The sequence below is a fragment of the Acinetobacter sp. V102_4 genome, from assembly GCF_031799005.1.
Classification (GTDB): Bacteria; Pseudomonadota; Gammaproteobacteria; order Pseudomonadales; family Moraxellaceae; genus Acinetobacter; species Acinetobacter calcoaceticus.
Genome location: NZ_JAVQNR010000028.1, coordinates 115,343 through 173,013, shown reverse-complemented (window position 1 = coordinate 173,013; position 57,671 = coordinate 115,343). Strand labels below are relative to the sequence as shown.

General features: G+C 37.7%; 55 protein-coding genes (2 of these 55 running past the window's edge). 29 read left to right on the top strand and 26 right to left on the bottom strand.

Annotation, left to right across the window (positions count from 1 at the left end):
- The 4 genes from RMB13_RS01445 to ribF all read right to left on the bottom strand — a co-directional run.
- Window positions 1-315: the 5' portion of a peptidylprolyl isomerase gene (locus RMB13_RS01445; RefSeq protein WP_004640310.1), read on the bottom strand. The gene continues 168 nt to the left of window position 1, outside the view; 315 of the gene's 483 nt are visible here — the first part of the coding sequence; its start codon is at window positions 313-315; its stop codon lies off the left edge, out of view.
- A 1-nt stretch (window position 316) separates the two neighbouring features.
- A complete protein-coding gene (lspA, locus tag RMB13_RS01440; RefSeq protein WP_005037701.1) occupies window positions 317-847 on the bottom strand; it encodes a signal peptidase II in 531 nt (176 codons plus the stop codon).
- Window positions 840-3,677: an isoleucine--tRNA ligase gene (gene ileS / locus RMB13_RS01435; RefSeq protein ID WP_311084207.1), complete on the bottom strand. Its 2,838-nt coding sequence runs from the start codon at window positions 3,675-3,677 to the stop codon at window positions 840-842. The genes lspA and ileS overlap by 8 nt, the downstream gene beginning before the upstream one ends.
- 61 nt (window positions 3,678-3,738) lie before the next feature.
- Window positions 3,739-4,740: a bifunctional riboflavin kinase/FAD synthetase gene (ribF, locus tag RMB13_RS01430; RefSeq protein ID WP_056484194.1), complete on the bottom strand. Its 1,002-nt coding sequence runs from the start codon at window positions 4,738-4,740 to the stop codon at window positions 3,739-3,741.
- Window positions 4,741-4,948: 208 nt separating this feature from the next.
- Between ribF and RMB13_RS01425 the strand changes: the two genes are divergently transcribed.
- Together RMB13_RS01425 and RMB13_RS01420 are read left to right on the top strand one after the other, a co-directional pair.
- Window positions 4,949-6,082, top strand: a complete 1,134-nt coding sequence (locus tag RMB13_RS01425) for a TDT family transporter (protein ID WP_311084206.1) — start codon at window positions 4,949-4,951, stop codon at window positions 6,080-6,082.
- A gap of 81 nt (window positions 6,083-6,163) precedes the next feature.
- Window positions 6,164-6,730, top strand: a complete 567-nt coding sequence (locus RMB13_RS01420) for a hypothetical protein (RefSeq protein ID WP_004640319.1) — start codon at window positions 6,164-6,166, stop codon at window positions 6,728-6,730.
- Between the two features lie 36 nt (window positions 6,731-6,766).
- On the opposite strand, the gene RMB13_RS01415 is transcribed toward RMB13_RS01420, so the two are convergent.
- From RMB13_RS01415 to ubiG, 12 genes are all read right to left on the bottom strand, one after another.
- A complete protein-coding gene (locus RMB13_RS01415; RefSeq protein WP_003655809.1) occupies window positions 6,767-7,387 on the bottom strand; it encodes a TetR family transcriptional regulator C-terminal domain-containing protein in 621 nt (206 codons plus the stop codon).
- A 259-nt stretch (window positions 7,388-7,646) separates the two neighbouring features.
- Window positions 7,647-8,447: an ATP-binding cassette domain-containing protein gene (locus RMB13_RS01410; protein ID WP_311084205.1), complete on the bottom strand. Its 801-nt coding sequence runs from the start codon at window positions 8,445-8,447 to the stop codon at window positions 7,647-7,649.
- 13 nt (window positions 8,448-8,460) lie between these two features.
- A complete protein-coding gene (gene ssuC / locus RMB13_RS01405; RefSeq protein WP_003655804.1) occupies window positions 8,461-9,258 on the bottom strand; it encodes an aliphatic sulfonate ABC transporter permease SsuC in 798 nt (265 codons plus the stop codon).
- On the bottom strand, window positions 9,255-10,430 hold the full coding sequence (gene ssuD, locus RMB13_RS01400; RefSeq protein ID WP_311084204.1) for an FMNH2-dependent alkanesulfonate monooxygenase: 1,176 nt from the start codon (window positions 10,428-10,430) through the stop codon (window positions 9,255-9,257). The genes ssuC and ssuD overlap by 4 nt, the downstream gene beginning before the upstream one ends.
- A 26-nt stretch (window positions 10,431-10,456) precedes the next feature.
- Complete coding sequence (locus RMB13_RS01395; RefSeq protein ID WP_056484185.1) at window positions 10,457-11,440, bottom strand: sulfonate ABC transporter substrate-binding protein; 984 nt, start codon at window positions 11,438-11,440, stop codon at window positions 10,457-10,459.
- Between the two features lie 72 nt (window positions 11,441-11,512).
- Window positions 11,513-12,481 (bottom strand): sulfonate ABC transporter substrate-binding protein, encoded by a 969-nt coding sequence (locus RMB13_RS01390; RefSeq protein WP_005049269.1) that lies wholly within the window; start codon window positions 12,479-12,481, stop codon window positions 11,513-11,515.
- A 333-nt stretch (window positions 12,482-12,814) separates the two neighbouring features.
- Window positions 12,815-14,170, bottom strand: a complete 1,356-nt coding sequence (gene argA / locus RMB13_RS01385; protein ID WP_311084203.1) for an amino-acid N-acetyltransferase — start codon at window positions 14,168-14,170, stop codon at window positions 12,815-12,817.
- A 121-nt stretch (window positions 14,171-14,291) separates the two neighbouring features.
- On the bottom strand, window positions 14,292-14,621 hold the full coding sequence (locus RMB13_RS01380) for an RcnB family protein (protein WP_004640333.1): 330 nt from the start codon (window positions 14,619-14,621) through the stop codon (window positions 14,292-14,294).
- Window positions 14,622-14,863: 242 nt separating this feature from the next.
- A complete protein-coding gene (locus tag RMB13_RS01375; RefSeq protein WP_005037684.1) occupies window positions 14,864-15,277 on the bottom strand; it encodes an RcnB family protein in 414 nt (137 codons plus the stop codon).
- Window positions 15,278-15,494: 217 nt separating this feature from the next.
- Window positions 15,495-16,241, bottom strand: coding sequence for a YciK family oxidoreductase (locus tag RMB13_RS01370; RefSeq protein WP_005037682.1), 747 nt, complete (start codon window positions 16,239-16,241; stop codon window positions 15,495-15,497).
- Between the two features lie 68 nt (window positions 16,242-16,309).
- A complete protein-coding gene (locus RMB13_RS01365) occupies window positions 16,310-17,011 on the bottom strand; it encodes an HAD family hydrolase (protein ID WP_080593016.1) in 702 nt (233 codons plus the stop codon).
- A complete protein-coding gene (gene ubiG / locus RMB13_RS01360; protein ID WP_311084202.1) occupies window positions 17,008-17,721 on the bottom strand; it encodes a bifunctional 2-polyprenyl-6-hydroxyphenol methylase/3-demethylubiquinol 3-O-methyltransferase UbiG in 714 nt (237 codons plus the stop codon). The genes RMB13_RS01365 and ubiG overlap by 4 nt, the downstream gene beginning before the upstream one ends.
- 180 nt (window positions 17,722-17,901) lie before the next feature.
- Here ubiG and RMB13_RS01355 point away from each other — a divergent pair, with 180 nt between their 5' ends.
- Entirely contained in the window at window positions 17,902-18,519 is a 618-nt protein-coding gene (locus tag RMB13_RS01355) for a thiol:disulfide interchange protein DsbA/DsbL (protein ID WP_002120747.1), read from the top strand.
- A gap of 108 nt (window positions 18,520-18,627) precedes the next feature.
- Here the strand turns inward: RMB13_RS01355 and RMB13_RS01350 are convergent, their stop codons facing one another.
- The gene (locus RMB13_RS01350) at window positions 18,628-19,275 is read right to left on the bottom strand and encodes a TetR/AcrR family transcriptional regulator (RefSeq protein ID WP_311084201.1); all 648 of its coding nucleotides are present in this window, start codon (window positions 19,273-19,275) and stop codon (window positions 18,628-18,630) included.
- 137 nt (window positions 19,276-19,412) lie between these two features.
- A complete protein-coding gene (locus RMB13_RS01345; RefSeq protein WP_003655781.1) occupies window positions 19,413-20,051 on the bottom strand; it encodes a TetR family transcriptional regulator in 639 nt (212 codons plus the stop codon).
- A 173-nt stretch (window positions 20,052-20,224) separates the two neighbouring features.
- Here RMB13_RS01345 and RMB13_RS01340 point away from each other — a divergent pair, with 173 nt between their 5' ends.
- The 3 genes from RMB13_RS01340 to rph all read left to right on the top strand — a co-directional run bounded on the left by RMB13_RS01340 (window position 20,225) and on the right by rph (window position 23,338).
- Window positions 20,225-21,250, top strand: a complete 1,026-nt coding sequence (locus RMB13_RS01340; RefSeq protein ID WP_311084200.1) for a ferredoxin reductase — start codon at window positions 20,225-20,227, stop codon at window positions 21,248-21,250.
- Between the two features lie 33 nt (window positions 21,251-21,283).
- Window positions 21,284-22,447 carry an acyl-CoA desaturase gene (locus RMB13_RS01335; protein WP_311084199.1) on the top strand — a complete coding sequence of 388 codons (1,164 nt, stop codon included), beginning with the start codon at window positions 21,284-21,286 and terminating at the stop codon, window positions 22,445-22,447.
- A gap of 174 nt (window positions 22,448-22,621) precedes the next feature.
- Window positions 22,622-23,338 carry a ribonuclease PH gene (rph, locus tag RMB13_RS01330; protein WP_005037670.1) on the top strand — a complete coding sequence of 239 codons (717 nt, stop codon included), beginning with the start codon at window positions 22,622-22,624 and terminating at the stop codon, window positions 23,336-23,338.
- Window positions 23,339-23,450: 112 nt separating this feature from the next.
- Here the strand turns inward: rph and RMB13_RS01325 are convergent, their stop codons facing one another.
- Entirely contained in the window at window positions 23,451-23,588 is a 138-nt protein-coding gene (locus tag RMB13_RS01325; protein ID WP_016801802.1) for a hypothetical protein, read from the bottom strand.
- A 40-nt stretch (window positions 23,589-23,628) separates the two neighbouring features.
- Between RMB13_RS01325 and RMB13_RS01320 the strand changes: the two genes are divergently transcribed.
- A complete protein-coding gene (locus RMB13_RS01320; RefSeq protein WP_311084198.1) occupies window positions 23,629-25,797 on the top strand; it encodes a phosphocholine-specific phospholipase C in 2,169 nt (722 codons plus the stop codon).
- A 166-nt stretch (window positions 25,798-25,963) separates the two neighbouring features.
- Here the strand turns inward: RMB13_RS01320 and RMB13_RS01315 are convergent, their stop codons facing one another.
- Window positions 25,964-26,149, bottom strand: coding sequence for a hypothetical protein (locus tag RMB13_RS01315; protein ID WP_311084197.1), 186 nt, complete (start codon window positions 26,147-26,149; stop codon window positions 25,964-25,966).
- 71 nt (window positions 26,150-26,220) lie between these two features.
- Between RMB13_RS01315 and RMB13_RS01310 the strand changes: the two genes are divergently transcribed.
- A complete protein-coding gene (locus RMB13_RS01310; protein WP_005049256.1) occupies window positions 26,221-26,388 on the top strand; it encodes a hypothetical protein in 168 nt (55 codons plus the stop codon).
- On the opposite strand, the gene nadC is transcribed toward RMB13_RS01310, so the two are convergent.
- Window positions 26,385-27,230, bottom strand: coding sequence for a carboxylating nicotinate-nucleotide diphosphorylase (nadC, locus tag RMB13_RS01305; protein WP_045437359.1), 846 nt, complete (start codon window positions 27,228-27,230; stop codon window positions 26,385-26,387). The genes RMB13_RS01310 and nadC overlap by 4 nt on opposite strands.
- Before the next feature lie 171 nt (window positions 27,231-27,401).
- Here nadC and ampD point away from each other — a divergent pair, with 171 nt between their 5' ends.
- The 3 genes from ampD to RMB13_RS01290 all read left to right on the top strand — a co-directional run bounded on the left by ampD (window position 27,402) and on the right by RMB13_RS01290 (window position 31,125).
- Complete coding sequence (gene ampD / locus RMB13_RS01300; RefSeq protein WP_005037662.1) at window positions 27,402-27,971, top strand: 1,6-anhydro-N-acetylmuramyl-L-alanine amidase AmpD; 570 nt, start codon at window positions 27,402-27,404, stop codon at window positions 27,969-27,971.
- Between the two features lie 72 nt (window positions 27,972-28,043).
- Window positions 28,044-29,594: a murein biosynthesis integral membrane protein MurJ gene (murJ, locus tag RMB13_RS01295; RefSeq protein ID WP_311084196.1), complete on the top strand. Its 1,551-nt coding sequence runs from the start codon at window positions 28,044-28,046 to the stop codon at window positions 29,592-29,594.
- A 16-nt stretch (window positions 29,595-29,610) separates the two neighbouring features.
- Window positions 29,611-31,125: a hypothetical protein gene (locus RMB13_RS01290; RefSeq protein WP_311084195.1), complete on the top strand. Its 1,515-nt coding sequence runs from the start codon at window positions 29,611-29,613 to the stop codon at window positions 31,123-31,125.
- 83 nt (window positions 31,126-31,208) lie between these two features.
- Here RMB13_RS01290 and RMB13_RS01285 read toward each other — a convergent pair whose 3' ends face one another.
- The 5 genes from RMB13_RS01285 to RMB13_RS01265 all read right to left on the bottom strand — a co-directional run bounded on the left by RMB13_RS01285 (window position 31,209) and on the right by RMB13_RS01265 (window position 36,597).
- Complete coding sequence (locus tag RMB13_RS01285; protein WP_311084194.1) at window positions 31,209-31,898, bottom strand: FKBP-type peptidyl-prolyl cis-trans isomerase; 690 nt, start codon at window positions 31,896-31,898, stop codon at window positions 31,209-31,211.
- A 48-nt stretch (window positions 31,899-31,946) separates the two neighbouring features.
- Window positions 31,947-32,672, bottom strand: a complete 726-nt coding sequence (locus tag RMB13_RS01280) for an FKBP-type peptidyl-prolyl cis-trans isomerase (RefSeq protein ID WP_311084193.1) — start codon at window positions 32,670-32,672, stop codon at window positions 31,947-31,949.
- Window positions 32,673-32,861: 189 nt separating this feature from the next.
- Window positions 32,862-35,045, bottom strand: coding sequence for a polysaccharide biosynthesis tyrosine autokinase (locus tag RMB13_RS01275; protein ID WP_311084192.1), 2,184 nt, complete (start codon window positions 35,043-35,045; stop codon window positions 32,862-32,864).
- An 18-nt stretch (window positions 35,046-35,063) separates the two neighbouring features.
- On the bottom strand, window positions 35,064-35,492 hold the full coding sequence (locus tag RMB13_RS01270; protein ID WP_311084191.1) for a low molecular weight protein-tyrosine-phosphatase: 429 nt from the start codon (window positions 35,490-35,492) through the stop codon (window positions 35,064-35,066).
- 4 nt (window positions 35,493-35,496) lie between these two features.
- A complete protein-coding gene (locus RMB13_RS01265) occupies window positions 35,497-36,597 on the bottom strand; it encodes a polysaccharide biosynthesis/export family protein (RefSeq protein WP_307013092.1) in 1,101 nt (366 codons plus the stop codon).
- Window positions 36,598-36,975: 378 nt separating this feature from the next.
- Between RMB13_RS01265 and tviB the strand changes: the two genes are divergently transcribed.
- The 18 genes from tviB to pgi all read left to right on the top strand — a co-directional run.
- Entirely contained in the window at window positions 36,976-38,271 is a 1,296-nt protein-coding gene (gene tviB / locus RMB13_RS01260) for a Vi polysaccharide biosynthesis UDP-N-acetylglucosamine C-6 dehydrogenase TviB (protein WP_311084190.1), read from the top strand.
- Window positions 38,272-38,303: 32 nt separating this feature from the next.
- Window positions 38,304-39,254: a Gfo/Idh/MocA family protein gene (locus RMB13_RS01255; protein WP_307013095.1), complete on the top strand. Its 951-nt coding sequence runs from the start codon at window positions 38,304-38,306 to the stop codon at window positions 39,252-39,254.
- Window positions 39,251-39,829, top strand: a complete 579-nt coding sequence (gene wbpD, locus RMB13_RS01250; protein ID WP_307013098.1) for a UDP-2-acetamido-3-amino-2,3-dideoxy-D-glucuronate N-acetyltransferase — start codon at window positions 39,251-39,253, stop codon at window positions 39,827-39,829. The genes RMB13_RS01255 and wbpD overlap by 4 nt, the downstream gene beginning before the upstream one ends.
- Before the next feature lies 1 nt (window position 39,830).
- Window positions 39,831-40,913, top strand: a complete 1,083-nt coding sequence (locus RMB13_RS01245; RefSeq protein ID WP_307013100.1) for a DegT/DnrJ/EryC1/StrS aminotransferase family protein — start codon at window positions 39,831-39,833, stop codon at window positions 40,911-40,913.
- A gap of 7 nt (window positions 40,914-40,920) precedes the next feature.
- Window positions 40,921-42,198 (top strand): oligosaccharide flippase family protein, encoded by a 1,278-nt coding sequence (locus tag RMB13_RS01240; RefSeq protein ID WP_311084189.1) that lies wholly within the window; start codon window positions 40,921-40,923, stop codon window positions 42,196-42,198.
- Between the two features lie 95 nt (window positions 42,199-42,293).
- Window positions 42,294-43,526 (top strand): hypothetical protein, encoded by a 1,233-nt coding sequence (locus RMB13_RS01235; protein WP_311084188.1) that lies wholly within the window; start codon window positions 42,294-42,296, stop codon window positions 43,524-43,526.
- 2 nt (window positions 43,527-43,528) lie between these two features.
- Window positions 43,529-44,632: a hypothetical protein gene (locus RMB13_RS01230; protein ID WP_311084187.1), complete on the top strand. Its 1,104-nt coding sequence runs from the start codon at window positions 43,529-43,531 to the stop codon at window positions 44,630-44,632.
- Window positions 44,633-44,642: 10 nt separating this feature from the next.
- Window positions 44,643-45,701: a glycosyltransferase gene (locus RMB13_RS01225; protein ID WP_311084186.1), complete on the top strand. Its 1,059-nt coding sequence runs from the start codon at window positions 44,643-44,645 to the stop codon at window positions 45,699-45,701.
- Window positions 45,702-45,712: 11 nt separating this feature from the next.
- Window positions 45,713-46,858 (top strand): non-hydrolyzing UDP-N-acetylglucosamine 2-epimerase, encoded by a 1,146-nt coding sequence (wecB, locus tag RMB13_RS01220; protein ID WP_311084214.1) that lies wholly within the window; start codon window positions 45,713-45,715, stop codon window positions 46,856-46,858.
- 89 nt (window positions 46,859-46,947) lie between these two features.
- Entirely contained in the window at window positions 46,948-48,018 is a 1,071-nt protein-coding gene (wecB, locus tag RMB13_RS01215) for a non-hydrolyzing UDP-N-acetylglucosamine 2-epimerase (RefSeq protein ID WP_311084185.1), read from the top strand.
- Window positions 48,019-48,022: 4 nt separating this feature from the next.
- Window positions 48,023-49,255 (top strand): glycosyltransferase family 4 protein, encoded by a 1,233-nt coding sequence (locus tag RMB13_RS01210; protein WP_311084184.1) that lies wholly within the window; start codon window positions 48,023-48,025, stop codon window positions 49,253-49,255.
- A gap of 52 nt (window positions 49,256-49,307) precedes the next feature.
- Window positions 49,308-50,255 (top strand): NAD-dependent epimerase/dehydratase family protein, encoded by a 948-nt coding sequence (locus RMB13_RS01205; protein ID WP_307013116.1) that lies wholly within the window; start codon window positions 49,308-49,310, stop codon window positions 50,253-50,255.
- 7 nt (window positions 50,256-50,262) lie between these two features.
- Entirely contained in the window at window positions 50,263-51,279 is a 1,017-nt protein-coding gene (locus RMB13_RS01200) for a glycosyltransferase family 4 protein (protein WP_311084183.1), read from the top strand.
- Window positions 51,269-51,796, top strand: coding sequence for an acetyltransferase (locus RMB13_RS01195; protein WP_311084182.1), 528 nt, complete (start codon window positions 51,269-51,271; stop codon window positions 51,794-51,796). The genes RMB13_RS01200 and RMB13_RS01195 overlap by 11 nt, the downstream gene beginning before the upstream one ends.
- Before the next feature lie 182 nt (window positions 51,797-51,978).
- Window positions 51,979-53,853: a nucleoside-diphosphate sugar epimerase/dehydratase gene (locus tag RMB13_RS01190; RefSeq protein ID WP_311084181.1), complete on the top strand. Its 1,875-nt coding sequence runs from the start codon at window positions 51,979-51,981 to the stop codon at window positions 53,851-53,853.
- An 11-nt stretch (window positions 53,854-53,864) separates the two neighbouring features.
- Window positions 53,865-54,740, top strand: a complete 876-nt coding sequence (galU, locus tag RMB13_RS01185; protein WP_311084180.1) for a UTP--glucose-1-phosphate uridylyltransferase GalU — start codon at window positions 53,865-53,867, stop codon at window positions 54,738-54,740.
- A 117-nt stretch (window positions 54,741-54,857) separates the two neighbouring features.
- Complete coding sequence (locus RMB13_RS01180) at window positions 54,858-56,120, top strand: nucleotide sugar dehydrogenase (RefSeq protein ID WP_311084179.1); 1,263 nt, start codon at window positions 54,858-54,860, stop codon at window positions 56,118-56,120.
- Window positions 56,117-57,671, top strand: the 5' portion of a protein-coding gene (gene pgi / locus RMB13_RS01175) for a glucose-6-phosphate isomerase (protein ID WP_311084178.1). The gene runs 116 nt beyond the window's last position; the window shows 1,555 of its 1,671 coding nt (coding positions 1-1,555); its start codon is at window positions 56,117-56,119; the stop codon falls past the right edge of the window. Before RMB13_RS01180 ends, pgi begins: the two co-directional genes overlap by 4 nt.

Genomic DNA, 57,671 nt, shown 5'->3' with positions numbered 1-57,671 from the left:
AATCATATGGCCAGGAATAGGGCGTTGTTCAAACTTAACCGTATCGAAAGTTTGTATATTTTCTGGATTCCATGGTCCAAATGCATCTTCTGGCGGAAGATGTACCGTACGACGGTCACCTGCACGTAAACCAAATAATGCTTTTTCAAAACCTGGTAAAAGATTTCCGTCACCGATAGTAAGAGTAACTGGTTCTTCACGGTTACGTGTATTATCGATTTCCACACCATTTTCAATAGCAACAGAAAAGTGTAGATCGACTTTAGAACCGTCTGTAATACGAATTTCTTCGTTAGGTTGGATAATTTCGGTCATATTATGCATCCGAATTTTGGTTACGTTGCTTCTCAAGGAAGAATGTATCGATGAGTAGCAAGATGGTACCTAGGGTAATGGCACTGTCCGCAATATTAAAAGCTGGAAAGTGATGATTTTGGTAATAGACATGAATAAAATCGACAACATAGCCTAAAGTAATGCGGTCAATTAAATTGCCTAATGCTCCACCTAAAATTAAAGCGATGGCTACAGGTAGCACCACCATTTTTTTAGGCATACGAAGCAACCAAAATACAAAAAGAACTGAAACTAAGCCTGCTAAAGATGTGAAGAAATAGCGTTGCCATCCTCCTGCATCAGATAAAAAGCTAAAGGCTGCACCATAGTTATGTAATAGTGTCCAGTTTAAAAATGGAAGCACAGGTACTGGATCCGCGTAGTTCAGATGTGTACTTGCAATCCATTTTGTCCATTGATCCAACACAATGGCAAGGACAGAAAGTCCAAGCCAAATTAGGTTGTGTGGATAAAACTGGAATAAGCCTTTTTTAGCTTGTGAATTAGGCATATTTTCTCACTTCGCCACGACCAGTGACGTTCACAATACAACGACCACATAAACCAGGATGATCGGCATGTGTATTTACATCTGGAAGGACATGCCAGCAACGTGCGCATTTTTCACCTTCAGCTGCAGATATTTGTACACGTAAGCCTTCCATTTCAGTTGCTTCACCTTGTTCAGCAAATGGATGTACTACTACTTCTGAAGTAATAAGAACAAAACGGAGTTCATCAGCCAGTTGGTTTAAAACTGTTTGTAATGATTCATTTGCCCAAAGTTCAACTTTGGCTGAAAGATTACTGCCGACAAGTTTAGCGTTACGCGCTGCTTCAATCTGTTTATTTACTGCAGATTTTACGCTAATCAATGTTTGCCAATCTTCTTCAGAAAGCAAGTTTGCTTTTGATGGAACCGGCAAGTCGTACCATTCTGAAGTAAATACAAACTTTTCAGTTTGTTCTGGAATGAGTGGCCAAGCTTCTTGAGCGGTGAAGCTTAAGATTGGGCTCATCCAACGGATAAATGCTTGGACAATATGGTAAAGCGCTGTTTGTGCAGAACGACGTGCCTGAGAATCCGCTTTAGTGGTGTACTGACGATCTTTGATAATGTCTAGGTAGAAACCACCTAAGTCATTAATACAGAAGCTTGTTAACGCACTACACACCACATGGAAGTTCATTTCTTCATAGGCAGTGATAATCGTTTGTTGTACTTCATTCGCACGCTGCAAGATGTATTGGTCGAGAGCGATGAGGTCATCTACTGCCAAAGCATCTGTGCTTGGTTTGAAACCATTTAAGTTAGCAAGCAAGAAACGTAATGTATTACGAATACGACGGTAGCTATCACTTACACGGCTAAAGATTTCTTTAGATGCCGCGATTTCATAGCGATAGTCACTAGAAGCTACATATAAGCGTAAACCATCAGCACCAAGCTGTTTGATGATTTCTTCAAGCGGAATATAGTTGCCTAAAGATTTCGACAACTTACGACCATTTTCATCAACCGTAAAGCCATGTGTTAACAATGCTTTGTATGGGGCACGATTGTGAATTGCCATAGACGTTAATAAAGAAGACTGGAACCAACCACGGTGTTGGTCTGAACCTTCTAAATATAAATCGGCAGGGCTTTCTAGATCTTCACGTTGTTCAAGTACAGCGTAATGCGTTGTACCAGAATCGAACCATACATCGAGGGTATCGCGAATAGCATTATATTGTTCAGCATCTTCACCAATGAAGTCTTTCGCATCACGTTTGAACCATGCTTCGATACCTTCTTGTTCGATAAGTTTAGCAACTTCTTCGATTAATTCAGGTGTACGAGGGTGTAATTCGTTCGTATCTTTATGCACGAAGAATGGAATTGGCACACCCCAAGTACGTTGACGTGAGATACACCAATCTGGACGTCCTTCAATCATTGATTCGATACGGTTTTTACCCCAGCTCGGTACAAACTCGATATCGTTTTCAATTGCATTAAGGGCACCTTCGCGTAAACCTTTTTGATCCATGCTAATAAACCATTGCGGGGTTGCACGGAAAATAATAGGGGTTTTATGACGCCAGCAGTGCGGGTAACTGTGTTTGATTGGTTGATGTGCCCATAAACGGCCTACAGCACCCAAAGCTTCGATAATCTTTGGATTGGCTTTATAGATGTGCTCACCAGCATAGATAGGGGCAGTTGGTAAATAAACACCATTACCACCCACTGGGTTATCTACTGTAAGGTTATATTGAAGACCTACTTTATAGTCGTCTGCGCCATGGCCAGGAGCTGTATGTACTGCACCTGTACCGCTTGTTGCGATAACGTGTTCACCTAAAATTACCGGAACTTGACGATCGGTAAGTAAAGGATGTTGTAATGTAAGGTTTTCAAGTTTGCTACCAGTAAAGTCTGCTAAAACTACTGGATTTTCAAGTTTATAGCGTTCAATTGCTGAAGCAACAAGGTCTTTAGCAAGAATGAAGTTTTGCTTACCACGCTCAGTAGACACTTGTACCAATTGATATTCAATTTCGGCGTGCAAAGCAACGGCTTGGTTCGCAGGCAATGTCCATGGTGTAGTGGTCCAGATCACGATATCTGTTGAATCTTGAACGTCTACGCTTAAACGAGCACTTAAATCTTTTAGATCGACAACGCCAAAACCAACATCAATTGCGTCAGATTTTTTATCTTCGTATTCAACTTCAGCTTCAGCAAGCGCAGAACCACAGTCCATACACCAGTTCACTGGCTTTAAGCCCGGCTGGATATGACCATTTTTTTGAATTAAACCTAAAGCACGAACGATATCGGCTTCTTGTTTATAGTTCATGGTGAGATAAGGATTATCCCAGTCACCTAAAATACCTAGACGTTTAAAGTCATTACGCTGTAAATCAATTTGTTTTAGTGCGTATTCACGGCAAAGTTTACGGAAAGTAGCCGCGTCAACTTTTTCGCCAACTTTACCTACTTTTTCTTCAACTTTTAGTTCGATTGGCAAACCATGACAGTCCCAGCCCGGTACATAAGGCGCATCGAAACCTGACAGAGTACGGCTTTTTACAATAATATCTTTGAGTACTTTGTTGACCGCATGGCCTAAGTGAATTGTACCGTTCGCATATGGAGGGCCATCGTGCAAAATATATTTTTTCTTGCCAATACGCGATGCACGAATCTGCTGATAAATGTTGTCGGTATACCACTCTTCTAACCATTTCACTTCACGTACTGCCAAATTTGCTTTCATTGCAAATTGAGTATCCGGCAGGTTTAGCGTGGCTTTGTAGTCCACTGCATTCTCAGGAGTTTGCTTATCGCTCATGCAAGTTTTCATCCAGTTTAATCAGCTTGGGAGCCGACATGTTTTACAATCAAAATTCGAATTAAAAAGGAAATTGTGTCGTGTCGTTACGATATTGTCGTAACTGATGCACGTCATTATCAATTCCTGCCTTAAGTGCTTCAAGCGAAGGGTAGTTCAATTCACCATGAAGATAGTGAAGAAAAGTCACCCGCATAAATAAGCCATACAGATTAGCAGAAACATCAGGGAAATGTACTTCTAATCTCCACTCTGGATGTTCTTGCTGAATGGCTGGACGTGTACCGACATGACCCGCGCCATATAGGCTGTTTTCATGATATCCGGCAATTCCCGGCTTTTCAGGTGCGTCCTGAAGTACTTTTTGAGTTAACGACATTGTTTCGCAAATGACTTCAACCCCATAAATGCCATTTAAACAAGGTTTATGGCGGTTGAGGCGAACGTTAATGGTTGGAAAGTCGAGAGTTCGTCCAATCTGGTCACCATATTGAACACGTCCAGTAATACTGTACGGACGGCCTAATAATTTAGCGGCTAAGGCAAGATTTCCTGCCTGAAGTACCTGACGAATACGAGTTGAACTTACACGTTCACCTTCGAGTTCAATGGTATGTAAGTTGGTGACCCCAAATCCGTAATCTTTTAAAAATTCGCTATTGCCTTGACGGTCTTTGCCGAAATGGAAATCATCACCTAAAACCAAAGCTTGTGCGTTTAATTTGTCTTTTAATAAATCGGCAAATTCAGTAGCACTCATGCTTCGAAAGTGTTGATCAAATTTAGCAACCGCAATGTAATCTACCCCAAGTTCGGCTAGGTATTCGACTTTTTCCCGTAATGAATTAATACGAGGAGGGGCATCGTAACCTTGAAAGAACTCAAGAGGTTGTGGCTCAAAAATCATGACCAATGTTTTTAAGCCTTGTGCTGCAGCAATTTTTTTGAGTTGAGCAATCATCGCTTGGTGACCTAAATGGACACCATCAAAATTACCAATAGTTACCGCTGTTGGTGGTAACTGAAAATTGGGCGATAACGCATTAAGACGAAGCAGTTTCATGAACTTAAAATATGGCTATTTTTGCAAGGGCTATATATTGCCATAATCTCACAGATTCGTCTTGTTGTTGTGTTTTTACTCAGTTATTTTTCAATATGAATATTCTTTATATTTAAAATATTGATGAATTAAATAAAAATAAATCAATTTTTCTTATTAATTATTTACTCTACTATATTTTCATCCACTCTTTGATTAGAGAATTAAGATGAAAAAACCCTTTTACCAATTAAATCAAAGCAAAGATGTTATACGACATTTTACCCCAAATTGGTTTACAGCGACTATGGGTACTGGTGTGGTAAGTATGATTTTAATTCAGCTTCCTTTTGCTCAATCATTTTTATTCATGCTAGCAACCTTGTTATGGCAATTTAATATTGTCCTATTTAGTGTTTTTTCAGGTCTCTATTTATTACGGTGGTTGCTTTTCCCTCATGAAGCGAAGCAAATATTTAAGCATCCTAATATGAGCTTGTTTTTAGGTGCTATTCCGATGGGGTTAGCTACCATACTAAATGGTTTCTTAAGCTTTGGTATTGGGCTTTACGGTGAAGTGGCAATCCATATTGCCCAAGCTTTATGGTATATCGATGTCTTTTTAGCTCTAGCAATTGCGTGGATTGTGCCGTTTTGCATGTTTAGCCGTCAGAACCATCAGTTACATACTATGACTGCAATCTGGCTTTTACCTGTGGTTGCCTGTGAAGTAGCAGCAAGTTCTGCGGGCATGTTAGTTGCTCATTTACCAGCAAATTTGCATAGCTTTCATTTATTACTGGCTGGTTACGTACTCTGGGGAATCTCTGTTTTACCGGCATTCGCTATTTTGACAATTTTAATGTTGCGTATGGCTTTGCATCAATTACCTGAAAAAGAAGTCGCGATTTCTAGCTGGCTCTCTTTAGGCCCAATTGGTACAGGTGCTTTAGGATTATTGTTACTAGGGCAACAGGTACAAAGAGTGGCGCCAAATGTAGGATTTGACCAATTCGCGAATGTCTTTCAAGCTTTAGGAATCGTGGGCAGTCTGGTGCTTTTAGGTTTCGGGTTATGGTGGCTTGGTCTAGCAATCTTAACAACGCTTCGTCATGCAAAGACAGGTATTCCATTCAACTTAGGTTGGTGGGGGTTAACCTTTCCATTAGGCGTATTTATTTTGGCGCTATTTAATTTAGGACATCAGGTTGAAATTGTATTTTTACAATACGTTGCTGTGGCATTGAGTATTCTATTATTGACGATGTGGGGCGTTGTAATGAAGAAAACGCTAGCAGGAGCATATAGTGGTCAACTGTTCTTTTCTCCATGCTTAATCGCTTTACAACAAAAAATGCAGTGATCATGAAAAGGTGCAAAAAGCTTTTGCACCTGATTTATACTTATTTTCTAATTTTATTTAATTTTGATTTGAGCTTTTTGAATGAACACTGATATTGCTTTAATTATGGCACTTCCTAATGAATCTAAAGGTTTATTTGAACAGGCAGGTGTTGAAGTCCATTACAGTGGTATTGGCAAGATTAATGCTGCTTTTAAAGCATTTGAGGTTATTCAAAAAACAGGGTGTAAAACTTTAATTAATTTGGGTACAGCAGGAAGCTCTGCGTTTAATCGACATGATTTGGTCGAGGTGAAGACTTTTGTACAACGAGATATGGATGTTTCACCGTTAGGGTTTGAAGTAGGTGTAACACCGTTAGATGATCACTTGCCAGCTGAAATTCACCTTCAACCACATTTTGCTGATTTGCCAAAGGGGATTTGTGGTACTGGTGATTCATTTGAAACAGGCCAGCCAAAGGTAGCTTGTGATGTGGTTGATATGGAAGGTTATGCTTTAGCCAAAGTCTGCCATAAGTTAGGAGTTCGCTTGATTTCGGTGAAGTATATTACTGATGGAGCAGATGACACTGCACATCTGGATTGGGAAGAAAATTTATTATTAGGTGCCCAAAAACTTTTGGCCCTTTATCAAAATCATTTCTAAAAAAAGATCGGCAAGTTTGCCGATCTTTTTTTGGTTTTAACGAGGCAATACGCCGTAGAGCATCAGGTGTACTGTGTGCTCAATTGAGCGTTGGAACATGCTTCGGTTACGAAGAGTTTTTCCAGTCACCATTTCCATTTGGGTTGCAAAATCTGCATAGTTTTGCGTAAGGCCCCAAATGTTTAAAATTAATAATTCTGGGTCGATATCTGGTGAAATCTTCCCTTCTTCTTGCCAAGTCTGAATGACTTTAGCTTTGCGCTTAAATAGTTTTTTTAATGGTCCTTTGAGAATAGGTAAAATATGCGGAGCGCCTTGAATTATTTCTAATGCAAACAATCTAGATGCTTTCGGTTGGCTACGAGACAGTTCGATTTTTTGTATTAAATAGTGAGATAAGGCTTCGGCTGGTTCTAATTCAGATTCTAATGTTTGTAAGGGAGCCAACCATTTTTGTAAAACAGTTGTGAGCACTTCTACATATAAAGACTCTTTATTTTCGTAGTAATAGAAAATATTCGACTTATGCATGTCGGCGAGTTGGGCAATTTCATCCAGACTTGCGCCAGTGAACCCATAGACCGAAAATACGTCAAGGGCGGCAGCAAGAAGCTGATTGCGCTTTTGGGTACTCTTTTTTTGTTCCATCTGCTGCATAATTAAAAAAATAATATTCCCATTGTAAGGGAAATTGTTTGATTTGTGCACAGGTGTCTTGCTTTTTTAATCAAAAAACGGCTAGTTATTTGCGTAATAGATATACTATTGTGCAAAAAATAAAGAATTTAACTAGTTTATTGTTATTCTTAAAAATATTTTTAAAATTTCGCCCTAAAAAAGAGCAATAAAACAGCAGCTTTATTGCTCGTAAATTGGGCATTTTTCGGTTGAACGGTTCTTATTACTCATTGCAAACCTAAGTTGCTAAAACAGCATCGAGTACTTGTTGCTCAAGTTGGGCAAAACTAATGCTCTTTTTGCGTGGGCGTGGCAAATTAACTTGGAAACTTTGAGCAATCTGACCTTTATCTAATAAGATAATACGGTCAGCTAATTGCACTGCTTCACTTACATCATGTGTCACTAAAATGGCAGTAAAACCTTGTTCTTTCCACAAGCGTTCGATGAGGCTTTGCATTTCAAGACGGGTTAGGGCGTCTAATGCACCCAAAGGCTCATCTAACAACAAAATGCGTGGCGTATGCGACAGTGCGCGTGCTAAAGCTGTACGTTGTCGTTGGCCGCCAGAGAGTTGTGAAGGCCATTGTCCTGATTTTTCTTTTAAACCAACTTTTTCTAGTAACTCTTCAGCTAAAGCATGTTTCGATTTTGGTAGTCCAAGTTGAACATTTTGAAGAATATTTCTCCAAGGAAGTAAACGAGGATCTTGGAACATGACTCGAATATCATCATTGGTAATACCTTCACGCAAATGGCGAGCAGACTTAAATTTAATTTCACCAAAACTGGCTTTTTCAAGTTGGGCAATTAAACGTAGTAAGGTGCTTTTACCACAGCCACTTCGACCAACAATTGCTAAAAATTCACCAGGTTGGATGTGTAAGTCAAGATCCTCAAGAACCTTAACCTCGCCATAAAATTTATACAGCTGCTCAATCAGAATCTCTGCGCCTAATGTAGGTTCTTGTGATTCTGTTGGCTCTTCAGGAATGAGCTGCACGTCATTCTGATTAATATTTAAATTCAGATTTGTCATGTTTTAAGCTCCCTTATTTCTGATATCCAGAGTGCCAACGTAGTAAATAGCGCTCTAAAATCTGTGCTAAGACATCTGCCAGTTTGCCTAGTAAGGCGTAAAGAAGAATACCCACCAATACCACATCTGTTTGTAAAAACTCACGTGCATTCATGGTCATATAACCAATACCAGCTTGAGCAGAAATGGTTTCAGCAACGATGAGCAATACCCAAACCAGACCCAAAGCAAAGCGTAAACCGACTAAAATAGAAGGCATCGCACCGGGAAGAATAATTTCTTTGTAAAGTTGCCAGCGAGAAAGTCCGTAGCTTTTACCCATCTCAATCAATTGAGGGTCAACTGATCGAATACCGTGATAGGTATTGATATAAATTGGGAAAAAAACACCTACTGCAACTAAAAATAATTTTGCTGTTTCATCAATACCGAACCACAAGATAACGAGTGGAATAAGTGCTAATGCTGGGATGTTACGAATCATTTGCAAGGTCGTATCGAGTAGGGTAGATGCAAATCGAGAAGAGCCATTAAGTAAACCCAATAGCAAACCCAATCCGCCCCCAATTAAAAGCCCAAGCAAAGCGCGACCTGCACTGACCTTAACGTGATGCCATAATTCTCCGCTAACGAGTAAGTGCCAAAAAGCGGAAATGACTGCCGTGGGTGCCGGCAAAATACGGCTTTCTAAAAGACCAGAACTCGATGCAATTTGCCAGACAATCAATAGGATGATCGGGAAAATCCAAGGCAGCAAATGCTGCCCGATTTGTTTTGTTCCACGTGAAACAATACTTTCATCTTTACTCATGCAGGCTCCTTGACGGAACTATTTTGCTTCTTCTCGTCGGGAACATAGTTGTTGGCAATAATTTCACCGAATGGACCGGTTAGATTTGGCTGAGCAAGTTTGGCACGAGTTTCGATTGGTAGTAGTGGAAATACTAACTCTGCAAAACGGATTGACTCTTCAAGATGCGGATAGCCTGAGAAAATAAAGGTATCGATACCAAGGTCAGCATATTCCTGAATACGGGCAGCGACTGTTTCAGGGTCACCTACAAGTGCTGTACCCGCACCACCACGGACTAGGCCAATACCTGCCCAGAGGCTTGGAGATACTTCAAGCTTGTCGCGGTTACCGCCGTGGAGAGCTGCCATACGTTGTTGACCGACAGAGTCCATTTGTGCAAATTTTTTCTGTGCGGCAGCAATGGTCGCATCATCAAGATATTGGATAAGTTCGTTAGCTGCTGCCCATGCTTGTTCATTGGTTTCGCGAACAATGACATGTAAGCGAATGCCATAAGTTAATTTACGGCCTTTAGCCTCAGCTTTGGCACGAACATGTTCGATCTTTTGTTTAACTGCTGCTGGTGGCTCACCCCACGTGAGGTACGTGTCGACTTGCTCAGCGGCCAAGTCGACAGCGACGTCTGAAGAACCGCCAAACCAAAGCGGTGGGTAAGGCTTTTGAACAGGTGGGTAAAGTAGTTTTGCATCATCTACTTGTAAGCGTTCACCGTGGAATGTAAAAGCTTCACCCGTATGTGAACGCGTCAAAATTTCACGCCAAATTTTTACATATTCATTGGCTGTTTGATAACGCGTTGAGTGATCTTCATATAAACCATCGCCGCGTAGTTCAGCCTCATCACCACCAGTGACTAAGTTGAGTAACACGCGACCATTCGACAAACGGTCGAATGTTGCAGCCATACGTGCTGCTAAAGCTGGTGTGGTTACACCCGGACGTAACGCGACTAAAAACTTAAGGTGTTGTGTTGCATCAATGAGGCTAGCCGCTACAATCCATGGGTCTTCACATGAACGACCCGTTGGAATAAGTACACCTTCATAACCTAAATTATCTACTGCCACAGCAATTTGCTTCATATAGGCATGGTCAACCTGACGAGCGCCTTTACTTGTACCTAAATAGCGACTATCACCGTGGGTAGGAATAAACCAGAAAATTTTCATGTGCATTACCTATATGTCTATTGAAATTACTTGGCAATCCAAACAGCTTGTTTGATGCTGATGGGTTTTGGAATGATGCCTTGTTGGGTAAAAATGTCTGCGAGCTGTTGTTGCTCGGCAATGACTTTGCTGTTGAGTGGCGCTGCCGATGATGGACGTGGACGACGTTTAATGAATAAGTCACTGGTCGCAGGCTTAAGGCCTGTGCTTTGCCCAATGGCACTTGCCGTTTCTGCTTGATGGCTTTGAACCCATTTGTCAGCTTGATTGATTTGTTTGATGAGTCCAGAAACAGCTTTCGGATGTTGTTTAACAAAATCTGGAGCGGCTAAATAAAATGTATAGTTCGGGCTTAAGCCTTTACCTGATGCAAGAACACGGGCTTGGTCTTCTAGTTGTGCTGAAGCGAAGTAAGGATCCCAAATGGCCCATGCATCAACGGCACCTTTTTGGAATGCAGCACGAGCATCGGCAGGAGTAAGCCAAATTGGAGTAATATCGCTCCAGTTTAGGCCTGCTTTACGTACGGCTTGTACAAGCAAGTAATGAGAGCTGGAACCTTTTTGCAGCGCAATACGTTTGCCTTTCAGGTCTTTAAGCTGTTTCAGTTGTGAGTTTTTTGGAACTAAAATTGCCGATGCCAGCGGTTTAGCCGCTTCATAAGCAATGTAATATAAAGGCTTGCCAGCTGCTTGTGCGTAGACTGGTGGGGTATCTCCAGTGACTCCAACATCAAGTGAACCGACAGCTAAAGCTTCTAAAATTTGTGGGCCAGCAGGGAACTCATTCCAAGTAACTTTGGCATTTGGAAATTCTTGTTCAAATAATTTTTGCTGTTTGGCAATCGCAAAATTAATCGAGCTTTTTTGAAAACCAATACGAAGTTCTTTCACAGTTGGGTCAATTGCCCAAGCTGGCGCTGCAATTGTTAAACCTAGTACAGTGACTGCGCTAATACGTTTAGCTAACTGGACCCACTGACTTTTATTGAAAAATGACTGATGTTGCATATTGATATCCTTGTTCCCCTTGAGGCAAGGCACAGCATTTATATGATTATTTAAGCCGTGCCTAAGCTGGGTTTATTTCAGTTTTAAAATGGCGTCTTGAATGGTGAGTTTGTTAGGAATGAGCTTTTGCGCATAAAAGGCATCAGCTACTTGTTGTTGTTCTTGTGCCACCTTGTCAGAGATTGGCTGAACTCCAAAACCCATACGTGAAATGGAAGTTTTGAGTACATCAAACTCAAGTGCTGTAGGTTTTTCGAGTAGCTTGGCAGCTTCATCTTGATGTGTGCTGACCCATTCAGTTGTCTGATTAAGTGTCTGTACAACTGTGTTGAGAACTTTCGGGTTGTTTTCTGCAAATTTACGATCAGCTAAATAGAACTGATGATTGCTTACCAAATTTTCACCTGTTGCTAAAACTCGTGCCTGAATTTGATGTTCAGCCGCTGCAAAGAACGGGTCCCAAATCACCCATGCATCTACCGCACCTTTTTCAAATGCAGCACGTGCGTCTGATGGCGGTAAATAAACTGGTTGAATATCACTTAAGCTTAAGTTGTTGGCTTCTAGAACTTTCAATAACAGGTAATGAACATTCGAGCCTTTATTAAGAGCAACACGTTTGCCTTTTAAATCTTGAATAGAGTGGATTGGAGAATCTTTTTGTACCAATAGCGCTTCTGCTTTTGGCGCAGCGGGTTGGTTTGCGACATAGACTAAATTTGGATTAGCAGCTTGAGCAAAGATTGGTGGTGCTTCACCTGCTTCACCAAGTGAAACACTCCCGACATTTAGACCTTCAAGCAATTGAGGGCCAGCAGGAAACTCAACCCATTTTACTTGCACGCCTTGATCTTTTAGTACTTTTTCTAGGTCACCACGGGCCTTTAAAATAGGAAGGATGCCATATTTTTGATAGCCAATATTTAAAGTTGTGGTGGCTTGTTCCTCTTTTTTGGCACAACCACTTAGCATCATCACTCCTGCTAGGCTGGCCGCGATGACTGAATATTTTGCCCATGAAGTGGTGTTGAAAAGTGCCATGAGGTTTCGTGCTCCCCGAAAGAGAAAAGAAAAAAATAATTGGATGAGCAGATACCCTAAAGGGATTTTTATTTCAGAAAAAATAAGTATTCGGTCTTTATTTATGCAAAAAAAAGCTAAACACAATAGGCTATAAACTTATGCAAAAAAATGATTTATCTAAAAGAAATATGTTTAATGAATTGTGAGTAAGTTAATGTAAATAAAATAAAAAATATTAAAACATTAAAAATAGAGATTTAAAAAAAGTACAATCATAAATTAATAGCGTTTATGGTTGTACTTTTTTAACTAAGCTTATCTGAAATAAGAATATCTTAAAAAGAGCAAAGGCTAGGGAAGCAGCTTTTTAAACACTAAAGAATTCCTTTGGTAGTTATAGAGCGCTTGACGAGCATTGGGCAACTCATCAACACTGACCTGATGAAAACCATGTTCTAAAAACCAGTGAGCGGTACGCGTTGTTAAAACGAATAATTGACGAATACCTTGTTCTTTGGCTTTTTCTTCAAGAAATTGCAAAATTTGGCTACCACGGTTTGATTTACGATAACTTGGATGTACGGCAACACAGGCAATTTCTGCAGAACGAGTTTCGTTAAACTCAGTCGGAATTGGATAAAGTGCAGCACACGCTAGAATCATACCGTCGCGTTCAATGACAGCAAACTGGCTGATTTCTTGCTCTAAACGTTCTCGTGAACGATAAACCAAGATGCCTTCTTCTTCTAAAGGGCGTAATAAATTCATTAAACCACCCACATCTTGGATATGGGCTGTGCGAACTTCTTCATAATGTGCATCGGTAATCATGGTCCCTATACCATCTCGAGTAAATAACTCTTGAAGAAGGGCGCCATCATAGGCATATGAAATGAGATGTACGCGATGTACGCCAGATAAAGACGCTTTTTTGGCTTGTTGCAAATGTAAAGTGAGTGTCGGACTAATAGTTTGGTATTGTTGAATATAGTAGTCGAGTTGATGTGGGCTTAACTCACGTAATATTTGTTCATCCTCATTAAGAAGCCCTTGTTGTTCCCCAAGAAAAATGAGTTTATCTGCTTTTAAATAAGTTGCAGTTTTGGTCGCAACTTCTTCTGCTCTTAAGTTAAATACTTCGCCTGTAGTGGAATAACCTGTTGGTCCCAGTAGCACAATATTATGATTATCGAGGTGTCGATCAATCGCATCGGTATCAATAGAGCGAACTTCACCTGTGAGCTGGAAATCCATTCCATCACGAATGCCATAAGGTTTAGCAGTCACAAAATTACCCGATATCACATCTATTCGAGCGCCGTACATTGGAGAGTTCGCTAAGCCCATAGAAAGCAATGCTTCAATTTCTAGGCGAATGGAACCTACGGCACTCATGACACAGCCTAAAGATTCACGTGTAGTAATGCGGCAGTTGTCATAAAAAGGGGTTTCAATTCCTTTTTCTTTAAGATTTTGATTAATTTGCGGACGTGCGCCGTGCACGAGAATTAAACGGATACCAAGAGAGTGTAATAAAGCAATATCGTGAATGATATGTTCGAAATTAGGATGACGGACTGCTTCACCACCAAACATCAATACGAATGTTTTATCGCGGTGAGCATTAATGTAGGGCGCTGAGTGTCGAAACCAGTGTACATAATGCTGGGTGTTATTATGCGACTTTTCTAAAGACTTGCTTGGCATACCGATCTCGAATCAACAGCAAAAAGATATAGAGATGATTCTAAACAAAAAAGATTAAAGCCGCATGTTTTAGATAAAAAAACACCCAAATCAGAGTTTGGGTGTTTAAAGAATTTTAGAATTAGTGAACAACTCTAATGATTTTGTGGCTTTGTTCATTTACCAGCACATAATTTCCGTTCACTTTGTACCATTTCTGGTAGCGACCCGGTTTAGTTAATTTCTGATGTTGACGATAGTCAATCACGTAACGTGAGTGTTGATATTCACGGGGTACAACCTGACCTGCTCGCCATACATTGCGATGGTCATCTTTTTTAATCACTTTAACTGTTTTTACTTCATGGTTTTGGTAATTGCCATGGTGATTATGATCGTTAGGTGCTGCCATTGCTGTTGTTGCAACTAAACCACTGAGTGAAAGAACAATTGCTGTTGTTAGTTTTTTCATCGTAAACCTCAAATAATGAATTAAATTTCAATAACTAAAGATTAGTGAACAATTACAGATAAATCGTGGAGGCTACGAAGAATAAATGTGAAAACTAACGATGAAATAAGAAGAAATTAAGAAAATACGAAGTGTAAGACTATAAAAAATCTTTTTATTTTTGAAATATATAAGTAATAAAAAAAGGATAAAACCCAGAGGCTTTATCCTTTTTTATTCAGCGATAGCGAGGATCTATCGTTTTAAAAACCACGAATACTAACAATACTATTAGAATCAGTGTCGACTAAAATATAGTCATTATTGATTTTGTACCATTGTTGACTGCGGCCTGGTTTCGGCAAGTTACTGTCTTTATAGTCGACTTTGTAGCCATTACCACGATAGTGCTGTGGCATGACATAGCCAGGCTGCCAGCGATGCTGTTTAAGCCGTTCAAAACCACGTTCCTCGCGCATACGGCGTTCGTCACGGACACGATCTTCATCATGATCACGTCCAAATCCTGGCCCACGATCGTTCCATTCACCGCGTGGTCCTCCACCTTTAGGACCTTTGTGGCCATGGCCTCGGTCAAAAGGAGGATCAGCAAAGCTCGCCATACTTGTAGTGAGCACGGCTATGGAAAGGGTTAAGATTGTGAACAACTTTTTCATGATGCATCCTCGTTTACATCTGATGTCTCTCATGTTGAATACTCTACGCGCAAAATGCAGAGAAACTGTGAAGATCATTTAATGGTTCAATTAAAATTACGGATAGATCAAGAGTTTTTATCAATAATAAAAAAGGCTTGTATATATCTTTTCAGGTATAGGCAAGCCAGATTTGATGATCGGCTGTAATTTTCTTTAGCTTTTCATCTTTAACATTTTAATCCTGTGCATCGATACTTTGACCATTGAGCGCCAAGCTATCTTCACCCATTAAATAGAGATAAGCAGGCAAGATCGACTCTGGTGTAGGTAGTGTTTTCGGATCTTCTTGTGGGTAGGCTTTAGCACGCATTGCGGTACGTGTCGCGCCTGGATTAATGCAGTTAAAGCGGATATTTGGATAAGTATTCTCCGCTGCAAAAATTTTGCTGACCGCTTCAATTGCAATTTTTGAGACAGAATATGCACCCCATAAGGCACGTGCTTCGCGACCTACGCCAGAGCTGGTAAATACGACAGAGGCATTTTCTGATTTCTGCAAAAGTGGTAATAGCGCTTGAGTTAATGCAAAAGGGGCGCGTAAGTTAACTGCCATGACATCATCCCATACTTCCGATGGATAATGTGCCAGCTCAACGCGTTCACCTAAAATACCTGCATTATGCAAAATACCGTCAAGACGCCCAAACTGTTTCTCAAGGGTATCGACTAAAAAATCATAATCACGGTCAGAAGCGCTCGAAAGCTGTAATGGTAAAATTGCTGGTTGCGGTGCACCTAGACTTTCAATTTCATCATAAATAACTTCTAGTTTATTTAAGGTTCTACCATGCAGTACAACGGTTGCGCCATGTAGGGCATAAGTCAGAGCTGCAGCTCGCCCAATTCCATCGCCAGCACCGGTAATTAAAATAATTCGATCTTTGAGTAGATCCGGACGAGGTTGGTATTCTGAATATTTCATTGGTAAACCTCCTTCTTTTTATATTGATAAAGCAAAGAACTGTTAAAAAAGCCTATAAAACTCTTATGTTAACTTATCATACGCTGATTTTCCTGTAGAGCAGGAAGCTTTTGACGTAACATATCGTGTAATTCTGTCACCGTATTTACAATCGAATCGGCCTGCCATGCAGCGAGATCATCACGGTGTTCGATTGGTAAATAGCCATATGCAGCCAAAATAGTATACATATTGGCATTGCGACCAGCATCAATATCACGTGGATGGTCACCCACATAAATAATTTCATTTGCTGGGATATTTAACTGTTTAGCCGCCAAATACATCGGTTCAGGGTCTGGTTTGGTTTTACTGACATCTTCAGGACATACCAAAACCGCACAGCGTTCGGTCAGATTTAACTTCTCTAAGAGAGACTCGCTTAAACCACGAGGTTTATTGGTCACAATACCCCATGGAATTTCTTTAGCTTCTAACTCGTCTAAAAGCGGATACATGCCTTCAAATAGGTCTGTATCAACCACAATGTTATTGCCGTAAAGGTCTAAAAAGTTTTGTCGATGCGCCAAGAAAATCGGATTGGTCACATCCAGCTCTGGATAGACCAATTTAACCATCGCACGTGCACCTTCAGAAACCTGAGTACGAATTAGGTCGGCATCAACAACCGGACGTCTTTCATCACGGCACATTTGCTGAATAATACGAATGAAGTCGGCAGCTGTATCAATAAGAGTACCGTCTAAATCAAATAAAACAGCTTTCATCATGCACCTGTATTGATCGTGTGAACCATATAATTAACGTCGACATTTGGCGCTAACCAGTAATGTTTGGTAAGCGGGTTGTAATGCAGTCCAGTCATTTCTTTTAAAGTAAGGCCTGCATTACGAATGTCATGTGCCATTTCAGATGGGCGAATAAATTTATGATAATCATGTGTACCTTTTGGCAACATGCGTAGTACGTATTCTGCACCAATAATGGCAAATAAATAAGATTTTGGGTTACGGTTAATGGTTGAAAAGAACACATGACCACCCGGTTTAACCAAAGCCTGACAAGCTCTTACAATAGATGCAGGATCTGGAACGTGTTCCATCATTTCCATGCAAGTCACTACATCGTATTGACCAGCTTGTTCTTGTGCTAATTCTTCTACAGGAATTTGGCGATATTCAATATTTTGAACATTGTCTTGTTGAGCATGCAAACGGCCTACAGCTAGCGGTGCTTCACCCATATCAATACCGAGTACATCTGCTCCACGACGTGCCATGCTCTCAGCCAAAATACCGCCACCACAGCCGACATCAAGTATTTTTTTACCAGCAAGTCCGCCTACGCGTTCATCAATCCAATTTAAACGTAGTGGATTAATTTGATGAAGTGGGCGAAATTCAGAATGTTGATCCCACCATTTGGCAGCAAGTGCTTCAAACTTTGCGATTTCTTGTAAATCAACATTCAATTGCGACATGGTGCTACCTCTAAACTTGAGTTATCTTTTTGGATGTAGTTCGCCGTTAGTGTAGCGATTATTGGGAAAAAAGCGATAAACCCAATAAAAAACTTCACAGAAGCAAAACGAATTTAGCATATTTGTTTTATATTTAGGGCATAAGCTAATGCATAACAACTTAGAGGAAAAGCTGTAGCAATGAAAAAATTGGTTTTGGGTGGTTTGAGTGCAGCAATTATGGCCGTATCGGGTAGTGCAATGGCAGCAGATTTTGTTGCTGGTAAAGACTACACCGTGATTGCCAATCCAGGCAAAGTGGAAGTCCCGGGGAAAATCGAAGTTCGAGAGTTCTTTTGGTATGGATGTCCACACTGTTTTAAACTTGAACCGCATATGCAAACGTGGTTAAAACAGATTCCTAAAGATGTGCGTTTTGTACGTACACCAGCTGCAATGAATAAAATGTGGGAACAAGGGGCGCGTACATATTATACATCTGAGGCATTAGGTGTACGTAAACGCACGCATTTACCATTGTTCCATGCGATTCAAGTAAATGGTCAACAAATTTTTGATCAGGCTTCTGCGGCTAAGTTCTTTACTCGTTATGGCGTGCCTGAACAGAAATTTAATAGTACTTACAACTCATTTGCTGTGACTGCAAAAGTTGCTGAGTCGAATAAACTTGCTCAACAGTACCAATTAACAGGTGTTCCTGCGGTTGTAGTTAATGGTAAATATGTCGTGCAGGGTGAAGATGGTAAAGTCACTCAAGTTCTTAATTATTTAATTGAGAAAGAACGTAAAGCAAAATAAGTTGTTTAGGCTTTACTTCAAAAATGGGCTTCATCTGAAGCCCATTTTTATTCAATTAAAATTTATATCGATGTTTAATTTTTTGTTAATTATCACGAAATATTTCAATTAATTTTTGGGGCTTTCATCTTCAATTTGAAAATTTAAAACATCAAAATTAACTGTTTGGGTTGGTAGCGATAGGGCCTGATTAATATATAAATTAATTAATTTTTTGCGAGAACCAATAGAACGCTGGTAATACGTAGAATTTAAAAGCAATGATGCGCCATAAGTTAGTGACCAGATATAAGATAAATAATCACGAATAGACATATCATAATTTAATGATTTTAAATAATTTTCCGTAATATCTTTAATAGCTAAAATGCGCTGTTGGCGGATTTCATAAAGTTCTTCGAAAAGATGCTTCAACTTAGACTCTGTCATCGTCAGATTTTCTTCAAGTTGATGCAATAAAATTGTTTTTCCAGGCGTAAGCAAATGGTGAAGCATGTAATGAGGAGCATACTCTTTGAAATCTGTATTATATTTTTTAGAAATTTCTAAAATTTGCTTTTCATTTTGAATAATTAACTCAAGTAGAAGCTCATTTTTGCTTCTAAAATGCTTATAAAGTGTGCCTTTAGCAATATCCAGCTCGGCCACTAACTCATCTAGAGTAATTTCCTGATTGTTTTCTAGTAACAATTTTTCTGCCACGCTCAGAATTTTTTCTTTGCGCATCAAAAACTGTGTATGACGATCAAGATTCATAGGTATTCCCACACCAGTTTGGCCTAACTAATAGTTTACTTCCTGTAAAAAGAAAAAGACTTTTCTCGAAATTTTTAGCCTTTTTCTTTCTCTCTTTACGTATTACCACATAACCTGTTTTTTGTCATTTGCCGCTTTTACCGTTCCCAGTTTGCAATCCCTCTAAAGAGTAAGCGAACTTGTGTAGAGGCATTTTCGATAAAGGCAGTTTGTTGCTGTTTGAGCTGCTCGTCTTGATATTGTTTAGATAGGTTGAGCCACGTCATTGCCCATGTAAATGACATGTTGGTCAAAATGGTGGATAAGACATTTAAGTCTTGAGGTTGTTGAATATGTTTGAAATTTTCGAGTTTGGTAAGATCGGTTGTTAAATCTTCAATCAGAAATTCGATTTCTCGGGCAATTGCTGCACGAACCGTTTCTGAACCGCCCCAACGTTCGGAAATCATAAATTGCCACTGCTTAGGGCTATGATTTACCGCCTGAACAAATAGCTCAATGCTGGTCTGAGTTTTCGTAGATTTATGTTGTAAATAACTTTGACCTAATTGATGTAAAACACTTTTTAAATGTAGCGCGACTTGATCGACCAGTTCTTTACCAAGTTCATCCATATCTTGAAAATGACGATAGAACGCTGTCGGTACCAAACCAACTTCACGTGCAACTTCACGCAAACTGATACTACTGAACGAACGCCCAGACGTGCTCAGATGCAAGGCTGCATCAAGGAGTGCCTGACGACTTTGCTGTTTTCGTTCATCCCGTATCGACATTAAAAGAACCTATTTAAACCGTGAGCCAGAGTCTAACAAAAAAGAGCAAACTTTCATAAAAAAAATAGTGAACAAGTGTTGACTGAGTGAACAGTTATAAATATAGTGTACATATGTTCACTATACGAACATGTGTTCACTCAAATAAATAGCCAGATACAAAAGAGGAACGTATGAACGCAACACTTAGTTATCAGCCACATTTGGTTCGAGAAGATTTCGTTGATTTTGTTTTGCAGAAAATTAACGTGACTTGGGCTTGGAAACGCGTACTTGCAGAAGTTACCGCAGTTCAGTCTCTACATACCGATATGGTGCTTATCAAGCTAAAACCGAATCGTAATTTTAAATTCGATCAGGTATGTGCTGGACAAAGTATTTTATTGACCCTACTTATAGATGGGGTTTACCACCAGCGTAGTTATTCAATTATTGAAGTAACGAATGAAGGGGAAATCTCTTTAGGTATTAAAGTACAGGGCTTAGTGTCTAGTGCAGCACAACTATTACATGTTGGAGAGTGCATTGAGATTTCACAGCCACAAGGTGATTTTACTTTGCACCAAGGCCAGCAACCTGCGATTTTAATTGCGTCAGGTAGTGGCATTACTGCAATTTATTCACTTTTGCAGCAAGCTTTGAAACAGCAGCTCGAACAGATTCATGTCATTTACTTTAATCGAGCAGAAATTTTTCATGCTGAATTAAAAGCTTTGGCAGAAAAGCATCCAGAGCTTCAATATCATTTTTTTAATACCACTGAGCAAAAGCAGCATTTAGATGCGAAATTGTTGGTGAAACTGGTCCCGAACTTTAAAGACCTACAAATGTATGCATGTGGTCATCACGGCATGATGCGTCAGGCACAAGATATTTATAAGCAACATGATGTGTTGGAAAACTTCCATCAAGAGTTTTTCATGCCTGTTCAAATCGAACAGTCTAATGAAGCGCAACCAATCATATTCCGTCGTTCGCAACAAAACTTTCTTGCCGCGACAACGTTATTAAGCAGTGCAGAGCAAGCTGGTTTACGTCCACAGCATGGTTGTCGTATGGGTGTATGCAACCAATGTACGTGTACCAAAGTCAGTGGTGTCACCCAGAATATATTAACAGGTGAAATTGACGATCAACCAAATCGTGCAATTAAGTTATGCGTGAACCAAGCCCTTAGCCCAGTCACGATTGATCTATAAAAACAAACATAAAAGAGATTTGAGGATACCCTTATGAATATGGCAGTGGAAATTAAAGCAACATCAAAATCGGCACATTTAACCCCAGAGCAAACAGAAGCTTTTGGTCGCCGTATTGAAGAAATTCGTCTTGAAGTGATGAAAGATCTCGGGGAAGAAGATTCAAAATATATTTACAAAGTACGTAATTTTGTACGCTACACCGAAATTGCATCACGTAGCATATTGATGTTTGGTGGTTGGATTCCACCTGTATGGTTGTTGGGTACGGCTATGCTAGGCGTATCTAAAATCGTTGAAAACATGGAACTCGGTCATAATGTGATGCATGGTCAGTTTGACTGGTTAAATGATCCAACGCTTAACGGTGCAACCTATGACTGGGATACGGTGTGTACGGGTGAAGACTGGAAATATACTCATAATTATAAGCATCATACCTATACCAATGTGTTTGGCATGGATCATGATATTAGCGGTTATGGTGTGATGCGCATGAGCCGTGAGCAAAAGTGGGAACCTCGTTTTTTATTCAACGTGCCAATGGGTTTTGTATTGTCAACGGGTTTTGAATGGCTACTGGCTTTGCAACGTCTAGAGATGGAAAAAGTATTGTTTGATGGCACCAAAACTTGGAAAGAAGTGTATGTAGAATCTAAAAATCTACGTAAAAAAATGGTACGTCAGTTTGGTAAAGATTATGTGCTATTCCCACTAATTGCAGGACCAATGTTCTTGCCAGTATTGGCTGGTAACTTTTTTGCTAACTTGATCCGTAACTACTGGGCATCGACCGTGATTTATTGTGGCCATTTCACAGAAGACTCTGAAATTATCACTGACAATATTGTTAATGAAACCAAAGCAGAGTGGTACTTGCGTCAGATCCGTGGTTCAGCAAACTTTACTGGCGGTAAAATCATGCATTTCTTGAGTGGCAACTTGAGTCATCAAATCGAACATCACTTATTTCCTGATGTGCCTGCCAACCGCTATCAAGAGATGGCACCTAAAGTACGTGAAGTCTGTGCAGAGTTCGGTCAACAGTACAATACCGCGCCCTTTGGATCTCAAATTTTGAGTGTATATAAACGTCTGGCTGTTCACTCTTTGCCTGACAATGTGGTTGATCGTTTAGTGGCGACCAAACGGACCTTTGTTGAGGCGGTGAAAGGCATGTTTGGCAAAACTGCTTAATAAAGATAGAGCATTGTTTAAGGTATTCCAAATAGCTCCTTTTAAGGGGCTATTTTTATTTTTGAGTTATTAAAAGTGCAGACTTACATTTGAAAGTAGGGAATAAACTCAACCTGTCAAAATCCTTTGCTATACTATGCCCAGATTTGTATTTAAGAGAAGTTAGGAAGGATTATGCGTATTGACCAACGTGAATTAGACCAGTTACGTGAAGTAAAAATCACACGTAATTATACCCGTTATGCAGAAGGTTCAGTTCTGGTTGAGTTTGGTCACACCAAAGTCCTTTGTACTGCAAGTATCGATAATTCGGTTCCACGGTTTTTAAAAGGAAAAGGACAGGGCTGGGTCACTGCTGAATATGGCATGTTACCGCGCTCAACACACTCACGTTGTGACCGTGAAGCAGCGCGTGGTAAACAGTCGGGCCGGACACAGGAAATCCAGCGTCTGATTGGTCGTAGCTTACGTGCTATGGTCGATTTGAAAAAGCTTGGCGAAAACACGATTACCATCGACTGTGATGTGATTCAGGCAGATGGTGGTACACGTACTGCATCAATTACTGGCGCGGCTGTAGCATTGGTTGATGCTATGAATGTTTTATTGTCTCAAAAGAAAATTAAGCATGATCCGCTTAAAGGATTAGTTGCTGCAATTTCTGTGGGTATGTATCAAGACGAAGTATTGCTTGATCTTTGTTATGAAGAAGATTCGAACTGTCAAACTGACTTAAATGTAGTGATGACTCAAGCAGGTGAATTCATTGAAATTCAAGGTACTGCTGAAGACAAACCGTTTACTCGCGCACAAAGCAATGCCATGTTAGAAATGGCTGAAAAAGGAATTGCCGAGCTCGTTAAAAAGCAACAAGAAGCTTTAGGCTGGTAATTTTAAACTTTCTAAAAAAGCGCATCTTCGGATGCGTTTTTTTATGCCTTCATCAAATCGACATAAAAACATCACTTGCCTGTCACTTTTACGCTTTATTAGTAGTTCGCATTTAAACCGTTTGGAAAAAACCAATGCGAAAACTTTCACTTTTATTAATTACATCTTTAGCACTCATGCTCAGTGCTTGTAACGATGATAACGACTCAGACAATTCATCGCCAACAACACCGCCGACCAGTAATTGCAAAATGCACTGTGCACCATAATAAGAACTCAGGATAGAACTAATGAATCGTCGCGAATTTCTTTTAAATTCTACAAAAACCATGTTTGGGACAGCTGCTTTAGCGAGTTTCCCGCTTAGTATTCAAAAAGCCTTAGCTATTGATGCCAAAGTTGAAAGTGGAACTATTCAAGATGTTAAACACATCGTGATTTTGACTCAGGAAAACCGTTCTTTCGATAATTATTTTGGAACACTAAAAGGCGTGCGTGGTTTTGGAGACCGCTTTACCATTCCAATGACCGAAGGCCGAAAGGTTTGGGAACAATATGATGCTAAGAAAAATAAAATATTGCCTTACCATTTGGATAGCCGCTTAGGAAATGCACAGCGCGTTTCAGGTACGCCTCATTCATGGTCGGATGGTCAAGCCGCTTGGGACAATGGTCGTATGAGTGATTGGGTAGCGCATAAAAAGCCGCAGTCGATGGGGTACTACAAAAAACAGGAAGTGGAATATCAGTTTGCATTAGCCAATGCTTTTACCATTTGTGATGCTTACCACTGTGCGATGCATGCCGGTACCAATCCAAACCGTAAATTTATCTGGACTGGAACGAATGGTCCTACAGGTGCAGGTGTTGCCAGTGTTGTAAATGAGTTTGATGGTATTGGTCCTTCAAATGAGGGTTATGAATGGACGACCTATCCTGAGCGCTTACAACAGGCTGGTGTTAGCTGGAAAATCTATCAAAATATGCCGGATAACTTTACCGACAATCCTCTAGCCGGTTTCAAACAGTATCGCCGTGCGAATGAGCAGTCGGGGCAACCTGTAAGTAACGATGCTCTCGTTTGCCCTGCATACGATGAAAAAATCGATGCAACACAGCCGCTTTATAAGGGTATTGCTAACACCATGCCGGACGGTGGTTTTTTAGGAACTTTTAAAACAGATATCGCTCAAGGTAAATTACCGCAAGTAAGCTGGTTGGTTGCTCCTGCGACCTACAGTGAACATCCAGGGCCATCTAGTCCTGTACAGGGTGCTTGGTATATTCAGGAAGTATTAAATGCTTTAACTGAAAACCCTCAAGTTTGGAGTCAGACGGTTTTATTAGTGAACTTTGATGAGAATGATGGTTTCTTTGACCATACTCCTTCACCAAGTGCCCCTTCTAAAGATGAAAAAGGTGTAGTTCAGGGGAAAACGACTTTAAGTGATCAACAAGTATCTTATGAGTACTTTACCCATCCAGCAGTCGCTACAGCAAAATCTCAACCCGCAACAGATGGACGTGTTTATGGACCGGGTGTACGCGTTCCAATGTATGTGATTTCACCGTGGAGTCGTGGGGGATGGGTGAATTCACAAGTCTTTGACCATACTTCTATTTTACAGTTCTTAGAAAAACGTTTTGGTGTGCAAGAGCCAAATATTAGTCCATACCGCCGTGCTGTGTGTGGTGATTTAACGACAGCTTTTGATTTTAAAACTCCGAACCTTTTGCCTGTAAATGACTTAGTAGGTAAGAAAACAAAAGCAGAAGCCGATGCTATTCGTGTTGCTCAAGCTTTATTGCCACAAGTTCCGGTTCCAAGCCAGCAACAATTTGCTCAGCAGGAAATGGGCATTAGACCTTCACGTGCTTTGCCTTATATTTTGCATACCAGTGCTAAAGTCGATGCAGCACAAAAGACAGTCAAGCTGATGTTTTCAAATACAGGTAAACAGGCAGCGGTTTTCCATGTGTATAACCGATTAGATCTTACAGCGATTCCACGCCGTTATATGGTTGAAGCGGGTAAACAGTTAGATGATGTCTGGAATGCTACAAATGGGCAGTACGATTTATGGGTACTAGGACCAAATGGTTTCCATCGTGCGTTTAAAGGTAATTTAAGCCAAGCTAACCAGACTCAAGCATTGCCAGAAATTAGAGTGTGTGTAGAAGAGTGTGATGCGAATTTATATTTAAAAGTTCGTCATGATGGTAGTAAGTCAGTCAAGCTGACAGTCAAAGCAAATGCTTATCTTGCAAATAAGACATGGACTATAGAAACCGACCATTCTGAAAAAGAACTGGTTTTGGATATGTCTGAATTTGGTGGCTGGTATGACTTCACTGTGACATTAGCTGATGATGCTACTTTTAGCCGTCGCTTTGCTGGCCGTATTGAAACCCAAGAAGATTCAATTTCAGATCCATATATGGGTTATTTAGAGTCTTAAGTTGCTATAACGGATGAGTGATTAAGCTGACGTTTTGGGTTAATAATTTATTTTAAATTAGCTAGCACGACGGAGCTTTATCGTTTATTCATCCAGTGGAAGTAGCTAATTCGTTACTTTGGTTTTGCCCAAAGTGAGGTACGTAACAAAGATTAATTAATCTTTGTTACGTACCGAAAGACAAAGACAGGCTTAAAACATTCTTGCGCTTCGACAAAGCTATAATCGCTTTGTCTTGCTCAGGTTGTAGATGACATCTCACATAATCTAATGTTGGGAAATATAAATGAAGAGAGGTACTATCTTGTGGTGTAGATGAATAATAAAAATAAAGGCTTACCTTTTGTAACACAACCTCCTAAGCCTCGTCATATTTATCTTTTATCTTGGAACCCTGATTTTTTAAAGTAATGGGGAAAATTTATGCTACAAGGTTTTATTGTATTATTAGCGGTAGTTACATTTGTTTTAATGGCTGCCGACCCACGTGATAGTGGGGCGCAGGCGACTCAGTCAGCATGGCAGAAAACACAAGCAGCAGACATGACCAAGTCGCAAAAAAATACTAATAACGATGTGGACTTTATTTAAGCATTAAAGCGCATTGATAGATCAACGGCTCTAACGTCTTTAGTCAGTACACCCATAGAAATGTAGTCAACACCTGTGGTGGCAACTTCGCGTAAGTTTTCAATGGTGATATTACCTGATGCCTCTAACTTACAACGGCCTGCAACGTGTTTAACGGCATCAATCATCTGCTGCTGGCTGAAGTTGTCTAGCATAACAATGTCTGCACCAGCTTCAAGTGCTTGATTTAGCTCATCCCAAGTTTCAACTTCGACTTCAACAGGTTTACCCGGTGCAATTTGATGGGCTTTGGCAATTGCCTGAGCAATACCACCTGCTGCCATAATATGGTTTTCTTTAATTAAGAACGCATCAAATAAACCTAGACGATGGTTTTGACCACCACCGATAGCTACAGCATATTTTTGTGCAATGCGTAAGCCCGGCAAGGTTTTGCGTGTATCGAGAAGTTTTGTATTTAAACCTTCGAGCTGTTGAACATATTCAGCTGTTTTTGTCGCAACCGCAGATAAAGTTTGAATAAAGTTTAAAGCAGGGCGCTCTACAGTGAGTAAGCTACGTGCAGAACCAGCAAGCTTTAAAAATGCTTCGTTTGCAGCAACACGCTCACCTTCTTGTTTTAACCAAGTCACTTGAACAGTATTGTCATAAGCTGAGATGAGTGCATTGACCCAAGGTTGGCCAGCTAAGACCATATCTTCGCGGCTAATAATGGTCGCGGTTGCCTGCTCATCTTCAGGCGTGAGCATAGCGGTAATGTCACCGTCCCCAATATCTTCTTGTAATGCTTGTTGAATATTGATTTGAATTGATTGTTCAAGCAAAGACTGAGGTATGCTCATACGGTTTCCATTTTGTAGATGACCCTAAAACTTGCGATATATTAGCACCGTCAACTTTAAAAATAAGCTGTTTTATCAGATTAATCGCGATAAACAATCGCATTTACTACTTTGAAAAGTAGATAACTGTTTTAAACTAAAACAATTGGCAAGCAATTTATTGGCATCTCAATGAAGCAAATCACACCGTATGAAGTTATAGATGGACAATTAAAAGGGGCAAGACAAATCCCTTCTCCAAATTTTAACCAGCGTCCGACTGGTACCGAAATTCAAATGATTGTGGTTCATAATATTAGTTTGCCGCCGTCTCAATTTGGAGGCGGATATATTGAGCAGTTTTTTCAAAACAAGTTAGATTGGTCAGTTCATCCTTATTTCCAGACCATTGAAGGGATGCAGGTTTCTACGCATTTGCTGATTTTACGTAGTGGGGAAGTGCTACAGTTCGTTAATTTTAATGATCGGGCATGGCATGCAGGGCGTTCGAGTTATTTAGCCAAAGTGGAATGCAATGATTATTCAATTGGGATAGAGCTTGAAGGGAGTGATGATTTGCCCTTTGAAGAAGTACAATACAATGTATTAACCGACGTCGTTACTGCCATTCGTCAGGCTTATCCTGAAATTAAAAACCATATTGCAGGACATTCAGATGTTGCGCCCGGCCGAAAAACTGATCCGGGACCTTATTTTAAATGGCAGCACTTTAGACAATTGTTGGGTCAGAAAAAAACTTGAGTTTGTTCATCATTTCACAACGAAAAGATTTTCTAGTTTCATTACAATAGCGTCTTTCGAATATAGCTGTAGGTGAGTACGATGGCATTATGGCGATCGACTTTTATTGTCAGTGCAATGACGATGTTGTCACGAGTGTTAGGGTTAGTGCGTGACGTCGTATTGCTCAACGTGTTTGGTGCGGGTAAAGATTTCGATACCTTCGTCGTCGCTTTTCGTATTCCCAACTTCTTTCGACGATTATTTGCCGAAGGCGCCTTTTCTCAGGCTTTTATTCCAGTATTAACTGAATATAAAACAGGCCGAGCACACGCTGAAGTGCAGATCTTAATTAGTCGGGTATTTGGCTGTTTGCTGACAATCATGACCTTACTGACTTTTGTGGCTATGGTTTTAGCGCCTGCGATCATCTATATGTATGCCCCGGGTTTCCATAGTGATCCTGAAAAGTTCGATTTAGCCGTCAGTATGTTCCGTCTGACCATCCCTTATTTATTGTTTATGTCGCTGACTGCTTTTGCCAGCAGTATTTTAAATAGTTATGGTTCGTTTGCTTCACCAGCTTTTTCACCAGTTTTGCTGAATGTCGCGATGATTGCCGGGGCATGGTGGCTTACGCCGTATATGGCTGAACCGATCAAGGCATTAGGCTGGTCAGTTGTTGTGGCAGGTGTTTTGCAGTTAGCGATACAAATTCCAGAGCTATGGCGTAAAAATCTGCTGATCCCACCTAAAGTTGATTTTAAGCATGAAGGTGTAGAACGTATTTTAAAGTTAATGCTGCCAGCATTATTTGGGGTATCTGTTACCCAGATTAATCTGTTATTAAATACGATTTGGGCATCTTTCATGCAAGATGGTTCTGTATCTTGGCTCTACAGTGCAGAGCGTATGACTGAATTGCCGTTAGGTTTAATTGGTGTTGCGATTGGTACAGTGATTTTACCTTCACTTTCTGCGCGTCATGCAGAACAAGATCAAGCAAAGTTCCGCGGTATGATCGACTGGGCGGCAAAAATTATTGTATTAGTTGGCTTACCAGCAAGTATTGCCTTATTTATGCTTTCTACACCGATTATTCAGGCATTATTCCAGCGTGGCGAATTTGACCTACGTGATACACAAATGACAGCTCTAGCACTGCAATGTATGAGTGCAGGCGTGATTTCGTTTATGCTGATTAAAGTCTTTGCACCTGGTTTTTATGCACAGCAAGATACCAAAACACCAGTACGTGTTGGTTTAATGTCAGTCGCAGCGAATGCTATTTTAAACGTTGTATTTATTGGTTTCTTTAAGCTGATTGATTGGCATGCAGAGCATATGGCACTTGCTTTGGCATCTTCAGGCTCAGCTTTGGTGAATGCAGGTTTACTCTACTTCTATTTGCATAAGCGTAATATTTTTCGATTTGGTTCACATTGGAAAAAGCTGTTTCTTCAATATGGTTTAGCGAACCTTGCCATGATTGCAGCACTTTGGTTTGCGTTAAATTGGTATAACGGTGAACTTTCACAGTGGTTACGTGTTGCCGAAGTGGTTGGATTGTGTGTAGTTGGTGTAGTAGCTTATCTGGTTGCTCTCGTCGTTACAGGTTTTCGTCCTAGAGACTTAAAACATTAAAAAATGGAGAATAATAATGAAAACTATTAAATTAAAAGTTATAGTGGGTATTATCTTGTTGTATTGCGGTAGTGCAAAAGGCAATACTATAGAAATAGATAACTCTATAAAAAACATAACAGATATTTTAAATAATGCTCCAGAAAACAGTGTGATTAAAATAAAAAATGGTAATTATGAAGCATCAGGAGTACAAATAGAAAAAAATAATATTACTATTCAGGGGGAATCCTTGCAAGGAGTAAAAATAAAACTATATGCTAATAAAAATGGTGTTTTTTTTAGAGTTGGTAAAAGGGGGCCTGAATCCGATTATAGACCAGATAATCTTCCAGTATATAATGGAACATTTAATAGTTGGAGTGAAAATAATTTTAGTCCTTCAACTTTAAATTATCCTAGATACTCTAATATTAATGTAAGTAATATTACTTTTTTATTGAGTAATAAAAATGGAAAGGGTGTGGGGTCAGGTATAGAATACTATAGAGTTAATGATAGTAGTCTTAATGCTATAGTAAAATGGGAAAAATATTTTGATTTCGGTAATGCAGTTAGATTTCATTATTGTAAAAATTTAAGATTACCTTTTTTGAAAATTGAAAGTAATCCTAAAGTTATATTTGGAATGCTATATTATTGGTCTTATGGTTTGAAGGCAGGAGATTTAAATTTTGGTAATGCAGAGTTAGTTTCAGCAGAATTTAAACATAGTATTAATAGTTATATATCAAACCTAGTTACTACGGGAGATGGGAGGCCTAATTATAGAGGTGTTAATATAGGGTATGGTAGTATTAGTAATAAATTTAATAATTTAATAGTGAATAACGGAACACTCAACTTGAAATCCTCTGTCGAGTTTGATTTATCTAGAGATATAGATATAAAGAAGCTTAAAATAATAAATAATAAAGGAGTGGGGTTGTCAATTTCTCGTATCGAAAAACTTAATATTGAAAATTACTTTATAAGTGCTGAAAGTCCAATAGTAGGTACTACTATGAATTATTATGTGGGAAATAGTAATACAGGAAAACTATTAAAAAAAGAATCATTGTTCTCAAATAAAGGGGATTATATTTCTTTTGAAGATGAAAAAAATTATAAGAAATTTTATGATTATAGGCCTTTTCCTATTTTAAAAAATTCTAATTTTAAACAAGGAAATATTATTGTTGTCGGTAATGCTAATTATGGAATTCTTATAAAAATCCCCAAAGAAGCTAATTATATGTTTAATAAATATAAAAATCTTAATAAGTTTGATAATGTAGAAGTAAAAAAAGGGGGATATAAAGAAGAGATTAGAAATTCTTACAAATTTAATAACTCTTTTCCTTTCTCAGTAGAAAATGTTGATTTTGGTAATATGGTTATTAAGAATGAATCAAATAATCCTTTAAAAGCTTTTATTTATTTTGGTGCACCAATAGTGAATACTGAAGGTAATATACAGCTATATGGCGAGGGTAAGGAAATGATTTCTTATTGGTTGAATAATTCTAATATAAAACTAAAGAAAAATTGAGCCAATAAAATTAGAGGAAAATTTATTGAGTTTATATAACAAAAAACTTTATAAAAGTTTTTTGTTATATAAGAATTAAATTGTTATAAGATTTTTATTAATTCAATATCAAAAATTAAAGTACTATTTGGACCAATACTATCACCAGCACCGACTTCACCATAAGCAAGATTAGCCGGAATAAAGAAGCGAGTCTTTCCGCCTTCTTTCATGGTCTGTAGACCTTCTGTCCAACCTGTAATCACTTGACTGAGCTGAAACTCAACTGGATGATTACGGGCAATCGAACTATCAAATACGGTCCCGTCGAGTAAACGACCTTCATAATTCACTTTAACAAGAGATGTAGCTTTCGGCTTTTGACCATTACCTTCTTTTAATACTTGGTATTGAAGACCAGATTTAGTCGTGATTACACCTGATTTTTTTGCATTGTCAGCAAGAAATGCTGTACCTGCTTGGGCATTCTGTTGACCTGTTTTTTGAAACTCGACGAGTTGTTTGGCTTCTAAGGTTTTCTTATAGTCATTAATCGATTTTGCCATTTCTTCATCAGTTAGGCGTGCTGTTTTACTTTGTGCACCTTCTTGAAGACCTTGGTAAAAAGTATCAAGATTTAGATCTGTTAATGCATCAGTATTATTACGACCCATCAAATAGCCATAACTATAGCTAAATTGTTCTTTTGCTGGGCTTTTATTCGTTATAGGAGTTGCAGCAAAAACAGATAAACTCATTGTTGATGTTGCAATAATTAGACCAATTTTTTTCATGCTGTTTTCCAAAAAAAGGAGAGTAGTGTTCTACTCTCCTGAATGTTTTTATTTCACTGAAATGAGTTCTACATCAAAAATCAGTGTACTGTTTGCTGGAATACCAGGAATTTCCTGAGGGCCATAGGCAAGATTTGATGGAATGAAGAACGTCGCTTTACCGCCTTCTTTCATCAATTGAAGTCCTTCCGTCCAGCCTGGAATAACCTGATTGAGTGGAAACTCAACTGGCTCACCACGCTTATATGAACTATCAAAAACCTGACCATTAATTAAACGGCCTTCATAATGTACTTTAACCATAGACTGCGCAGTGGGTTGTTTACCTGTGCCTTCTTTAGTAATGATATATTGCAAGCCAGACGCCGTAGTTTTTACACCAGCTTTTGTTTTATTTTCTGCAAGAAATTGAGCATCCGCAGACTCAGGAGCAACACCAGCAGCTTGTTCTGATTTATTCTGTTGCTGCATTTTTTGCTGCAATTCTTTTTCATAAGCGGTTACAGCAGTTTTTAACTCTTCTTGAGTATAAGCACTTGGCTGTTTGCTGCGAGCATCATGAATCCCTTTCACAAATGATTTTGTATCTAGCTCAGGTGGAGTTTGCTGAGCAACTTCATACCCAAGAACATAACTAATTTTTTCAATTGGGGTGGCATTTTTATTTGCCTTGCTTCCGACTTCTGGGGTCGGATGTTGGCTTGCATAATATACTGGTACAAGTGCAGCACCGCCTAAAACTACAGCGACAGCAATGGGTAAGGCTTTACTCATAAAAGGTTCCAAAAATAATCATTTGAGTCTAAAAAGGCTGCTTTTGATCTTAGCATGCTTAAGCATAGAATGTTTAAGAAAAAAAACGAGTGGTTTTTTATATATTTTAGTTAGTTTTAGTAGGGATATACTTAAAAAATCTTAAATAAAAAACCGGATCATTTGATCCGGTTTTTTATGACTTTACGCTTAATCTTCTTTTTGTGCTTTGTAAGCATAGGCGTAGTTATAGCCATAACCATAACCCGCGCTAGCACGTTGAATGTCATTAAGAATAAAGCCGTTGACTTTAACACCTGCTTGCTCAAAGCGATTAAGTGTTAATTCAAGCTCTTTCATTTGTGACTTAGCATAACGAGCAACAATTAAGTTCACACCTGTATATTGCGAAATAATAATACCATCGGTTACTGCAAGTACTGGCGGAGTATCAATAATGATGTGGTCATATTGGCTTTGTAGCTGCTCAAGTAACTCTTTAAACTGGTTCGAGCTTAAAATTTCTGATGGATTTGTTGGGCTCTTACCGCGTGTAATTACGTCAAGATTCGCAACTTGTGTCTTGTGCAATACTTTTTGTAAATCAGCTTGTCCACTTAACAATTCAGAAAGACCTGGCTTTACATCAACATCGAAATATTTATGCATATACCCACGACGCATATCGGCATCAATCAGTAAGACACGTTTATCACCTTGTGCGAAAATCGTTGCAAGATTAGTCGAAATAAATGATTTACCTACTTCTGGTGATGGGCCTGCAATCATAATGATATTATTTTTCGCACTCGCCAATGCAAAGTGAATTGCAGTACGGATACTACGTAAGCTTTCAATGGCGATATCATCACTATTTTTAACAGCAAGAATAGGAATACTCTTCTTCTTCTTTAAAATCTTGATGCGGCTTTCTTGAATTGGGGAGCGTGGTACAGTTGCATAGACTGGTAAATCCAGCTCATTTTCAATTTGACTAGAATCTTTAATACCCGTACGTAACATATTACGTAGTAATGCAATTAAAGTTCCAATAAGACCACCTAAGAAAATAGACAAAATTAAAATTTGTAATTTTTGGGGTTTAATGGGTTCAATGGGTTCAACTGCAGTATCTACAATACGTACGTTCCCAATTTCACCTGCTTTGGCAATACGAAGCTGTTGGTAAGAGTTCAAAAGGGCTGTGTAGAGTTGAGTTTTAACTTCAACTTCGCGGTACAATTGTAGATATTGACGTTGAACATCCGGCAATTGTTTTAAAGTACTATTAAGTTCACCAATTTGTTTATTAATGGCACCCAACTGTCCATTAATTTCACGCATTGCAGGGTGTTCAGCAGTATATTTTGCTGCCATTTCAGCTTGTTTTTGTTCAAGCTCAGCTTTTTTAGTTTCTAAAGTGATACTTTGAGTTAAATATAGCTCGGATTCTTTAGTCACATCAACCGTATTATATTGTTGACGGAATTTGTTAAATTGACGTTCTGCATCATCAAGTTGTTTTTTAAGGTCTGGAAGTTGTTCGTCCAGAAACTTTAAGGTTTGAGCAGACTCAGCGGAGCGACGTTCAATATTTTGTGCACTATAAGTCACCAAAATCGCATTTAAAACTTTGGTAATATGCTCTTTGTCTTGACCTTGGTAATTTAGGCCTAATACACCAGTGAGTTTACCACGCTCGGCAACAGAGTAATTCGCACTAATGGCATTTACAGCTGCAGGAATAGATAAGCTTTTAATATTATAAGTTGTATTAAGCTGATCTTTGGTAAAAATAGCAATTTTCCAAGTTCCATATGGACCTGTAACTTGATTTAACTGATTAAGTGGCACGGTTAAAAGAGTTTTTTCTGTATCAGGATCAGTTAAACGTAATGATTGTTTGTCAAAGTTAAGATGCAAGGTTTTATCTAAGTAATAAGCTGGAACTTCTAATGCACGAATCTCAAAAGTTTTGAGACCATCCTTAAAGATAACTGATTTTTTATTATATTCAGTTTTATAGTCAACATCGCTCAACAAACGATGGCTAAAGGTATTCTCTGTACTGGAAACTTGTATATTTAGTTGCAAGTCTTTAATGACGGAACCCAAAACTAAACGAGACTTTAAAATTTCGATTTCAGCTTGAGCAGGGGACTTTTGCTCAATCATATTAGACAGATCGCCTAATAGAGCAGCAGATGCACCCTTGCTGTCTTCTACTTGAACTAGCGCATCAACAGAGTAAGTATTTGGAGTAACACGTAAGTACAGTAGAGCACATACAAGGCTTAAAATAACGCATAGAGCGATAAGCTTCCACTGAGCTATGAGTGAAAAAAACAATTCTTTTAAATCGATTGTATCTTCGGTATTCGTATTTTGGTTCATAAGCTTAAAATCTTGGCGTTAAATATAGGGTTTCCAGTCAGCAATGCACTGTTGAATTAGTTGGCAGGTTTCATCAAACACGGTTTGGTCGTGCTGATAAGGGTCAGGCACATTTCTATTTTGCCAGTGCCCCAAGCGATAAATTTTACCTTTTGCAAATGACCAAGTCTGTTCAATATGCTTTTGCTGATTATGGCTCATGACCAAAACAAGGTCTGCTTTTTTAATATGCTCTGCACTAAGTTTACGTGCTATATGTGGTTGCATATCGATGCCTAAGCGCAGCATACAAAGCTTAGCTTTTTCATCAGCCTGATGTCCCACTAGCCCTGAAATGCCAGCAGACTCAACATTTAATTGGGGGTACTGCTGCTTTAAGAAATATTCTGCCATAGGACTACGGCAGATATTCCCAATACAGACCACCAAAATATTTTTAATTTGCATAAAATTATTGTCCCAAACGGTCTATGTTATATAAAGCATTTGAGAATGGAATAATTTGGTTAATCACACGTTGCCAGCGAGTTAAGCCAGTTGCATCTACATAGACAATATCATTACTGCGTAGTTTAAACTGATTGGCTAAACCAAAGTCACCAATGCTCATTAAATTTAAATGATAAATTTCTGTTGCATGATCATTTGGGTTAGTACGTACCACATAAATACGGCTTGCACTTGCCGAGTTCGGATTAATCCCTAAACTTTCACCTAAAGCATCAGTTAAGGTCATGCCCTGATCACGCATTGCTAAAGCTTGATTTTTACCAGATTCACCCATCACATAAATTTTCTGGTTTTCACGAGTGCTGACATAAATCGTATCATTAGGTTGAACCAATAACTTATGTAGTGAATACCCCGTTTTTTCTAGTTCAATCGTATTTAAATTATAGGTACGGCCATTACGAATAAGTTGAATGTAAGTGTTGTCACCTTTCTCACTTACGCCACCAGCAAGTCCTAAAGCTGTGTATATACTTACAGGTTGGTCACTTAAATAAAACTGACCACCTTTTATGACACTGCCTTGGACGGAAAAGCGCTGACCTTCATAGGATAATACTCGTACAGTAACATCAGGGTTTTTTAAGAAGCGGGATAATTGACCACGTAACTCACGATTAACTTGAGCCAGAGTTTTACCGGTAGCTTTATAGCGGCCTACAAGTGGAAACTGAATATAACCACTTTGGTCAATGGGGTAGCCACTCGCTTGTACAGATTGTTCATTATTAACGTTGTTTACAGGAGGAGTAATTTCAGGGTAAGCCCAAAGCTGAATTGATAGTACATCGCCTGGGCTTAAGCGGTAAACCGGTTGTTGATTTTTAAATAAAGTTGCATAGTCACGTTGATAGTCAACTTGAGCTGGTTGTATCGCAGGCAATGATTCTTGCGAGATTTTTACAACGTTAACCGTAGTTCCAAGGTCGGTTCTATAAACACCTTCATTTGGAATATCGTAAGTTTGTAAACCAGATGTAACTGCACAACTGGCAGCACTTAAACTTAAGGCAAGAACAGAAAAAAACTGACAATACTTCACAAGCAACCCTTTGTGTATTTATCTTTAATTGATACTGTCTGTATCGTTAATCGTATAGCATTAAATGCTTATGTTGGACAGAGATGGTCTGATTCTAGCTGAAAAAAAAATAAAAAACATTGAAAAAAACGTAGAGCTTTGTATGTTTAATTTATATCAATCCACTTTAGCATATAAGAATTAACTTTTATTATTCAATTATAGGTCTGGTGAATAGACTAGTTAGGTTGTCTTAACACAACTTAAGAACTGTAAACACTTTTATACAATTGAATTACGGTTAATAAAAAAAAACTGATATAGTTACGCACGACGATATTCGGTCAACATGTATCATTATTTAATATATACAATTTGTAAGGAATAAGGCTAACTTTTATGCAACTTGCCGATTTAAGAATAGCGATTATAGGTTTAGGTTATGTAGGCTTGCCATTGGCGGTTGAGTTTGGAAAAAAAGGGCCGGTAATTGGATTTGATATTAATCAAAAACGTATTGATGAATTGAAAAGTGGCCAAGACCATACTCTAGAAGTTACACCTGAAGAGCTGCAACAATCACAACACTTGAGTTTTAGTGCAACTTTAGATGACTTAGAACAAAGTAATTTTTTTATTGTAACTGTTCCAACACCTGTTGATCAGGTTAACCGACCAGATTTAACCCCTTTAAGAAAAGCGAGTGAGACTGTAGGGCAAGCCTTAAAGAAAGGCGATATTGTTGTATATGAGTCTACAGTATATCCAGGTGCTACAGAAGAAATTTGTATTCCAATCTTAGAAAAAGTCTCTGGGCTGAAATTTAACCAAGACTTCTTTGCTGGTTATAGCCCTGAACGCATTAATCCGGGCGATAAAGTTAATACGCTAACTAAAATTAAAAAGATTACCAGTGGTAGTACTCCTGAAGTGGCAGATACTGTAGATGCCGTGTACGCAAGCATTATTACTGCTGGTACTCACAAAGCAACTAGTATTAAAGTTGCAGAGGCTGCCAAAGTTATTGAAAACACGCAACGTGATTTAAATATTGCTTTAGTAAATGAGCTTTCTGTAATTTTTGATCGTATTGGTATTGACACTCTAGATGTTTTAGAAGCGGCGGGTAGTAAATGGAACTTCTTACCGTTCCGTCCAGGTTTAGTAGGTGGGCACTGTATTGGTGTCGATCCATATTATTTGACTCATAAAGCAGAAGAAGTGGGTTATCATCCACAAGTGATCCTTGCTGGTCGTCGTATCAACGACAATATGGCCCGTTATGTTGCTCGTAACACGATTAAACTGATGCTTCAAAACGGTATTGATGTCCCTCGTGCAAAAGTTGGTGTACTCGGAGTAACTTTTAAAGAAAACTGTCCCGATATTCGTAATAGTAAAGTAGCTGATCTTATTAAAGAGCTAGAGTTCTGGGGAGCACAAGTTGTAGTGGCAGACCCATGGGCAGATGCAGATGAAGTTAGACATGAATATGGTATTGAGCTTGGGAAAGTTGATGTTCAAAACCCTGTAGATAGCGTCATTATTGCGGTAGGTCACAATGAATTCCGTTCACTTTCAGCAAGCGAATTACGCAGTTATATGAAGGGTGAAAAGCCTGTGTTAGCTGATGTTAAGAGCCTTTTTGATCGCACTGAAATGTCGGATGCTGGCTTTACTGTATTCCGTCTCTAATTTTATCTTATTATTAAATTGAAGTTTTGATTATGAAAAAGTTTGCTCTTATTGGTGCAGCTGGATATATCGCACCACGTCATTTAAAAGCTATTAAAGAAACAGGTAATACTTTAGCTGTTGCCATGGATGTAAATGACTCTGTGGGAATTATGGATAGTCATTTCCCTGAAGCTGAATTTTTTACTGAGTTTGAAGAATTTGAAGCCTATGTAGAAGACCAAAAGCTAAAAGGTGAAAAGTTGGATTATGTAGCGATCTGCTCACCAAACTATCTACACGCACCTCATATGAAATATGCTTTGAAAAATGGCATTGAGGTCATTTGTGAAAAACCGTTAGTGCTGAATTCAGAAGACTTAAATATGTTATCTGAATATGAAAAGCAATATGGCGGTAAGGTAAACTCAATTTTACAATTACGTTTGCACCCATCTATTATCGCACTGCGTGACAAGGTTCAAGCTGCGCCGGCTGATAAAGTATTTGACGTTGACCTTACTTATTTAACTTCTCGTGGTAAATGGTATTTAAAATCATGGAAAGGGGTGGACAATAAATCAGGTGGTGTAGCAACCAATATCGGTGTGCATTTTTACGACATGTTGCATTTTATTTTTGGCAAAATCGTTAAAAATGAAGTGCATTTTCGTGATGAGAAAACTGCTTCGGGCTATTTAGAATACGAACGTGCGCGCGTACGTTGGTTCTTGTCAATTGACGCGAATAACTTGCCAGAAAATGCGGTACAAGGTGAAAAGCTGACTTATCGTAGTATTACCATTGAAAATGAAGAGCTTGAGTTTTCAGGTGGCTTTACCGATTTACATACACAAAGCTATCAACGTGTATTAGAAGGTAAAGGTTATGGTGTTGAAGAGAACCGTGCAGCAATTGAAACAGTTGAAGTGATCCGTGTTTCTCCAATTGTTGAAAACCCAGAAAAACCACATCCATTATTGGCAAAGGTGAAAAAAGCATGAGCTTTTATCAACATGAAACTGCCATAGTCGATGATGGCGCACAAATTGGTGAAGACTCACGTGTTTGGCACTTCGTTCATGTCTGTAGTGGTGCCAAAATCGGTAAAGGCGTGTCTTTAGGTCAAAACGTCTTTGTTGGTAACCGCGTTGTAATTGGTGACCATTGTAAAGTCCAAAATAATGTATCGGTTTACGATAATGTATTTTTGGAAGAGGGTGTATTTTGTGGCCCAAGCATGGTGTTTACTAACGTCTACAACCCTCGTTCTTTAATTGAGCGTAAAGATCAATATCGTGACACTCTGGTGAAAAAGGGCGCTACGCTTGGGGCAAACTGTACTATTGTTTGTGGTGTTACCATTGGGGCTTATGCTTTTGTGGGGGCTGGTGCTGTAGTAAATAAAGATGTACCAGCTTATGCGCTAATGGTTGGGGTGCCCGCTAAACAAATTGGCTGGATGAGTGAATTTGGTGAGCAGCTTGACCTTCCTTTGCAAGGACAAGCTCAAGTAATCTGTTCACATACAGGAGCAGTTTATAAACTTGATGGAACGACACTGACAAAGCAGGGTTAATATGATTGACTTTATTGATTTAAAAGCACAGCAAAATCGAATTAAAGATAAAATTGATGCTGGTATTCAAAATGTATTGACACATGGTCAGTACATTTTAGGCCCAGAAGTAATTGAGTTGGAAGAAAAACTTGCTGCCTATGTAGGTGCTAAACATTGCATTACTTGTGCCAATGGGACAGATGCGTTGCAAATTGCACAAATGGCATTCGGTATCGGACCAGGTGATGAAGTGATCACGCCAGGCTTTACTTATATTGCAACGGCTGAAACAGTGGCATTATTAGGCGCAAAGCCTGTCTATGTTGATGTAAATCCGAAGACTTATAATTTAGACATTGAAAAATTAGAAGCAGCAATTACCCCTCGGACCAAAGCCATTATTCCTGTAAGTTTATATGGTCAATGTGCTGACTTTGATGCAATCAATGCGATTGCATCAAAGTATGGTATTCCTGTGATTGAGGATGCTGCACAGAGTTTTGGTGCAACCTATAAGGGCCGTAAAAGCTGTAACCTAAGTACGGTTGCTTGTACGAGCTTTTTCCCAAGTAAGCCATTAGGTTGTTATGGCGATGGTGGAGCTATTTTTACCAGTGATGACGAGTTGGCTAAAGTAATTCGCCAGATTGCACGTCATGGTCAAGATAAACGTTATCATCATATTCGGGTGGGTGTAAATAGCCGTTTAGATACCTTGCAAGCAGCTATTTTATTACCAAAATTAGAAATTTTGGATGATGAAATGCATGCACGTCAAAAAGTAGCTGAAGTTTATAATCAGTTATTTAATCAAGCAAGCATCCATACAACACCATATCTTGAATCGCATAATACGAGTGCATGGGCACAATATACTATTCAGGTTGATAACCGTGCAGAAGTACAAGAAAAACTAAAAGCACAGGGTATTCCAACTGCTGTGCACTACCCAATTCCTCTGAATAAACAACCTGCTGTAGCTGATACAAGTGTAATGTTGCCTGTAGGTGATGCGATTGCTGAAAGAGTAATGAGCTTGCCTATGCATCCTTACTTAAGTATTGAAGCGCAAGAGAAAATTGTTCAAGCTTTAGTAGGTTGATTAAACTGTGAAAAGCCTTCTTGTAAAGATTAACAATAAGCTCAATGCTCAAGGAGGCTTTTTAAAAGCTGTATCTGTTCTAGTAGGAGGTACAGCTTTTGCTCAACTTATAGGTTTAATCTGTTTACCTATCCTGACTCGATTATATAGCCCTGATGATTATGCTGTACTAGGAATATATATTGCTATTGTTTCAATTTTGTCTGTTATTGCTTGCTTGCGTCTAGAAATCGCTATACCTATACCTGAAAAAGATGAAGAAGCTAAATCTTTACTTATTCTTTCGTTATTAACTAACTTTTTTATAGTTTTAATTTTATATTTAATACTATTCTTTCTTAATCCTATTCTACAGAATTTTTATATTATTAAAAAATTATCTATATGGATATGGTTTGTTCCTTTAGGTGTCTTTTTATCGGGGTTATATTCGGCATTACAATATTGGTCTACACGTAGAAAACGATTTAAAGATATTGCTCAAACTAGAATGACACAAGCTATTTGTAATAATGGGGCAAGTTTGTCCGTTGGTTTTTTTACTGGTGGGTTTTGGGGGCTCATTTTAGGCCAACTATTTAGCTTTAGTGGAGGGTTACTAAAGCTAGGCTATAGCACTTATAAAGATGTTATGCAAGTTAAAAAGTATACTGAATTAAAAGTAGTATTACATAAATATCAAGATTTTCCTAAATATTCGACATTTGAGGCTTTAGCCAACACAAGTGCTATCCAACTCCCTTTAATTCTTATTGCAAGTTTTTTAGTGGGACCAGAAGTAGGCTATTTAATGCTTGCTATGAAGGTCTTAGGTATTCCTATGGGACTTATAGGTTCCGCAATGTCCCAAGTGTATTTATCACATGCTCCTACCTACTATCAGAAGGGTGAGTTATTTGAATACACGATAAGTATTCTAAAAAAAATATTAAAATTAGTGATTCTGCCATTTTTAATATTGTTAATAATTAGCCCTTATATATTTGGTTATATATTTGGAAAAGAGTGGGCTAGTGTTGGATATTATATTTCCGCCATGGTCCCTTGGTATTTTATGCAAATATTATCATCGCCGGTATCGATGTCTTTACATATAGTTGGGAAGCAAAAAATAGCCTTATTTTTACAAATATTCGGTTTTTTTGTTCGTGTAATATTGCTGCTGATGGTGGCTTCATATTTTAATAAAGGTATTCTTGTATATTATGTTTTATCCGGGTTTCTATTTTACACTATTTATATGATTGTTATTCTGGCTTGTTTAAAACATAAAGAGGAGAAGTAGGGATAATGTATTTGCTTTTTTCTTTAATATGCCTAGTTTTTTCTGCTTATTTTTTCTACCGAGCATCGGGGGCACTAAGCCCTAAGAAAATGAATATGATCTCATGGGTTTTTTGGTATTCTCTTGTTATTCAGTCGTTTATTGCATCCATATTAGTGGTTTATAATGTTGATGGTCACTACGGCGTACAAAAAATATATTTTGAAGAGTCTAGAGTCCAAGGATGGCTTGCTGTCCAATATTGTATGGTTGCATTGCCGTTATCTATGTGGATTACTTTAATTTTCTTTAAGAAAAGAGTCAGTAATAAGGGAGCATGGAATTCATTTATTAGTAAAAGGTTAACTTCGTGTATAACAACAAAAGATCTTGCTTTAAGAAGAATATTTTATTTATTTAGTATTATTTGCGTGTTATCTGTTTTTTATTCCTTTTTTAGTGTTGGGATGTATCCATTTCAAGGGTATATATCAGGAGGGAATATCAGTGGTCTAAGACAAAGTGTAACCAGGGAGTTTGGTGGAATTGTATATTTAAAAAACATTTTTGGCCTAGCACTAACCCCTATATTATCTTATATATTTTATTGTTACTATCGCTTATACAAAGAAAAAATTGATCTTGTTTTTTTTGTAGTTTTATTATTGTCCAGTATAGCAATAGTGTCCTTTGATTATGCTAAATCCCCATTGGCATTTTATCTTTTAGGATTCTTTTTTATAAAAATTTCACTGGGAGATAATATAAACTATATTAAACTTCTAAAATATTTTATAGCTATTTTAGGATTACTTGTCATATTCTATATTTTGACTGGTTATCAAGATACAGTTATTTCGTTATTTAACTCTTATAACTCTGGTCTTGTTGGTCGACTAACAATTTCACAAGCATTTGGAACATATTTAGCTTTTGATTTATACCCTGTGGTATACGATCATATTGGCTTTTCTTCACTTACAGATTTGTTTGGTGAGTCAAGAGAACGTATGGCTAGAGAAATTATGCTTAGTGTGAATTCTCAAGGTATATCTGATGGGACAGCAGGTGTTGTAAATACGCTTTTTGTAGCAGAAGCATGGGCTAATTTTGGTTTAATTGGTGTCATCTTGTCTGTAATTTGGGTAGGTTTTTTAATCCAAGTTATATACTCAGGTATTATATATTCAAGAAAAACCCCAGTTATTTTGGGTGTGTACGCATATCTAACATGTAAGTTACCTATTACTGGGGGGGTTAATGATTTCTTTTATAATCCAGTATTATTTATTTCAATAGTACTTATATTTGGTATAGTTCTTTTTGTAAAATTAAGAGTTAATAGATAACCATGAATAATTTAAATATTATTTTTCATTGCCCATTCCCGCTTGATTTAAATGCTAAATCTGCAAGTGGTATTCGGCCTATTAAAATTTTACAAGCTTTTCGTGATTTGGGATATAATGTAGACTTAGTTACTGGATACTCAAGAGAACGCCGTTTGGCAATAAATGAAATTAAAAGAAAAATAAAAAATGGACATCAGTATAGTTTTGTATACTCTGAGAGTTCTACTATGCCTACGGCCTTAACAGATCCTCATCATTTGCCCTTAAGCCCCTTTTTAGATTTTAATTTTTTTAAATTTTTAAAAAATAATAATATTAAAATAGGGTTATTCTATCGTGATATACATTGGAAATTTGACCACTATGGTAAAGGGCTTCCTTGGTATAAAAAGCAACTTGCATTATTTTTTTATTATTTTGATTTAAAAAAATATAATGAATATATAGATATTTTTTATCTTCCATCCTGGCAGATGGCTAAGTATATAAATTTTATTGATCAAGATAAGATTAATGTTCTTCCTCCTGCTCATGACTTTTATTCATATTCATGTCATACCCTTGTATCAGCACCATTAAAGCTTTTATATGTAGGCGGTATTGGTGAAGGATATAAACTGCATTATTTATTTCAAGTGTTAAACCTTATAGGTAATATTCAACTCACAGTTTGTACTAGAGAAAATGATTGGCTCAAAGTAAAAGAAGAATATGGTGAGTTCTCTAAAAACATCCAAATTGTTCATGAAAATTCAAAAGGCCTTGATATATTATATGAGCAAACTGATATATGTGTTTTATTTGTTGAGCCTAAAGATTATTGGGAGTTTGCTGTTCCATTTAAACTATATGAATATATAGGTAGAAATAAACCTATTCTTTGTTGTAGTAATACATTAGTTGGTGATTTTGTACATAATAATAATATTGGATGGGCTATAGATTATAACCTTGAAGCACTTACTCTTTTTTTAAAAGGAGTAACATATTCTGAAATTCACGAGAAGATGATAAATGTTCAGAAAATTAGTAAAAATGAGACTTGGGTTGCTCGAGTGAAAAAAGTTGTATCAGATTTTCAAGTGGTTAGCTCAATTACTTAAGGAGTTTTTTGTGAAAAATATACTAGTTTTGGCTCAATCTTATCCGAGTCCAAATAACGTTTATAGTTTAGCATTTATTCATAGTCGAAATTTAGAGTATATAAAAAATAATATTAAAGTAACAGTATTAAACTTTAGTGCAAATAATAGCTATGAGTATGAAGGTATTAATGTAATATCTCCTAAAATTAATCTAAATTTTGATCAATTTGATGCAGTAGTTTCCCATGCACCGAACTTGAGAAATCATTTGTTGTTAATGTTAAGAAATTATTCAAAAATTAAAAAAATTGTATTTGTATTTCATGGTCATGAAGTTTTATTTTTAAATAAATATTATCCTAAACCTTATTCATGGGAGAGAAATAATGAATCTTCAATGTTAAGGTGGTTGTATGATCATATTAAATTAAAAGCAATTAAATGCTTTTTAAAAGCAAACAAAGTTTCTCTTATGTATGTAAGTGAGTGGATGAAAGCACAAGCACATAAATGCTTAAATATTAATTATTTTTCAAAAGAAGCGGTAGTTTATAATCCTATAAATTATTCTTTTTATAATCGACATTATAGTTATAAAAAAACTCATGAATTCTCAGATTTTATTACAATTAGACCATTGAATGGTTCAAAATATGCTGTCGATTTAGTAGTTGCCTTAGCAAAAGTAAATCCAGATTTTACTTTTGATATTTATGGTAAAGGAGATTATTTCTTACATAATAGTCTTCCTAAGAATGTTCGTCATATTGATAAATTCGTAGCACAAAGTGAGATACCTGATTTGTTGGATAATTATAGAGGGGCTGTAATGCCAACTCGACTTGATGCTCAAGGTGTAATGATGTGTGAAATGGCTAGTTATGGTATTCCAACAATAGTTTCAGATTTAAAAATATGTCATGAAATGTTAGATGGCTTTTCTAATGTTTACTTTATCCCAAATGATTTTTTCTCAAATCAAAAGATTAATGATTTTGATTTAGTACCTTTGGATAATTTTGAACAAATTGAAAGGTTTAATCCAGAGAAATTAGCTTTGAAAGAACTTAACTTTATTTTGTCATAACTTGTTGTCCTATTATGAAAATTTTATGTGTATTTGGAACGAGACCTGAAGCCATTAAAATGGCTCCTCTAATATTGCAGTTACAACAAAATGTAAACTTTGATACGAAGGTATGTGTAACTGGGCAACATCGTCAGATGCTAGATCAAGTATTAAATTTATTTGCCTTAAAACCAGATTTTGACCTTAATTTGATGAAGTCACAACAAACCTTATCTGATGTAACTTCAGGGGTTTTAAATGGTTTAGAACAAGTGTTTATAAAATGGATGCCCGATCTAATTTTAGTACATGGTGATACTGCGACTACCTTTGCTGCTTCTTTAGCTGCTTATTACAATAAAATTAAAGTTGGTCATGTTGAAGCAGGATTAAGGACTGGTGATTTATATTCACCTTGGCCAGAAGAGGCGAACCGTAGGCTAACTGGAGTTTTGGCTAACTATCATTTTGCACCTACTCAATCATCTTATAATAATCTTATAAAAGAGAATATAGATCCATTACATATTACTGTTACAGGTAATACGGTTATTGATGCATTATTACAAGTTAATAATAAAATTGTGAATGATGAGAAATTAGTTGCGAAATATAAGGACCAATTTAGATTTTTGGATAGTAATAAAAAATTAATATTAATAACTGGTCATCGACGTGAAAACTTTGGTCAAGGATTCTTAAATATATGTTCAGCATTAGTTAGGGTGGCGAAAAAATATCCTAATGTTCAAATTGTCTATCCAGTTCATTTAAATCCCAATGTACAGAAACCTGTAAATGAGTTGTTATCAGGGATTGATAATATTTTTCTTATTCCACCCCAAGATTATTTACCATTTATTTATTTAATGAATCGTAGTTATTTAATTCTAACGGATTCTGGAGGAGTTCAGGAAGAGGCTCCTTCTTTAGGTAAACCAGTACTTGTGATGCGTGACACGACTGAAAGGCCAGAAGCAGTAGAAGCTGGTACAGTACGGTTGGTAGGTACAGATATTGAGAGAATTGTAACTTGTGTAGGTGAGTTACTAGAGGATAATCAAATTTATACTAAAATGGCAGAGGCGCATAATCCTTATGGTGATGGTACTGCGTGTCAGAAAATAATTGATTTTTTAGAAAAAAAAGTTTTGCAAAAAAATAATCGTAAGTAGTTGGTTTTATTGAAGCTATAACGAGGTTAGAAAAATGACGATTTTAATTTTTTTTCAAATTGAAGATACATTGTGGTGAGATATAAGATATGAAAATCTTAACAGTTATTGGTGCGCGACCACAGTTTATTAAAGCGAGTGTAGTTTCAGCTGCAATCCAGCAAAGTTCAGGATTACAGGAAAAAATTATTCATACTGGACAGCATTTTGATGAAAATATGTCAAATATCTTTTTTGATCAGTTAGGAATTCCTAAACCAGATTATCAATTAGATATTAACAGTAGTAGCCATGGTGCCATGACTGGGCGAATGCTTGAAGCGATTGAAAAAATTTGCTTAGAAGAAAAGCCCGATCGTTTAATGGTTTATGGTGACACTAACTCTACATTGGCAGGTGCATTGGCTGCTGCGAAACTACATATTCCTGTTGCACATATTGAAGCCGGATTACGTAGTTTTAATATGAAAATGCCGGAAGAAATTAACCGTATTTTAACTGATCAGGTGAGTGATATTTTATTTTGTCCTACTGAGACAGCAGTGAAAAACCTTAATAATGAAGGCTTTAATGCTAAACCAGTAAAAGTTCTAAATGTAGGTGATGTCATGCAAGATTCATCTATGTTCTTTGCTGAGCGTGCAGTAAAAAGTGAAGTATTAGTTAACATTCCAGAAACTGGTTTTATTGTAGCTACCTTACATAGGGCTGAAAATACGGATGTACCAGAGCGTTTAAAAGCAATTATTGAAGCTTTAAATTTTATTCACCATCATATACAGCCTGTTGTATTACCGCTCCATCCACGTACACAAAAAGTGGTGAAATCTCTTGGGTTGAAGCTTGAGATGATTGTACTTGAGCCAGTAGGATATTTAGAAATGATCTGGTTACTCAAACATTGTAGTGCTGTGGTCTCTGATAGTGGTGGTGTACAGAAAGAAGCTTTCTTTTTTAAAAAGCCATGTATTACTATGCGAGATCAAACTGAATGGGTTGAACTTATTGAAAATGGTGTAAATGTTTTGGCAGGGGCTGACACTCAAAAAATTATTGAGTTTACACAATCAATGCTTCATAAGAATATTGAAGACCCATTTAATTTGTATGGTGGCGGAAAGGCCTCACAAAATATTGTTAATATTTTAGCTAGTATGTAATGTTATGAGTCAAAAAAAAACAATTTGGATTATCAATCAATACGCATCAACGCCCAATACAGGATTTATTGGGCGACATTATTATTTGGCTCAGGAGCTTGCTGATTTAGGATATAAGGTGTATGTAGTATCTGCTTCATACACCCATAGTCAAAGTAACCCCGTCTCTTTTGATGGGGACTATAAATTTGAAGAGTTTAGTGATAATTTCAAATTTTTATGGCTGAAAACACCAGTTTATCAAAAGTCTACTAGCAAAAGACGTGTTTTAAATTGGTTTGAATTTGGCTGGAAAATAACAGGCTTAAATAAAGTTATTAAAGATAAACCAGATGTCATTTTATATTCTTCTTTGAGTCTAGTCGGTTTTTTAGGAGCAGAGCGCTTAGCTAAAAAGAATAAAGTTCCTTTAATTTTTGAAGTGCGTGATATTTGGCCTTTAAGTTTAATAGAAATAGGAGGTTATTCTTCCTCTCATCCCTTTGTTCGCTTTTTGCAATGGGTAGAAGATCGAGCTTATCGAAAATCTCATAAAGTAATTTCTAATCTAAAAAATGCTGTAGATCATATGGTTTCAAGAGGCCTAGATCCTCAAAAATTTTATTGGATTCCAAATGGTTTCTCTAGTAAAGAGGTAGCAACTAAAGAAGCTTTGCCCAATAATATCGAAAAGCAACTTCCTGAAAATAAGTTTATTGTTGGCTATACTGGTAGTATTGGTATTGCAAATTGCTTACAAAATCTTATTGGTGCCGCTATACAACTACAAGATAGAACTGATATTCATTTTGCAATAGTTGGAAAAGGTGAATATAAAGAGGTTTTGCAACAACAGGTTGCTGATCATCAATTATCTAATGTGACTTTTATTGATCCTATTCCGAAAACACAGATCCAAAGTATGCTTAATAAATTTGGAGCTTGCTATATCGGATTAAAAAAGGACCCTTTATTTAGATTTGGTGTTTCACCTAATAAACTGTTTGACTATTTATATGCTGGAAAACCCGTAATATATGCTATTGATTCAGGAAAGTATAAGCCTGTATCAGATGCTGGTGCAGGTTATGAAGTTACTCCAGAAAATACGGATGAACTCGTTGGTACTATTGAAAAGTTGGCTGCTATACCCGAATCAGACAGAATGGTGATGGGTGAAAATGGACGTAAATATGTAAAAGATTTATACGACTATAAAGCCTTGGCATTAAAGCTAGAACATACTTTGTTTGAATAATCCTTATCACTGAAATCAGACGAATGATATAAATTCTGAAGGATATTATTGTATGAAAATTTTGGTTACAGGTAGTACAGGGTTTGTAGGTCAAGCTTTAATGCAAGTACTAATAAATCGAGAAGATAAATTATTTACCCTAGCTAGACGTGTTGATCGTAATTTACCAGATAAGGTTCATCAAATTATACATGACTCTGATTCAGCCCCTTTCTCGGTTACTTTTCCAGAGAAAATCGATGTAGTTATTCATTTAGCTGGCCGAGCTCATATATTAAACGAGAAAGTGGATGATCCCTTACAAGAGTTCAGGAGGGTTAATGTTGAAGGTACTTTGCAACTTGCTAAAGAGGCTTTAGAGAATAAAGTAAAGCGATTTATTTTTATTAGTTCAATTGGCGTTAATGGTTCAAGTACAAATGGAAAAGCATTTAGTGAGCAGGATGTACCCCAACCTCATGCTGATTATGCTGTATCTAAGTTAGAAGCAGAGGTAGCACTTCAGAAAATTTTTGAAGGTACTGAAACAGAATTAGTAATTATTCGACCACCTTTGATTTATGCTGCTCATGCGCCAGGAAATTTTGCACGTTTCATAAAACTAGCGTCTACAAATATTCCTTTACCATTTGTTGGTGTAAATAATAAACGTTCATTTGTAGCACTTGAAAATTTAGTTAATTTTATTGAGTGCTGTATTACTCATCCATTAGCTAAAAATGAATTATTTTTAATTTCTGATAATGAAAGTTTATCTACTAAACAATTGGTGACCTATTTAAGACAAGGTATGCACAAAAAAGCGAACTTGATCTATATTCCTAATTTGGTGATGAAATTGGGAGCGTTAGGAGTAGGGAAAATAAAATTGTATGAACAGCTTTTTGGTTCATTAGAGGTAGATGCATCAAAAGCAAGAACATTGTTAGGCTGGCAACCGCCACTAAGTGCAGAATCAGCCCTACAAAATGCTGGCAATAAGTACACTAAAGTTAAGTGAGTAAAGCATGTCGATTTTTTTGCTAATAATTGTCGGTTTTTTAGCTGCGTTTTCTTTAACTGGGTATATGAGACAATATGCCCTCAAAAAAAATATTATTGATAATCCTAATGAACGTAGTTCCCATACTATGCCAACACCTCGTGGTGGTGGGGTCGCTGTAGTAATAAGTTATCTCTTAGGTTTGGCTGGACTGATTTACTTAGGATCTTTAACACCCTCTATCGGTATAATTGTAATTGTTGCAGGATTTATCATCGCATTATTGGGCTTTTTAGATGATCATGGTCATATTAATGCTTTGGTCCGGTTGGCAATTCATTTTTTAGTTGCAATTGGGGTAGTGATTGCTTTAGGTGGTTTTACTGAAGTTACTATTTTTAATGATTTAAAATTAGGCTTTATTGCAAATATTATTGCTGTACTCTTTTTAGTATGGTTATTAAATTTATATAACTTTATGGATGGTATTAATGGAATAGCCAGTATAGAGGCTATTACATCAGTTTTAAGTATGGCTTTGATATATTGGATATTATATCCAATAGTGAATAATCAGGTGCTATGCTTAATGGCTGCCACAGTGTTCGGATTTATGTTATGGAATTTTCCAAAAGCTAAGATATTTATGGGCGACGCCTGTAGCGGCTTTTTAGGGTTAGTTTTAGGTATCTGGGCTTTGTATGCACTTAAACAGGATACAGCATTATTTTGTGCATGGATTATTTGTTTAGGAGTTTTTATTGTAGATGCGACTTTTACCCTGATTCGAAGAATTTTGAATGGACATAAAATGTATGATGCCCATAGAAGTCACGCATATCAATATGCTTCTAGAAAGTATCAAAGCCATACAAAAGCAACCTTAGGTGTACTTACAATAAACTTAGTATGGTTATTGCCTATGGCTTACCTAGCCGCTACTAAAGCCATGATGCCAGAGCTTATTATTGCTATCGCTTATTTTCCTTTAATTGTTCTAGCCATCTATTTTAATGCAGGGAAGACGGAACATGAGCAATGAAAGTACTTTATTAATTTTGGGTGCAGGTGGGCATGGTAAGTCAGTTGCGGAAGCAGCCTATTTATCTGGGAAATGGAGTAATATCGTTTTTGCAGATGATGCTTGGCCTGAAAAAACGGAGTTTTATGGATACCCTATATTGAGTAATATGAAACGTTTGGTTGAAGCATCTTTAAAAGTCTCAGCTGCTATTCCAGCAGTAGGGAATAATATGGTACGTCAACAATGGTTCCAGTTATTACAAGAAGCAGGTATCCCATTAGCGACTGTGATCCACCCCTCAGCAATTATTAGTTCTTCCGCTCGGCTAGGAAGTGGTGTAAGCATTATGGCTGGATGTATTATTGGTGTAGAAGCTGATATTGCTGATGGTGTAATTATTAACATGGGAACGGCTATTGATCATGATGTGACAATTGGCCAATTTGCACATTTGAGTGTTGGAGTAAAAGTGACGGGTGGTAAGAGTCTTGCTGCTTTTGAGTTTGCCCCAGCGGGAAGTATATTTGCTCATTAAATAAATTTTGGACAAAAGTCCTTACTTGAATACCTAAGAGATTGTAAATTTATACTTTATAATGAAGTATAGTGAATTATGGTTTGACATAGAGTTTGTAACCGATGCGTAAAATTTATTTCTAGTTGAACTAGAAATGAGTATAAATACCGCAGGGTTCGTAGAACGATTAGAAGAGTATTGTGAAAAAGATTATTTATCAGTTTGCGTCTGCGCCAAGACTCACCAAACAATGTTTTTTGGTTCTTATCGACCTTTTTGCTTTTCCTGTTATTTTATGGCTATGTTATGCCCTGCGTTTATTTGACTTAGGTGTTGAAGTTATTTCAGGCATTAACTATGGAGTAGCGCTTGTTACCATTGTTGCTATTTTAAGTTTAATGGTAACAGGAGTATATCGGTTTATTGTACGCACATTTAATGAAGCCTTTATTGCAAAACTAGCTATCGCTGTTGCGCTAATGGTTATCGTTTTATATAGCCTGCCAGCTTTCTCCACCGCTTTTGTTCCAACATCAATTCCATTGATGTTTGGTTTCTTAATGTTTAGTTGGGTTTGGTGTAGCCGTGCATTTATCCGTTTTATTGTAAAGTCTGCATTACTCACAGGGGAAGAGAGAAAGCGTATAGCAATTTATGGCGCAGGTGATGCTGGTCAGCAAATTGCAGCTGTGCTTTATCGTTCTGGCAACCATTTACCTGTCTTCTTCATTGATGATAATAGTTCTTTGCAAGACCATATGGTTGGCGGTTTGAAAGTACTATCTTTAGAAAAAGCTTTACAACGTTTTGAAAAATATAAAACTGATGAAATTTTATTAGCATTACCTTCAGTAGGTCGCGTACGCAAAAGTGAAATTATTCAACAGTTAGAACCTGCACATCTTAAAATTACGGAACTTCCTGGCCTTACTCAGCTGGTTGATGGTGAACTAAAAGTTGCTGATATTCGTGAAGTAGACATTGTTGATTTATTGGGACGTGACCCAGTACCACCTGTAGATCATCTACTTGCAAAAAATATTCATAATAAAATCGTAATGGTAACAGGTGCCGGTGGTTCTATTGGCTCGGAGTTATGTCGACAAATTATTAAAAATCAACCTAAAATGTTGATCATTTATGAAATTACAGAATTTGCTCTTTACAGCATAGATAGAGAATTACGTCTAAGCGCTCAATGTGAGATTGTTCCAATTTTAGGTACTGTTCAGGATCAACAAAAATTAGAGCGTATTATTGAGCAATATAGTGTACAGACTGTTTATCATGCCGCTGCCTATAAACATGTACCTTTAGTAGAATGTAACCCTATTGCTGGCCTCAAGAACAATGCGATTGGAACAGCGAATAGTTTAAATGCAGCTGTGAAAAAGGGTGTTGAGACATTCGTTTTAATTTCGACTGATAAAGCAGTACGTCCGACCAATGTTATGGGTGCATCAAAACGCATGGCCGAACTTTATTGTCAGGCAATGGCTGAAGCCCAGCAACGGACTCAAATTAGTATTGTACGTTTTGGTAATGTATTAGGGTCTTCAGGCTCTGTAGTTCCCTTATTTAAAAATCAGATTGCAAAAGGTGGTCCTATTACTGTGACTCATCCAGATGTAACGCGCTACTTCATGACGATTCCTGAAGCATCTCAGTTAGTTATTCAAGCTGGTGCCCTAGGTAAAGGTGGAGATGTCTTTTTACTTGATATGGGTGAACCTGTCCGTATTCAGGATTTAGCTCGACAAATGATTTCTTTAAGTGGTCTAACTGTGCGTGAACAAGACTCAGAGCAAGGGGATATCGCAATTCACTACAGCGGATTGCGCCCAGGTGAAAAACTTTATGAAGAATTATTAATTGATCAAGAAAATACTGAATACACCGAGCACAGTAGAATTCTTCGATCATTTGAAAAGTTTTATCCTCTTACAGAGATTCAAGAAGTTTTTGAGCGGGTTAATAATATGACTGCGGTTCAAAAAGATATTGATTGGGCTCTTTGTCAACTCGAGTACTATGTCGATGGTTATAAACGTAGTAAAGATATTATGGTTAATTAGAGAGTGAATCTGTGATTAAAAAGGCAGTTTTACCTGTAGCTGGATTAGGTACACGTTTTTTACCAGCAAGTAAGTCAATTCCCAAAGAAATGGTCACAGTGGTAGATCGTCCTGCAATTGAATATGTAGTGCGTGAAGCTGTAGAGGCTGGAATTGAGCAAATTATTTTGGTAACTCATTCATCTAAGGCATCAATTGAAAATTATTTTGATCGAAACTTTGAATTAGAAACGACTCTAGAGCAAAAGAAAAAGTTCGATTTACTTGAAGAAATTACACAGATTATTCCATCTCATGTGAGTGTGGTAAGTGTAAGGCAGCCTCAACCTTTGGGTTTGGGGCATGCTGTTTTATGTGCAAAAAGTATTGTTGGGCAAGATGATTTTGCTGTGTTGTTACCAGATGTATTGGTTCAAGATAACTCAGGGAAAAATGATCTATCGCGTATGATTGCTCGCTATGAAGCAAGTCAAGCTGCTCAAATCATGGTTGAGGCAGTACCAGATCATCTTGTAGATCAATATGGAATTGTTGATGTGAAGCAGAGCCCGAATGAGGGTGAAAGTATTGCTATGCAGGGAATTATCGAAAAGCCTGCTATAGGTTCTGCGCCTTCTAATTTATCCGTGGTGGGGCGTTATATTTTACCTGCTAAGATTATGCAGCTTTTGGAAAATACACCCAAAGGTGCGGGCAATGAAATACAGTTAACTGATGCTATTGCGATGCTTCAAGAAACTGATACCGTTGAAGCCTATCGGATGCAAGGCCAAACTTTTGACTGTGGCAGCAAGCTTGGCTATTTGAAAGCTGTACTACACTATGGTATTGCACACTCTAAGTTGGGATTGGAATTTAAACAGCTGATTCAAGAACTTAAATTATAAAGTTTTGTAGTTCTGCTTAAGCATTTGTAAAAACTACTGAATATAGTAGCTGAGCAGTATATTCTCTTCCTGTAAAGGGAAGAGAAATCTATAAAATACGAAAAAATCAGGTGTGCAATGAAAATCGCAGTATTTGGAACAACGTTACATGCCGGCGTGATGGCAGCGTTATTAGCTGAATATGGTAATCAAATTTACTGGTGTACAAGTGTCACCTGTGAAGAAAATATTTCTGTACTTTCGTATCAAGATCAAGACGTAAATAATTATTTAAATAAGCAGCGAAAAGCGGGTTTCTTAAAAGAGAGCCCTTTTTCTGAGATTCCTTTAGATATTGAAGTTTATTTATTCTGTTTTAGCCCAACACAAATTGAACTTGCGTTAAAAACGGTTGAAAAATTGAGTGAAAGACCAATTGTTCACCCACGGTTAATGATTAATGGTTCTACTTTTGGTTTGCACGGTACAGAAAAATTAAAACAGCATTTGCCAAAAGATGAGTGGGTTTACTTTCCTGATGTGATTCAGGAAGGTAATGCTATTAATAGTGTATTGAATGTAAAACATGTCATTATCGGTGTGGAATCTAGAGATGCAAGTGAAACTATGCAGGAGTTATTGCGTCCTTTTTTCCAATTTAGTTACCAATATTTATTTATGCCGATTTTAGATGCTGAGTTCACTAAACTCAGTATTTCAGGCATGTTGGCTACCCGCATTAGTTATATGAATGACTTGGCTATGGTCGCTGAAAAGTTAGGCATTGATATTGCGAATGTAAAGCATGGTATAGCTGCTGACACACGTATTGGCGCTACATACTTATCACCAGGCGTAGGATTTGGCGGTGAGAATTTTTCACATGATATTTTAACACTTTCGAGCACTGTGTCTGAAACTGGAACAAAAAGCCGCCTTCTGGAACAAGTTTGGGCTATTAATGAGCAGCAGAAAGAAATTTTATTCCGTAAGTTATGGAATTATTATCACTGTAGTCTAAATGGCAAAACAGTTGCGATTTGGGGTGCTTCCTTTAAAGAGAACACTTCAAATATACATAATTCACCGATTCATATTTTATTAGCTGCATTATGGGCACAGGGTGTAATCGTACGTCTGCATGATCCTCAAGCTTTAGATGAAATAGCAGCAGCTTATGGGCATCGTGAAGATTTAATTTTATGTACCGATCAATATGAAGCGGTACGAGATGCTCATGCACTATGTCTAGTCACTGCATGGAAGCAATATTGGAGTCCTGACTTTAAGCAACTACAACAATTAATGAAGCATCCTTTAATTTTAGATGGGCGTAATATTTATGATCCTGCTTATGTAAAGGCGAAAGGTTTTGCTTATGAAGGAGTAGGTCGCTTATGAGTAAATCAATTGAGCAATTTCCAATGGAATTAGTCTCGCCTTTAGCTCATCTGCAAACTTTAAGTGAAAAAAACTCGAAATTACATATAAAAGAGCTATTTGCTTTAGAGCCTGATCGTTTTCAAAATTATTCTGTTAAATTTGATCAATTATTTTTTGATTATAGTAAGCACCGCTTAACTAAAGATATCTTGGAACAATTAGTAGCGCTTGCGAATACTAAAAACTTAACTGAATGGATTAATCGTCTTTTTTCACAAGCTAAAATTAACTGTACTGAGCAACGCGAAGCAATGCACTGGGCATTGCGTTTACCGGTTGACTATTCAAAGTTTCCAGACTTAACAGAACAAGTTCATAGCCAGTTACAACGTATGTATGCCTTAGTGGAAAAAATCCATGCAGGGCAATATCGTGGTTCAACTGGTGAGGTGATTCAAGACGTTGTGAATATTGGTGTGGGGGGGTCTGATTTAGGACCGCAAATGGTTACTCATGCGTTGTCTGATTTCAAGGTGAAAACGGCTAAGCCTTTAAATGTTCACTTTGTTTCGACTATGGATGGTAGTCAGTTATCTGAGTTACTCCATCAACTTCGTCCTGAAACAACTTTATTTATTATTTCATCTAAGTCTTTTGGTACGATTGATACTTTATCAAATGCTCAAACAGTGCGTCAGTGGCTTGAAAAAGTCTTAGGAACACATGCTCGTGTATTAAAAAGTCACTTTATTGGTATATCTACAAAAGCTGACAAAATGTCAGAATGGGGAATCGCGCCTGAAAACCAATTACTGTTATGGGATTGGGTAGGTGGCCGCTATTCACTATGGTCTTGTATTGGTTTGCCTATTGCTTTGACGATTGGTATTGAAGGATTTAAGGAACTTTTAGCAGGGGCTCATGCAGTCGATGAGCATTTTCAAAATACAAGTTTTGATCAAAATATTCCGGTTTTGATGGCACTGTTAGGAATCTGGAATAATAACTTTTTAAATATTCAGACTCATGCCGTATTACCTTATGACGGGCGTTTAAAATATTTTGCTACGTACTTGCAGCAGCTTGAAATGGAATCTAATGGTAAATCTGTACAGCGCAATGGACAAAAGGTTGAGTTAGACACTTGCCCTATTATATGGGGCGAGGTTGGACCCAATGCCCAGCATGCTTTCTATCAGTTGTTACACCAAGGAACGCAAGCTGTAAGTTGTGACTTTATTGCCCCAGTCCAACGTTATAATGCAGATCATTTTACCTATGTTGAAAATGCAGAAGCTCTGGTCGAACAACATCATCTTGCACTTTCAAACTGTTTAGCACAATCAAGATTACTAGCCTTTGGTAATGAAGCTTTAGACTCGACGGAATTAGAGAATTTACCAATTTATAAGCAATATGAAGGTAACCAACCCAGTTCTACATTATTATTGAAAGAATTAAACCCGTATAATCTAGGAATGCTGATCGCTTTATATGAGCATAAAGTATTTGTTCAGTCTGTGATTTGGAACATTAATCCGTTTGATCAATGGGGTGTTGAAAAAGGTA

Bases quoted from the DNA above. Each gene is read 5' to 3' on its own strand.
- RMB13_RS01230 (WP_311084187.1), top strand. From the start codon at position 43,529: ATGAATAATTTAAATATTATTTTTCATTGCCCATTCCCGCTTGATTTA.
- RMB13_RS01280 (WP_311084193.1), bottom strand. From the start codon at position 32,672: ATGAGTAAAGCCTTACCCATTGCTGTCGCTGTAGTTTTAGGCGGTGCT.
- RMB13_RS01340 (WP_311084200.1), top strand. From the start codon at position 20,225: ATGAACGCAACACTTAGTTATCAGCCACATTTGGTTCGAGAAGATTTC.
- RMB13_RS01245 (WP_307013100.1), top strand. From the start codon at position 39,831: ATGATTGACTTTATTGATTTAAAAGCACAGCAAAATCGAATTAAAGAT.
- RMB13_RS01235 (WP_311084188.1), top strand. From the start codon at position 42,294: ATGATCTCATGGGTTTTTTGGTATTCTCTTGTTATTCAGTCGTTTATT.
- ssuC (WP_003655804.1), bottom strand. From the start codon at position 9,258: ATGAGTAAAGATGAAAGTATTGTTTCACGTGGAACAAAACAAATCGGG.
- tviB (WP_311084190.1), top strand. From the start codon at position 36,976: ATGCAACTTGCCGATTTAAGAATAGCGATTATAGGTTTAGGTTATGTA.
- ubiG (WP_311084202.1), bottom strand. From the start codon at position 17,721: ATGTCGCAATTGAATGTTGATTTACAAGAAATCGCAAAGTTTGAAGCA.
- RMB13_RS01410 (WP_311084205.1), bottom strand. From the start codon at position 8,447: ATGACAAATCTGAATTTAAATATTAATCAGAATGACGTGCAGCTCATT.
- RMB13_RS01200 (WP_311084183.1), top strand. From the start codon at position 50,263: ATGTCGATTTTTTTGCTAATAATTGTCGGTTTTTTAGCTGCGTTTTCT.
- RMB13_RS01365 (WP_080593016.1), bottom strand. From the start codon at position 17,011: ATGATGAAAGCTGTTTTATTTGATTTAGACGGTACTCTTATTGATACA.
- RMB13_RS01390 (WP_005049269.1), bottom strand. From the start codon at position 12,481: ATGGCACTTTTCAACACCACTTCATGGGCAAAATATTCAGTCATCGCG.
- RMB13_RS01275 (WP_311084192.1), bottom strand. From the start codon at position 35,045: ATGAACCAAAATACGAATACCGAAGATACAATCGATTTAAAAGAATTG.
- wecB (WP_311084185.1), top strand. From the start codon at position 46,948: ATGAAAATCTTAACAGTTATTGGTGCGCGACCACAGTTTATTAAAGCG.
- RMB13_RS01415 (WP_003655809.1), bottom strand. From the start codon at position 7,387: ATGCAGCAGATGGAACAAAAAAAGAGTACCCAAAAGCGCAATCAGCTT.
- ribF (WP_056484194.1), bottom strand. From the start codon at position 4,740: ATGAAACTGCTTCGTCTTAATGCGTTATCGCCCAATTTTCAGTTACCA.
- rph (WP_005037670.1), top strand. From the start codon at position 22,622: ATGCGTATTGACCAACGTGAATTAGACCAGTTACGTGAAGTAAAAATC.
- RMB13_RS01205 (WP_307013116.1), top strand. From the start codon at position 49,308: ATGAAAATTTTGGTTACAGGTAGTACAGGGTTTGTAGGTCAAGCTTTA.
- lspA (WP_005037701.1), bottom strand. From the start codon at position 847: ATGCCTAATTCACAAGCTAAAAAAGGCTTATTCCAGTTTTATCCACAC.
- RMB13_RS01355 (WP_002120747.1), top strand. From the start codon at position 17,902: ATGAAAAAATTGGTTTTGGGTGGTTTGAGTGCAGCAATTATGGCCGTA.
- ileS (WP_311084207.1), bottom strand. From the start codon at position 3,677: ATGAGCGATAAGCAAACTCCTGAGAATGCAGTGGACTACAAAGCCACG.
- RMB13_RS01310 (WP_005049256.1), top strand. From the start codon at position 26,221: ATGCTACAAGGTTTTATTGTATTATTAGCGGTAGTTACATTTGTTTTA.
- ssuD (WP_311084204.1), bottom strand. From the start codon at position 10,430: ATGAAAATTTTCTGGTTTATTCCTACCCACGGTGATAGTCGCTATTTA.
- wbpD (WP_307013098.1), top strand. From the start codon at position 39,251: ATGAGCTTTTATCAACATGAAACTGCCATAGTCGATGATGGCGCACAA.
- RMB13_RS01370 (WP_005037682.1), bottom strand. From the start codon at position 16,241: ATGAAATATTCAGAATACCAACCTCGTCCGGATCTACTCAAAGATCGA.
- RMB13_RS01335 (WP_311084199.1), top strand. From the start codon at position 21,284: ATGAATATGGCAGTGGAAATTAAAGCAACATCAAAATCGGCACATTTA.
- RMB13_RS01255 (WP_307013095.1), top strand. From the start codon at position 38,304: ATGAAAAAGTTTGCTCTTATTGGTGCAGCTGGATATATCGCACCACGT.
- RMB13_RS01290 (WP_311084195.1), top strand. From the start codon at position 29,611: ATGAAAACTATTAAATTAAAAGTTATAGTGGGTATTATCTTGTTGTAT.
- RMB13_RS01380 (WP_004640333.1), bottom strand. From the start codon at position 14,621: ATGAAAAAACTAACAACAGCAATTGTTCTTTCACTCAGTGGTTTAGTT.
- RMB13_RS01425 (WP_311084206.1), top strand. From the start codon at position 4,949: ATGAAAAAACCCTTTTACCAATTAAATCAAAGCAAAGATGTTATACGA.
- RMB13_RS01210 (WP_311084184.1), top strand. From the start codon at position 48,023: ATGAGTCAAAAAAAAACAATTTGGATTATCAATCAATACGCATCAACG.
- argA (WP_311084203.1), bottom strand. From the start codon at position 14,170: ATGCCAAGCAAGTCTTTAGAAAAGTCGCATAATAACACCCAGCATTAT.
- RMB13_RS01350 (WP_311084201.1), bottom strand. From the start codon at position 19,275: ATGAATCTTGATCGTCATACACAGTTTTTGATGCGCAAAGAAAAAATT.
- ampD (WP_005037662.1), top strand. From the start codon at position 27,402: ATGAAGCAAATCACACCGTATGAAGTTATAGATGGACAATTAAAAGGG.
- RMB13_RS01195 (WP_311084182.1), top strand. From the start codon at position 51,269: ATGAGCAATGAAAGTACTTTATTAATTTTGGGTGCAGGTGGGCATGGT.
- RMB13_RS01180 (WP_311084179.1), top strand. From the start codon at position 54,858: ATGAAAATCGCAGTATTTGGAACAACGTTACATGCCGGCGTGATGGCA.
- RMB13_RS01345 (WP_003655781.1), bottom strand. From the start codon at position 20,051: ATGTCGATACGGGATGAACGAAAACAGCAAAGTCGTCAGGCACTCCTT.
- RMB13_RS01285 (WP_311084194.1), bottom strand. From the start codon at position 31,898: ATGAAAAAAATTGGTCTAATTATTGCAACATCAACAATGAGTTTATCT.
- RMB13_RS01375 (WP_005037684.1), bottom strand. From the start codon at position 15,277: ATGAAAAAGTTGTTCACAATCTTAACCCTTTCCATAGCCGTGCTCACT.
- RMB13_RS01270 (WP_311084191.1), bottom strand. From the start codon at position 35,492: ATGCAAATTAAAAATATTTTGGTGGTCTGTATTGGGAATATCTGCCGT.
- RMB13_RS01395 (WP_056484185.1), bottom strand. From the start codon at position 11,440: ATGCAACATCAGTCATTTTTCAATAAAAGTCAGTGGGTCCAGTTAGCT.
- nadC (WP_045437359.1), bottom strand. From the start codon at position 27,230: ATGAGCATACCTCAGTCTTTGCTTGAACAATCAATTCAAATCAATATT.
- RMB13_RS01420 (WP_004640319.1), top strand. From the start codon at position 6,164: ATGAACACTGATATTGCTTTAATTATGGCACTTCCTAATGAATCTAAA.
- RMB13_RS01320 (WP_311084198.1), top strand. From the start codon at position 23,629: ATGAATCGTCGCGAATTTCTTTTAAATTCTACAAAAACCATGTTTGGG.